Origin of the sequence: Phycobacter azelaicus (assembly GCF_014884385.1) — a bacterium.
Classification (GTDB): domain Bacteria; phylum Pseudomonadota; class Alphaproteobacteria; order Rhodobacterales; family Rhodobacteraceae; genus Phycobacter; species Phycobacter azelaicus.
In genome coordinates this window covers 2,568,976-2,625,168 of the sequence record NZ_WKFH01000003.1, presented here as the reverse complement: position 1 = coordinate 2,625,168, position 56,193 = coordinate 2,568,976, and the positions used below count along the sequence as shown (strand labels likewise).

The 56,193-nt window shown below is 60.0% G+C and carries 56 protein-coding genes and 1 other RNA gene (2 of these 57 cut by a window edge); 15 read left to right on the top strand and 42 right to left on the bottom strand.

Annotated features, from left to right (window positions below; all coding sequences use genetic code 11):
* Together INS80_RS13725 and proS are read right to left on the bottom strand one after the other, a co-directional pair.
* A protein-coding gene (locus tag INS80_RS13725) for a hypothetical protein (RefSeq protein ID WP_192966173.1) crosses the window boundary here: on the bottom strand, positions 1-715 show its 5' portion. It extends 77 nt beyond the left edge of the window; 715 of the gene's 792 nt are visible here — the first part of the coding sequence; it begins with the start codon at positions 713-715; its stop codon lies beyond the left edge, outside the window.
* Between the two features lie 150 nt (positions 716-865).
* A complete protein-coding gene (gene proS, locus INS80_RS13720; RefSeq protein ID WP_192966172.1) occupies positions 866-2,221 on the bottom strand; it encodes a proline--tRNA ligase in 1,356 nt (451 codons plus the stop codon).
* Between the two features lie 168 nt (positions 2,222-2,389).
* Between proS and INS80_RS13715 the strand changes: the two genes are divergently transcribed.
* The 4 genes from INS80_RS13715 to INS80_RS13700 all read left to right on the top strand — a co-directional run bounded on the left by INS80_RS13715 (position 2,390) and on the right by INS80_RS13700 (position 7,258).
* Complete coding sequence (locus tag INS80_RS13715) at positions 2,390-3,754, top strand: FAD-dependent oxidoreductase (protein ID WP_192966171.1); 1,365 nt, start codon at positions 2,390-2,392, stop codon at positions 3,752-3,754.
* Between the two features lie 118 nt (positions 3,755-3,872).
* On the top strand, positions 3,873-4,943 hold the full coding sequence (locus INS80_RS13710) for an AI-2E family transporter (protein ID WP_192966170.1): 1,071 nt from the start codon (positions 3,873-3,875) through the stop codon (positions 4,941-4,943).
* Between the two features lies 1 nt (position 4,944).
* Positions 4,945-5,655 carry an HdaA/DnaA family protein gene (locus tag INS80_RS13705; RefSeq protein ID WP_192966169.1) on the top strand — a complete coding sequence of 237 codons (711 nt, stop codon included), beginning with the start codon at positions 4,945-4,947 and terminating at the stop codon, positions 5,653-5,655.
* A gap of 52 nt (positions 5,656-5,707) precedes the next feature.
* A complete protein-coding gene (locus INS80_RS13700) occupies positions 5,708-7,258 on the top strand; it encodes a Ppx/GppA family phosphatase (protein WP_192966168.1) in 1,551 nt (516 codons plus the stop codon).
* Positions 7,259-7,282: 24 nt separating this feature from the next.
* Here INS80_RS13700 and INS80_RS13695 read toward each other — a convergent pair whose 3' ends face one another.
* From INS80_RS13695 to INS80_RS13670, 6 genes are all read right to left on the bottom strand, one after another.
* Positions 7,283-7,672: a hypothetical protein gene (locus tag INS80_RS13695; RefSeq protein WP_192966167.1), complete on the bottom strand. Its 390-nt coding sequence runs from the start codon at positions 7,670-7,672 to the stop codon at positions 7,283-7,285.
* A 31-nt stretch (positions 7,673-7,703) separates the two neighbouring features.
* Entirely contained in the window at positions 7,704-8,699 is a 996-nt protein-coding gene (locus tag INS80_RS13690) for an endonuclease/exonuclease/phosphatase family protein (RefSeq protein WP_192967282.1), read from the bottom strand.
* Entirely contained in the window at positions 8,680-9,378 is a 699-nt protein-coding gene (locus INS80_RS13685; RefSeq protein ID WP_192966166.1) for a TerB family tellurite resistance protein, read from the bottom strand. Before INS80_RS13685 ends, INS80_RS13690 begins: the two co-directional genes overlap by 20 nt.
* 65 nt (positions 9,379-9,443) lie before the next feature.
* Positions 9,444-10,046 (bottom strand): VOC family protein, encoded by a 603-nt coding sequence (locus INS80_RS13680; RefSeq protein WP_192967281.1) that lies wholly within the window; start codon positions 10,044-10,046, stop codon positions 9,444-9,446.
* Positions 10,047-10,213: 167 nt separating this feature from the next.
* Positions 10,214-12,340, bottom strand: a complete 2,127-nt coding sequence (gene scpA, locus INS80_RS13675) for a methylmalonyl-CoA mutase (RefSeq protein ID WP_192966165.1) — start codon at positions 12,338-12,340, stop codon at positions 10,214-10,216.
* A complete protein-coding gene (locus INS80_RS13670; protein WP_192966164.1) occupies positions 12,306-13,244 on the bottom strand; it encodes a hypothetical protein in 939 nt (312 codons plus the stop codon). The genes scpA and INS80_RS13670 overlap by 35 nt, the downstream gene beginning before the upstream one ends.
* Positions 13,245-13,423: 179 nt before the next feature.
* Here INS80_RS13670 and INS80_RS13665 point away from each other — a divergent pair, with 179 nt between their 5' ends.
* On the top strand, positions 13,424-13,867 hold the full coding sequence (locus INS80_RS13665) for a DUF4174 domain-containing protein (protein WP_192966163.1): 444 nt from the start codon (positions 13,424-13,426) through the stop codon (positions 13,865-13,867).
* 4 nt (positions 13,868-13,871) lie between these two features.
* Here INS80_RS13665 and INS80_RS13660 read toward each other — a convergent pair whose 3' ends face one another.
* The 8 genes from INS80_RS13660 to INS80_RS13625 all read right to left on the bottom strand — a co-directional run bounded on the left by INS80_RS13660 (position 13,872) and on the right by INS80_RS13625 (position 20,821).
* The gene (locus INS80_RS13660) at positions 13,872-14,372 is read right to left on the bottom strand and encodes a hypothetical protein (protein WP_192966162.1); all 501 of its coding nucleotides are present in this window, start codon (positions 14,370-14,372) and stop codon (positions 13,872-13,874) included.
* A 257-nt stretch (positions 14,373-14,629) separates the two neighbouring features.
* Complete coding sequence (locus tag INS80_RS13655; RefSeq protein WP_192966161.1) at positions 14,630-16,675, bottom strand: acetyl-CoA carboxylase biotin carboxylase subunit; 2,046 nt, start codon at positions 16,673-16,675, stop codon at positions 14,630-14,632.
* Positions 16,676-16,827: 152 nt separating this feature from the next.
* Entirely contained in the window at positions 16,828-17,031 is a 204-nt protein-coding gene (locus INS80_RS13650; RefSeq protein ID WP_192966160.1) for a hypothetical protein, read from the bottom strand.
* A gap of 439 nt (positions 17,032-17,470) precedes the next feature.
* Positions 17,471-17,827 carry a hypothetical protein gene (locus INS80_RS13645; protein WP_192966159.1) on the bottom strand — a complete coding sequence of 119 codons (357 nt, stop codon included), beginning with the start codon at positions 17,825-17,827 and terminating at the stop codon, positions 17,471-17,473.
* A gap of 69 nt (positions 17,828-17,896) precedes the next feature.
* Positions 17,897-18,037, bottom strand: coding sequence for a hypothetical protein (locus INS80_RS13640; RefSeq protein WP_192966158.1), 141 nt, complete (start codon positions 18,035-18,037; stop codon positions 17,897-17,899).
* Positions 18,038-18,251: 214 nt separating this feature from the next.
* Positions 18,252-18,638, bottom strand: a complete 387-nt coding sequence (locus INS80_RS13635; protein ID WP_369411408.1) for a DUF6497 family protein — start codon at positions 18,636-18,638, stop codon at positions 18,252-18,254.
* Between the two features lie 279 nt (positions 18,639-18,917).
* Positions 18,918-19,283, bottom strand: a complete 366-nt coding sequence (locus INS80_RS13630; protein ID WP_192966156.1) for a DUF1499 domain-containing protein — start codon at positions 19,281-19,283, stop codon at positions 18,918-18,920.
* A 5-nt stretch (positions 19,284-19,288) separates the two neighbouring features.
* Positions 19,289-20,821, bottom strand: a complete 1,533-nt coding sequence (locus INS80_RS13625; protein WP_192966155.1) for an acyl-CoA carboxylase subunit beta — start codon at positions 20,819-20,821, stop codon at positions 19,289-19,291.
* Between the two features lie 587 nt (positions 20,822-21,408).
* On the opposite strand from INS80_RS13625, the gene INS80_RS13620 reads away from it, so the two are divergent.
* Together INS80_RS13620 and INS80_RS13615 are read left to right on the top strand one after the other, a co-directional pair.
* Positions 21,409-22,620 (top strand): multidrug effflux MFS transporter, encoded by a 1,212-nt coding sequence (locus tag INS80_RS13620; protein ID WP_192966154.1) that lies wholly within the window; start codon positions 21,409-21,411, stop codon positions 22,618-22,620.
* 78 nt (positions 22,621-22,698) lie between these two features.
* Entirely contained in the window at positions 22,699-24,087 is a 1,389-nt protein-coding gene (locus INS80_RS13615; protein WP_192966153.1) for a helix-turn-helix domain-containing protein, read from the top strand.
* A gap of 72 nt (positions 24,088-24,159) precedes the next feature.
* Here the strand turns inward: INS80_RS13615 and INS80_RS13610 are convergent, their stop codons facing one another.
* The 5 genes from INS80_RS13610 to betC all read right to left on the bottom strand — a co-directional run bounded on the left by INS80_RS13610 (position 24,160) and on the right by betC (position 30,173).
* Positions 24,160-24,399, bottom strand: coding sequence for an HP1242/YdcH family protein (locus INS80_RS13610; protein WP_192966152.1), 240 nt, complete (start codon positions 24,397-24,399; stop codon positions 24,160-24,162).
* 126 nt (positions 24,400-24,525) lie between these two features.
* Positions 24,526-25,314: a hypothetical protein gene (locus INS80_RS13605; protein WP_192966151.1), complete on the bottom strand. Its 789-nt coding sequence runs from the start codon at positions 25,312-25,314 to the stop codon at positions 24,526-24,528.
* 99 nt (positions 25,315-25,413) lie between these two features.
* Complete coding sequence (gene betA, locus INS80_RS13600) at positions 25,414-27,069, bottom strand: choline dehydrogenase (protein ID WP_192966150.1); 1,656 nt, start codon at positions 27,067-27,069, stop codon at positions 25,414-25,416.
* 111 nt (positions 27,070-27,180) lie between these two features.
* Positions 27,181-28,638: a betaine-aldehyde dehydrogenase gene (gene betB, locus INS80_RS13595; protein ID WP_192966149.1), complete on the bottom strand. Its 1,458-nt coding sequence runs from the start codon at positions 28,636-28,638 to the stop codon at positions 27,181-27,183.
* 26 nt (positions 28,639-28,664) lie between these two features.
* Entirely contained in the window at positions 28,665-30,173 is a 1,509-nt protein-coding gene (gene betC / locus INS80_RS13590) for a choline-sulfatase (protein WP_192966148.1), read from the bottom strand.
* A gap of 182 nt (positions 30,174-30,355) precedes the next feature.
* Here betC and betI point away from each other — a divergent pair, with 182 nt between their 5' ends.
* Positions 30,356-30,931 (top strand): choline-binding transcriptional repressor BetI, encoded by a 576-nt coding sequence (gene betI / locus INS80_RS13585; protein ID WP_192966147.1) that lies wholly within the window; start codon positions 30,356-30,358, stop codon positions 30,929-30,931.
* 18 nt (positions 30,932-30,949) lie between these two features.
* On the opposite strand, the gene INS80_RS13580 is transcribed toward betI, so the two are convergent.
* Positions 30,950-31,870 (bottom strand): DMT family transporter, encoded by a 921-nt coding sequence (locus INS80_RS13580; protein ID WP_255430530.1) that lies wholly within the window; start codon positions 31,868-31,870, stop codon positions 30,950-30,952.
* Between the two features lie 93 nt (positions 31,871-31,963).
* The gene (locus INS80_RS13575) at positions 31,964-32,566 is read right to left on the bottom strand and encodes a LysE/ArgO family amino acid transporter (RefSeq protein ID WP_192966146.1); all 603 of its coding nucleotides are present in this window, start codon (positions 32,564-32,566) and stop codon (positions 31,964-31,966) included.
* 99 nt (positions 32,567-32,665) lie between these two features.
* Here INS80_RS13575 and INS80_RS13570 point away from each other — a divergent pair, with 99 nt between their 5' ends.
* The gene (locus INS80_RS13570) at positions 32,666-33,550 is read left to right on the top strand and encodes a LysR family transcriptional regulator ArgP (RefSeq protein ID WP_192966145.1); all 885 of its coding nucleotides are present in this window, start codon (positions 32,666-32,668) and stop codon (positions 33,548-33,550) included.
* A gap of 75 nt (positions 33,551-33,625) precedes the next feature.
* Positions 33,626-34,645: a DUF1036 domain-containing protein gene (locus INS80_RS13565; RefSeq protein WP_192966144.1), complete on the top strand. Its 1,020-nt coding sequence runs from the start codon at positions 33,626-33,628 to the stop codon at positions 34,643-34,645.
* A 69-nt stretch (positions 34,646-34,714) separates the two neighbouring features.
* On the opposite strand, the gene INS80_RS13560 is transcribed toward INS80_RS13565, so the two are convergent.
* The 4 genes from INS80_RS13560 to INS80_RS13545 all read right to left on the bottom strand — a co-directional run bounded on the left by INS80_RS13560 (position 34,715) and on the right by INS80_RS13545 (position 36,719).
* Entirely contained in the window at positions 34,715-35,455 is a 741-nt protein-coding gene (locus INS80_RS13560; RefSeq protein WP_192966143.1) for a YebC/PmpR family DNA-binding transcriptional regulator, read from the bottom strand.
* Between the two features lie 62 nt (positions 35,456-35,517).
* Positions 35,518-35,880 carry a hypothetical protein gene (locus INS80_RS13555; protein WP_192966142.1) on the bottom strand — a complete coding sequence of 121 codons (363 nt, stop codon included), beginning with the start codon at positions 35,878-35,880 and terminating at the stop codon, positions 35,518-35,520.
* Complete coding sequence (locus INS80_RS13550; protein ID WP_192966141.1) at positions 35,877-36,269, bottom strand: helix-turn-helix domain-containing protein; 393 nt, start codon at positions 36,267-36,269, stop codon at positions 35,877-35,879. Before INS80_RS13550 ends, INS80_RS13555 begins: the two co-directional genes overlap by 4 nt.
* A gap of 63 nt (positions 36,270-36,332) precedes the next feature.
* Positions 36,333-36,719: a YhfG family protein gene (locus INS80_RS13545; RefSeq protein WP_226892624.1), complete on the bottom strand. Its 387-nt coding sequence runs from the start codon at positions 36,717-36,719 to the stop codon at positions 36,333-36,335.
* 154 nt (positions 36,720-36,873) lie between these two features.
* On the opposite strand from INS80_RS13545, the gene INS80_RS13540 reads away from it, so the two are divergent.
* Positions 36,874-38,649 (top strand): SLC13 family permease, encoded by a 1,776-nt coding sequence (locus INS80_RS13540; protein ID WP_192966139.1) that lies wholly within the window; start codon positions 36,874-36,876, stop codon positions 38,647-38,649.
* Between the two features lie 7 nt (positions 38,650-38,656).
* Here the strand turns inward: INS80_RS13540 and INS80_RS13535 are convergent, their stop codons facing one another.
* The 4 genes from INS80_RS13535 to mgtE form a co-directional block, all read right to left on the bottom strand.
* On the bottom strand, positions 38,657-40,435 hold the full coding sequence (locus tag INS80_RS13535; RefSeq protein ID WP_192966138.1) for an SLC13 family permease: 1,779 nt from the start codon (positions 40,433-40,435) through the stop codon (positions 38,657-38,659).
* 192 nt (positions 40,436-40,627) lie between these two features.
* Positions 40,628-41,446, bottom strand: a complete 819-nt coding sequence (locus INS80_RS13530) for a TIGR00282 family metallophosphoesterase (protein ID WP_192966137.1) — start codon at positions 41,444-41,446, stop codon at positions 40,628-40,630.
* Between the two features lie 93 nt (positions 41,447-41,539).
* Positions 41,540-42,103, bottom strand: coding sequence for a 5-formyltetrahydrofolate cyclo-ligase (locus INS80_RS13525; protein WP_192966136.1), 564 nt, complete (start codon positions 42,101-42,103; stop codon positions 41,540-41,542).
* Positions 42,100-43,488, bottom strand: a complete 1,389-nt coding sequence (gene mgtE / locus INS80_RS13520; protein WP_192966135.1) for a magnesium transporter — start codon at positions 43,486-43,488, stop codon at positions 42,100-42,102. The genes INS80_RS13525 and mgtE overlap by 4 nt, the downstream gene beginning before the upstream one ends.
* Before the next feature lie 135 nt (positions 43,489-43,623).
* On the opposite strand from mgtE, the gene guaD reads away from it, so the two are divergent.
* Complete coding sequence (gene guaD, locus INS80_RS13515) at positions 43,624-44,934, top strand: guanine deaminase (protein ID WP_192966134.1); 1,311 nt, start codon at positions 43,624-43,626, stop codon at positions 44,932-44,934.
* Positions 44,935-44,936: 2 nt separating this feature from the next.
* On the opposite strand, the gene INS80_RS13510 is transcribed toward guaD, so the two are convergent.
* The 3 genes from INS80_RS13510 to INS80_RS13500 all read right to left on the bottom strand — a co-directional run bounded on the left by INS80_RS13510 (position 44,937) and on the right by INS80_RS13500 (position 47,631).
* Entirely contained in the window at positions 44,937-46,277 is a 1,341-nt protein-coding gene (locus INS80_RS13510; protein ID WP_192966133.1) for an 8-oxoguanine deaminase, read from the bottom strand.
* Between the two features lie 123 nt (positions 46,278-46,400).
* Entirely contained in the window at positions 46,401-47,192 is a 792-nt protein-coding gene (gene hisN / locus INS80_RS13505) for a histidinol-phosphatase (protein ID WP_192966132.1), read from the bottom strand.
* Positions 47,193-47,259: 67 nt separating this feature from the next.
* Positions 47,260-47,631: a helix-turn-helix domain-containing protein gene (locus tag INS80_RS13500; RefSeq protein WP_192966131.1), complete on the bottom strand. Its 372-nt coding sequence runs from the start codon at positions 47,629-47,631 to the stop codon at positions 47,260-47,262.
* Between the two features lie 352 nt (positions 47,632-47,983).
* On the opposite strand from INS80_RS13500, the gene INS80_RS13495 reads away from it, so the two are divergent.
* Positions 47,984-48,940, top strand: coding sequence for an NADPH:quinone oxidoreductase family protein (locus tag INS80_RS13495; protein ID WP_192966130.1), 957 nt, complete (start codon positions 47,984-47,986; stop codon positions 48,938-48,940).
* 26 nt (positions 48,941-48,966) lie between these two features.
* Here the strand turns inward: INS80_RS13495 and INS80_RS13490 are convergent, their stop codons facing one another.
* On the bottom strand, positions 48,967-49,848 hold the full coding sequence (locus tag INS80_RS13490; RefSeq protein WP_192966129.1) for a LysR family transcriptional regulator: 882 nt from the start codon (positions 49,846-49,848) through the stop codon (positions 48,967-48,969).
* A 124-nt stretch (positions 49,849-49,972) separates the two neighbouring features.
* Between INS80_RS13490 and INS80_RS13485 the strand changes: the two genes are divergently transcribed.
* Positions 49,973-50,182 (top strand): DUF1127 domain-containing protein, encoded by a 210-nt coding sequence (locus INS80_RS13485; protein WP_192966128.1) that lies wholly within the window; start codon positions 49,973-49,975, stop codon positions 50,180-50,182.
* A 197-nt stretch (positions 50,183-50,379) separates the two neighbouring features.
* Entirely contained in the window at positions 50,380-51,156 is a 777-nt protein-coding gene (locus INS80_RS13480) for a Bax inhibitor-1/YccA family protein (RefSeq protein ID WP_192966127.1), read from the top strand.
* A gap of 456 nt (positions 51,157-51,612) precedes the next feature.
* On the opposite strand, the gene INS80_RS13475 is transcribed toward INS80_RS13480, so the two are convergent.
* From INS80_RS13475 to gatC, 7 genes are all read right to left on the bottom strand, one after another.
* Entirely contained in the window at positions 51,613-51,852 is a 240-nt protein-coding gene (locus tag INS80_RS13475; RefSeq protein WP_192966126.1) for a hypothetical protein, read from the bottom strand.
* A gap of 416 nt (positions 51,853-52,268) precedes the next feature.
* Positions 52,269-52,436, bottom strand: coding sequence for a 50S ribosomal protein L33 (rpmG, locus tag INS80_RS13470; RefSeq protein ID WP_007814563.1), 168 nt, complete (start codon positions 52,434-52,436; stop codon positions 52,269-52,271).
* Positions 52,437-52,545: 109 nt separating this feature from the next.
* An RNA gene (rnpB, locus tag INS80_RS13465) (RNase P RNA component class A) lies at positions 52,546-52,958 on the bottom strand.
* A 43-nt stretch (positions 52,959-53,001) separates the two neighbouring features.
* Positions 53,002-53,700, bottom strand: a complete 699-nt coding sequence (locus tag INS80_RS13460) for an N-acetylmuramoyl-L-alanine amidase (protein WP_192966125.1) — start codon at positions 53,698-53,700, stop codon at positions 53,002-53,004.
* Positions 53,700-54,485, bottom strand: coding sequence for a hypothetical protein (locus INS80_RS13455; protein ID WP_192966124.1), 786 nt, complete (start codon positions 54,483-54,485; stop codon positions 53,700-53,702). Before INS80_RS13455 ends, INS80_RS13460 begins: the two co-directional genes overlap by 1 nt.
* Before the next feature lie 51 nt (positions 54,486-54,536).
* Positions 54,537-56,024, bottom strand: coding sequence for an Asp-tRNA(Asn)/Glu-tRNA(Gln) amidotransferase subunit GatA (gene gatA / locus INS80_RS13450; protein WP_192966123.1), 1,488 nt, complete (start codon positions 56,022-56,024; stop codon positions 54,537-54,539).
* 3 nt (positions 56,025-56,027) lie between these two features.
* Positions 56,028-56,193: the 3' portion of an Asp-tRNA(Asn)/Glu-tRNA(Gln) amidotransferase subunit GatC gene (gene gatC, locus INS80_RS13445; RefSeq protein ID WP_192966122.1), read on the bottom strand. 122 nt of this gene lie beyond the right edge of the window; 166 of the gene's 288 nt are visible here — the last part of the coding sequence; the start codon falls outside the window, past its right edge; its stop codon occupies positions 56,028-56,030.

The following is a 56,193-nucleotide window of genomic DNA, read 5'->3' as shown; positions in this document are numbered from 1 at the left end:
CGCGCCAACACAGGTGGCGGGCAGAGAAGGCGATCACGCTGTCATCGGCAAGGCTGATCGAATAAGTCTTGTCCGCATTGGCCGTCGTCTTCACCTTGACCGAGCCGACAGCGCCGCCGCCGGAGCCGTCTAGGTTCGCTGTTCCGTCTACCTTCAACTGGCCGCCACCGGTGTATCCGGTTGCATAAAGCACGCTGTCGACGACGCGAAAATCATTGTTGATAAGGTAGTTCCTCGCCGTATCGCTTTCCCAAAGGCGCTTTATGTGCCGATCAACCTCGACCCAGTCAGCCGCATAAAGAAGAATCCCCTTGTATGCGGCGTTCTTATTCATGTTTCGGCTGATGTTTCCGTCTGCTGCAAGGTCCAGCGTTTCTATGGCATCGCCGCTGGACACGGTCCCCCCGACCGAAACCTTGGCCAGGTCCTTTCCATCAATTTCGAAGACCCAACCGTTACTTGAGGTGACATTCTGCAGAGTGGTTACATTTGCAAAACCGTTCTGGATCAGCCCTCCGCTCAACCCGCGACGCCCGGTCAAAAGCCCCATTTGGCCTGGGCGAGACACGTTTTCAGCGCCTTTGGTCAGGTAAACTGTGCCGTTCAAGACCAAGTATTTTCCGACAGGGAACAGGGTTCGCTTGAACTCGGCCTTTGGCTCTGCTTGCGCCATTGACGCCACAAGCGCCGCGCACATGATCAGCAAGTACCGCATAACAGTATCACCTCCACACTCATTTCCACCCATTGGAGAAATCTGAGCAGAGCCAAGGCCCGCCTGTCAAGCGTGAAGACGAAACGCAAGAAAGCAGGCCCAAAAGCCTGCTTTCTTTTGTCAAATGCCCCCAGAAAAGGTGTAAGTGAGTTAGAAACCGCGCCCTGCTGTGTGCGGTTCATAAATCTTGGCGATCTTCTTCACTGCCTCTTCCGGACTCAGCTCTTCGCTTTCGCCGGTGCGGCGGCAGGTGACTTCTACCACGCCGTTTTTCAGCCCACGCGGACCGACGGTGATGCGCCAGGGCAGACCGATCAGATCCATGGTGGCAAACTTACCGCCTGCCCGTTCCTTGCGGTCATCATAGAGCGGCTCAAGACCTGCGGCGACAAGGGCAGCATAGATCTGGTTGCAGGCCGCGTCAGCCTCGTCGTCGCCTTGCTTTAGGTTGACGATCCCGCAATGGAACGGCGTGACGCCCTCCGGCCAGATAATGCCCTTGTCATCGTGGCTCGCCTCGATGATGGCGCCAACCAGACGGGACACGCCGATACCGTGGCTACCCATGTGAACGGGGACGGATTTGCCATCGGGGCCTTGCACAGTTGCGCCCATCGGCTCGGAGTATTTGGTTCCGAAATAGAAGATCTGCCCCACTTCGATGCCGCGGGCGCTGCGCTGACGCTCGGCCGGGATCTGGTCGAACAGCGCCGCATCATGGGTTTCGTCAGTGCGAGCGTATAGTGCAGTGAATTCTTCCATCACGGCGCGGCACTGGTCCACATCGTTATAGTCGATGTCCCGCTCGCCTAGGCGAATATCGGTAACGGCGCTGTCATAGAAAACCTCGCTTTCGCCGGTGTCGGCCAGAACCAGGAATTCATGGGTGTCATCGCCGCCAATGGGGCCAGAGTCCGCGCGCATCGGGATCGCCTGCAGGCCCATGCGTTCGTAAGTGCGCAGGTAGCTGACCAGGTGACGGTTATAGGCGTGCAGCGCGTCTTCCTTGGTCAGGTCGAAATTGTAGCCGTCCTTCATGTAGAACTCGCGCCCCCGCATCACGCCGAACCGCGGGCGGATTTCGTCGCGGAACTTCCACTGGATCTGATACATGGTCAGCGGCAGATCTTTGTAGCTACTGACATGGCTGCGGAAGATGTCGGTGATCAGCTCTTCGGCAGTCGGCGTGAACAAGAGGTCACGGTCATGGCGGTCGGTGATGCGCAGCATTTCCTCGCCATAGGCATCGTAGCGGCCGCTCTCGCGCCACAAGTCCGCCGACTGCATTGTCGGCATCAGAACCGGGATATGGCCCGCGCGCATCTGTTCCTCATGGACGATGCCTTCGATCTTTTTCAGCACCTTGAAGCCCAGCGGCAGCCAGGAGTAGATCCCGGCGGCGGACTGTTTGATCATGCCGGCCCGCAGCATGTAGCGGTGGCTGACGATCTGGGCTTCGGAAGGGGTTTCTTTCAGAACAGGCAGGAAATAACGGGACAGGCGCATGTCGCTCTCATTCGTTCGAAGGGTTTCCAAGCGGTCTAAGCCATCCCCGCGCCTCAGGCAATCGGGCTTTGTACACGCACGGATTTGCCCGAGACCTTTCCTGACGCGAATCTAGTTGAACAGTGATTTCATTTTGTGAATGCTGGATCAAATTCATTGGAGGCACCGATGCGCGACACAATCACCGAACCCGCCCGCGAAATTCCCGTCGTGCATCGTACCGATGTTCTTGTGGTGGGCTCTGGCCCCGGCGGGTTGGCGGCGGCGCTGGCGGCTGCCCGCTGCGGGGTTGAGGTCACCCTACTGGAACGCTTCGGCTGCTTTGGCGGCAATATCACTGCGGTTGGTGTCGAGGGGTTTGCCTGGTATCGCCACGAACAGACTGTCGAGGCCGGCGGTATCGGCTGGGAGTTCGAAGAACGCGCCAAAGCGATGGATGCCGCCGTTCCCGAAAGCCAGTCCCTGTCTTATGAACTCGACGCCGAAGGCTTCAAACTGGTGGCAGACCGGCTGGTTGAGGAAGCGGGCATCCACCCGATGCTGCACCGCATGTTCGTGGCTCCCATCCGCGAAGGCAACCGGATCACCGGCGTCATCGTCGAATCCAAAGCCGGGCGCGAGGCGATCCTGGCCCAGCGCGTGATCGATGCAACGGGCGATGCGGACATTGCGCATGCGATGGGCGCCCCCACCATCAAGACCCCGGTCGAGGAAATGCAGGCCGCCAGCGTCATGTTCCACATCGCAGGCGTCGACAAGCAGAAGTTCATGGACGGGGTGAAGGCCGACCCGCAAACCTACAAGGACTGGTCCACCGGCGAATGGGAGGTAGAGACCTCCGGCAAAGAGGATGACATGTTCTCTCCCTTCCTCGCCAAACCCTTTGCCCAGGCCCTGCGAGACGGGGTTATCCCGGCGCATCTCAATACCATTGGCGGCACCTGGGGGGCCGTCCATGACAGCGGCGAGATGACCTATATGAACCTTGTGCACCTGGCGGGTTGCGATGGTACCGATCCCGACAGCATGACCCGGTTCGAGATTGAAGGGCGCAAGCAGGCAATGCATGCGATCAATGCGCTAAAGGCCTACACGCCGGGCTGCGAAGGGGCGCGGCTGCGCAACTTTGGAATGACGATCGGCATACGCGACACTCGAAAGATCGACGCCCACCACAACATCACCGAGGACGAGACCCGCAACCAGGGCCGTTTCGAAGACACCATCGGCATCTACCCAGAATTCATCGACGGCTACGGTATCCTGATTCTGCCAACCACCGGACGCTACATGCAAATCCCTTACCGGGCGATGCTGCCAAAGGGTGTCGAGAACCTGCTTGTTACTGGCCGGGCGATCGGCGGTGACAAGGTCGCTCATGCCGCAACCCGCAACATGGCCTGCTGCGCCGTTGCCGGTCAGGGGGCTGGCGTTGCTGCAGCGCTCTCGATCAAATCGGATAGCCCGCTTGCAAGCGTCGACGTGACCGCCGTTCAGGCAGAATTGAGGCTTCAGGGCGTTCGGATCCACTAAGATCAGACTTTGATCCCGCTGGCGTGTTCTCCGATCGGCCATTCACGGTTGCATGCGCCCGCAGCATGGGCAATGACTTAAGAGAATATCGAACAGGCCATTCAGGGGCGCTTTGAACATGGCACTTCCAGCCAAGAAGCAGTTTCAATACTGGGGCGTTGCCGCGGTCGTTTTTGCAATCGTGCTCTGGGTGCTAGGGGATGTGCTGTTGCCCTTTGTGCTGGGCGCAGCGATTGCCTACCTGATCGACCCCATTGCCGACAAACTGGAAGACTGGGGCCTCAGCCGCACAGCCGCCACCGCCGTCATCACAGTGGGCGCGATGCTGACTTTCATGCTTTTGCTTCTCGTCGTGGTGCCGACACTGCTCTATCAGCTGAGTGATCTGATCCGGGTTCTGCCCGAGGCCTTCCGCGATCTGCGCAGCTTTGCCCAAACACATTTTCCCTCCGTCTTTACCGAGGGAAGCCGCGCGCAGCAGACCATCGCATCAATCGCGGGCACACTGCAGGGCAAAGGGATCGAGCTGTTCGAATCCCTCGTTGGATCAGCTGTTTCGGTCGTCAATATTCTGGTTCTCTTCGTGATCGTACCGGTGGTGGCCGTCTATCTACTTCTCGACTGGGACCGTATGATTGAAAGGATCGACGCCCTCTTGCCGCGTGATCATGCCCCGATCATCCGCAGGCTGGCCGGAGAGATTGATAATGTTCTGGCCTCCTTCATCCGTGGTATGGGCACGGTCTGCCTGATCCTTGGCGTCTATTACGCGGTCGCGCTGATGGTCGTGGGACTGAATTTTGGACTAGCCGTGGGTTTCATCGCCGGTCTTGTCACCTTCATCCCTTATCTCGGGGCGTTGATCGGTGGTGCCCTCGCCATCGGGCTGGCCTTGTTCCAGTTCTGGGGAGAGTGGTGGTCCATTGCTTTGGTCGCGGGTATCTTCGCCGTCGGCCAGGTGATCGAAGGCAACTACCTGACACCCAAACTCGTAGGCGGGTCTGTCGGCTTGCACCCTGTCTGGCTGCTTTTGGCGCTATCAGTCTTTGGTGCGCTTTTTGGTTTTGTCGGCATGCTGGTGGCCGTTCCTGTGGCTGCGGCCCTTGGCGTGGTTGCACGTTTCCTGACCGAACAGTATCTGGACAGCCGCCTCTACCAGGGACTGAGCCACCGGGATTCGCAAAAATAAAATGGCGCAACAGCTGAGTTTCGATCTGCCCGCCAAGACTGCGCTGGGCCGCGATGATTTCTTTGTCGCGCCATCCAATGCGATGGCAGTCGCCCTCTTGGATCCCGGTTTTGCCTGGCCGAGCGGAAAGCTGGTGCTGACCGGTCCTACCGGATCGGGCAAGACCCACCTCGCTCATGTCTGGGCCAGTGCCTCGGGAGCGCGTATCGTGCAGGCCAGTGACCTGTGTGAGACCAAGGTACCCGTGCTGGCAAGCGGCCCCGTGGTTGTCGAGGATGTGCCCCTGATTGCCCAGAACACCCTGGCGCAGGAAGCCTTGTTCCACCTTCACAATCTGGTTCTCGCCAACGGCTTTAACCTGATGATGACGGGACGCGCAGCACCGAACCTTTGGGGCCTATCCCTGCCGGACCTGCAAAGCCGCGTTCAGGCCGCCACCCATGCTGAGCTCCAGCCGCCAGACGATGCTCTTTTGGCCGTGGTGCTGGCCAAACTCTTTAATGATCGCCAAATCACGCCGAAACCCGATGTGATCCCCTACCTCGTGGCGCATATGGATCGTTCCTTTGCTGCCGCAGCCCGCATTGTCGAACAGCTCGACCGGCTGTCGCTTGCCGAAAAGCGCACATTGTCCCGCCCGCTAGCCGTTCGCCTGATGTCCGAGGACCCGAACCTCAACGATCCGGAAACCAATGCCGGTTCGGGCAGTTGACCCGAATCCTGCCCTCCCCCATCCTGACCACACGCCGCAATACGGAGCGCCCATGACCGTACTTGAGACCGAAATGCCGGCCGCCGCCGACTGGGGTCCCTTTGGCCGACCCCTGTTCGACTCTCCCGATGCGCGCGCCCTGTCCCGCGTTGGCGTGGTGGATGTCGGCTCGAACTCTGTCCGGCTTGTGGTTTTTGACGGTGCTGCCCGAAGTCCGGCCTATTTCTACAATGAAAAGATCATGTGCGCCCTTGGTGCGGGCCTTTCTGAAACCGGCCACCTGAACCCGGAGGGACGCGCCCGTGCCCTGGCCGCCCTGCGCCGGTTCCAGTGTCTCGCAGAAGGGATGGGGCTGCCGCCCCTGTCTGTTGTCGCAACCGCCGCAGTGCGCGATGCCGAAGATGGACCTGATTTCTGCGCCGATGTGCTGCGCGAAACCGGTCTCAAGATCTGGGTGATCGACGGCCGCGAAGAAGCGCGGCTTTCAGCGCAAGGGGTTCTCTTGGGCTGGCCGGGCTCCTATGGTCTGGTCTGCGACATCGGTGGCTCCTCGATGGAGCTGGCCGAGATCCACGGCGGCGAGGTGGGTAAACGGGTTACTTCTTCGCTGGGACCGCTGAAATTGCGCGACATCAAGGGCGGCAGACGCGGGCGCAAGGCGCATATCGCGGCCGTCATGGATGATTTGCACGCCGAAATGGGCAAGCAGAACGATCGTCTGTTCCTTGTGGGGGGCAGCTGGCGGGCCATTGCCCGGATCGATATGGCGCGGCGCGGCTATCCGCTGAAAGTTCTGCATGAATATCGGATGAGCGCCAAGGACGTGCGAGCAACGCTGAAATACATCGACAAACGCGACATGGAAGCGTTGCGGGCCGAAACGGGGATCTCTGCGGCGCGGATGTCGCTGGTGCCATACGCAATCGACGTGCTCAACCGGCTGGTCAAGACGTTCAAACCCAAGGATATCGCCGTCTCAAGCTACGGGATCCGCGAAGGGCTGCTTTATGAGCAGATGCCCCAGCGCCTGCGCGAACGCGACCCGCTGGTCGAGGCCAGTCGCTTTGCCGAGGCCAAGGACGCCCGCATCCCCGGCTTTGGCAAGACGCTCTATGACTTTGTGATCCCCTTGTTCAATAACGGGCCGCACACGAAAAAGCGCCTGATCAAGGCCGCGTGCCTGCTTCATGATGTGAGCTGGCGCGCGCATCCCGATTACCGCGCCGAGGTCTGTTTCGACAATGCCACCCGAGCCAATCTCGGCGGGCTGAAACACTCTGAGCGGGTCTTTCTGGGGCTGGCCCTGCTGCATCGCTATCGCAACAAACGTCAGGGCACCGCTTTCGAATATCTCTATGATCTGCTGGATGAGAAGGGTCAGAAAGAGGCAGAGATCCTGGGCAAGGCCATGCGTTTTGGCGCCATGCTGATGGTGAGCAATACTGACAGTATCGGCAAACTGAAATGGCAGCCGCGCAAAAAGCACCTGACGCTTGAGCTGCCGCGCGCCGCCGAGCCGCTGTTTGGAGAGGTCGCCGAAGCCCGCCTGAGCTCGCTCTGCGACGCACTTGAGGCTGAATGCAAAGTCAAAGTCGTCGGCTAAGACCGCGCCCGGATAGAGGCTGGACTAGAGGTCAGTCACACCCGCCTTTGGTTCTGGCTGCTCGGGCGTCTCCGGGGCCGGGTCAGGCTTCCTGCGAATGATAATGTCACCATTTGGGAGGATTTCCGGCATTTCGTAGCGGCTCCAATCCTCGACCTCGGACGCGATTTCGGCAAGTGCCGGTCCCATCTGGGCAAGAAACTCGCGCATTGACGGGCCAACCTCGCTGGCAAAGCTCTCGGCAAAAGCCTGCAGATCCTCCAGCGCCGGTCCCATTTCCTGGCGCAGACCTTCCCAGAACATCTCGGCGCCTTTCTCCATCAATCCCTTGCCGCCGTCTTCTGCTTTTTCGGCAGCCACGGGTGCTGCAAGGCAGGTCAGGCAAAGGGCGCTTATGCATGCGAACTGTTTCATGGTTGCAATATAGGCGTGACAGAACGCAATTTTAAGTCAGGTCGAGATCCAGACTGACAGGAAAATGGTCCGAGGCCAGCAAAAGCGCCTCTCGCAACACCTCGTCTGCATAGCAGGCCGCATCCTCGAATGGATGCCAGATCCGCCAGCGCGGATGGCAGCTTTCAAGACCCTTCGAGATCATAACGTAGTCGAGGCAGGCCCGGAAATAGCGTTTCTTCTCTTCGTCATAAAACCGCGCGGTACTGGGTGGGCTGCCGGGCCGCGGCTGGCTCAGGATCTGGGCATGCGGGTCGCGTAGCTCTTGTCCCATTACAATCTCGACAGAGGACTGCCCGAAAAGCCGTTCGTATTCATCAAGACCCGGACCGTCGTTCAGATCGCCCATCAGGATCACTTCCTCCCCTGCCGCAACATGGTCAGAGATACGTCGATGCAGCCAGATCGCCTGTGCCAGTTGGGTGCGACGATTCTCAATGGCGCGTTGAATGATCGCATCATGGCCTTCGACGCCGTAGGGCGCCTTGGATTTCAGATGCGCGCCGATGATGCGCAGGGACGTCCCCCCTTGTGTAAGCACTTTCAACTCAAGCGGTGGCTTGGAGAACCGCACCTGTTCCGGCACAGAATCCGTATCCAGGTCTATCTCGAAACGGCCGTCAAACCGTGGCGCTTCGGCGCTGGCCTGCGGGTCGTGTTCAGCGCTGAGGACTGCAGGGTCATACATCAGCGCAATTTCCTGATGGGTATCAGTAGCAAAACCGCTGACCACTTCGCTTGTGCGCAGTCCGGCCTCTGCAGCAAAGGCACCAAGCGCGCGCACGGTGCGCTGGCGCCGTCCGGTATTCGGCGCCTCTATGACCATCACCGCGTCCGCATCCAGCGTCTGGAACACATGCGCCAAAGACACGCCTTGCGTATAGCGATCAACGCCGTGACGGCCCGAGGGTTTGTTGTCCAGCATCAACTGGTCGTTCTGGTCAAAGAGGTGGGAGAACCACTCGATATTATAGGTGACCAGCCGCATGGGCCCCGCATCCATTGATCTCGTCCCAGGCGCGGTTGACGTCTATCATCCGCTTTTCCGCCAGACGCACCGCCTCTTCGGGCACGCCGCGCGCCATCATGGCATCCGGATGAGTTTCCCGCACAAGGCGCCGCCAGTGCTTGCGGATCTCCTCGAGCGGCATATCCGGAGGCACCCCCAGTACCGCATAAGGATCCTTCGGCGCATCCGTCACGAAACGTGCACGCAAGGCTTTAAACTGCTGCGAAGTCTGGCCGAAGATCCGGCTTACATCCTCCAGGAATTCATTCTCGCCCGGATGATAGAAACCATCAGCCATGGCAATGTGAAACAGACCTTCCATCAAGTCGCACAACGTCGCCGGATCATCCGCAAACATGCGCTGGATGCGAGCGGCATAGTCCTGATAGCCCGCCACATCGGTGCGCGCCATGTTGAAGACCCGCGCTGCCCCAGCCTCATCCTCGCGGGCAATCTGAAAGACTTCGCGAAAAGCGGTGACCTCATCGCGCGTCACCTGCCCGTCTGCCTTGGCCATCTTGGCCCCTAACGCGATGACGGCGATGGCAAACCCCACGGTGCGTTCAGGCGGCGCCCTCAGCTTGTCAAAGACATGCGCAAGGCTTTCCCCCTTGGCCAGCGCGCCCAGCGCGTCGGATATACGGCTCCACAACGACATGCGGTAACCCTACTGACCTTTTGCGCCCCTGTCAGTGCCGCAGCACGCAAATGCCCGGAATTTTCTTAGCGCAGCACGCGGATCCCATGCGGCGTGTCGAATTCGGCCTCCATTTCCGCAGAACCGGTCTCGAACACCAGGCGCCCATCCTTGAGCGGCAACAGCTCTTCCAGGTCCGCCGCATCGGGATGAGAAATCACAAGTCGGCGCAACGCGCAGCCCTGCTGATCAAGCCGTGGCGCAGGATGGGCACTGTGCCACTCGATGAGCGCCGGAAAGAGATTGTCAAACGGCAGCTTGCCATCGGCAGGCACCGCCATATCCCAAACCAGATCGCCGCGCGTCAACGCCACGGGCTCTCCTGCGCCTTTCGGAAGGCTCTCCAAAAGGGCTGGCAATCCGGTCGCTCTGCAAATCCAGTTGGTCAAGCGCGGCGTGCCGCTGAAGTTGTCGAGGTCAAACCAGCATGGGCTGCGTTCGGGCGTTGCGTCCGGGTCGATAGCGATGGCCTCCATATAGAGACCATCAGCCAGCCCGAGGAGCCGATTGTGGGTGCCAAAGACCTGATGTTGCCCCCCAGCCTGCAACGGAACACCAAGGGCAGCCTCTACGTGGTTGACTGCCTCCTCCAGTGTTTCACCGGCAACTGCAATGTGATCCAGCTCCATCATCGGATTTCTCTCCTTTACGTGTTGGCGCACCTTAGCTGTAGATCTCAACGGCACAACATCAAAGCCAATGAGCCGCGCCAGCGAGTCATCATAAGCAAAACCCGGCGCTGTCGAGGCGCCGGGTGAGTTTGCAAAACAGTTTCATCCCATCAGCGGGTCAATAATCAGCTGCGTGCCTTGCGGATCAGCTCCAGGATATCCTGAGCGGCCTCCGGGATATTGGTGCCGGGGCCAAAGATCGCCTTGACGCCATTGTCATAAAGGAACTGATAATCCTGCTGCGGAATGACGCCGCCACAGATCACGATGATGTCCTCGGCCCCCTGCTCTTTCAGCGCCTGAACCAGCTGCGGTGCAAGCGTCTTGTGGCCTGCGGCCTGGCTTGAGATCCCGACGACATGCACATCGTTGTCGATCGCGTCCTGCGCCGCTTCGTCCGGGGTCTGGAACAGCGGGCCGACGTCCACGTCAAAGCCGATATCGGCAAAGGCCGTTGCAATCACCTTGGCACCGCGGTCGTGGCCATCCTGGCCCATCTTGACCACCAGAAGACGCGGACGGCGGCCTTCCTCGGTTGCGAACTCATCTATGGACTTCTGGATCGCGGCAAAGCCTTCGTCGCCTTCGTAGGCGGCGCCATAGACGCCCGCCAGGGTCTTAACCTCTGCCGAGTGACGGCCGAATTCCTTTTCCATCGCCATGCTGATCTCTCCAACCGAGGCCCGGGCACGGGCGGCTTCGACAGCGGCGGCCAGAAGGTTGCCGCCTTCTTTGGCCACGCGGGTTACTTCATCAAGGGCTGCCGTGCAGGCTGCATCATCCCGCTCCGCGCGGATCTTTTCGAGCCGTGCAATCTGGCTTTCGCGCACAGCAACGTTATCCACATCCAGGATGTCGATCGGGTCCTCTTTGTCCTTGCGGTATTTGTTGACGCCGACGATCACCTCTTCGCCGCGGTCGATCATTGCCTGACGCCGCGCGGCGCTTTCTTCGATGCGCAGCTTGGGCATGCCAGAGGCGACGGCCTTGGTCATACCGCCCATCTCCTCGACCTCTTCCATCAGGGCCCAGGCTTTTTCGATCAGCTCGTTGGTCAGGCTCTCCACGTAGTAGGAGCCCGCCAGCGGATCGACCACGTTTGTAACGCCGGTTTCTTCCTGCAGCACCAACTGGGTGTTGCGGGCAATGCGGGCCGAGAAATCGGTCGGCAGAGCGATGGCTTCGTCCAGCGCATTGGTGTGCAGACTTTGCGTGCCACCCAGAACCGCCGACATCGCCTCATAGGCGGTGCGGATGACGTTGTTGTACGGGTCCTGCTCTTGCAGGGACACGCCCGAGGTCTGGCAGTGGGTGCGCAGCATTTTAGACCGATCGTTCTTTGCGCCGAAATCGGTCATCACCCGGTGCCAAAGGGTGCGCGCCGCGCGCAGCTTGGCGATCTCCATGAAGAAGTTCATGCCGATGGCAAAGAAGAAGGACAAACGACCCGCGAATTTGTCCACGTCCATGCCTGCATCAATAGCCGCACGCACATATTCGCGCCCGTCTGCCAGGGTATAGGCCAGCTCCTGCACCAGGTTCGCGCCCGCTTCCTGCATGTGGTAGCCGGAAATCGAAATGGAGTTGAACTTGGGCATCTCGTTGGAAGTGTACTCGATGATGTCCGAGATGATCCGCATCGACGGTTCAGGCGGGTATATATAGGTGTTGCGCACCATGAACTCTTTCAGAATGTCGTTCTGAATGGTACCCGCCAGCAGGCTCTTGTCGTGGCCCTGCTCTTCGCCTGCAACGATGAAATTGGCCAGGATTGGGATCACCGCGCCGTTCATGGTCATCGAGACCGAAACCTTGTCGAGCGGGATGCCGTCGAAAAGGATCTTCATGTCCTCGACGCTGTCGATGGCCACACCTGCCTTGCCCACATCGCCAACAACGCGCGGATGGTCGCTGTCATAGCCGCGGTGGGTCGCAAGGTCGAAGGCAACCGAAACGCCCTGCTGACCGGCCGCGAGGTTGCGGCGGTAAAAGGCGTTGGATTCCTCCGCCGTGGAGAACCCCGCGTATTGGCGGATGGTCCAGGGACGGCCTGCGTACATCGTGGCCTTCACGCCGCGTGTGAAGGGGCCAAAGCCTGGCAAGCCCCCCATATGGGGCAGCGCCTTGGTGTCGTCCTCGGTATACAGCGGTTTGACGTCGATACCTTCGAGCGTCTGCCAGGTCAGCTCTTCAAGCGGGCGTCCACGCAGCTCTTTTTCAGCCAGAGCCCGCCAATCGTCTGTCTTCGTCATGGGGTCTTCCTCTCGTCAAGTCGTTCTGGAGCGGGTTATCTCCCGCCGCCTGTTTGTCTGGATCATTCATCAGCCGGATCTGGGACAGCCCATCAGCACCTGCCGCCAGCCACATCAGATCATCCGCATAGCGTTCGCGCAAAGCTGCGGTTTGCACCTCGTCAAAGGGGCGCCAGCGCCCTTCTCCGTCCGGCAGGGCGCGAGCCGCCGAAGTGGACATCATCGCACGCAGCTCTTCCAGCCGGGGCGAGGCGGCATGGCGCATTCGGGCGCTTTCGCGCGGACCCTTGAGCCCCGTCAGGAGTTCCAACTGTACCTCAGGTCGCCCGCCGAAGGTTTCAAACGGCAGCACACGAATGTCGACGCCCGGCATGGAGCAGGCGATGTCTGTCAGCACATCGCGCCAGCTGCGGGTGCTTTCCAGCAGCCGATCCAGCTGTCGCCCGGTGGGCACACCGTGGCCGCGCGCAACAGCATAGGTCAGCACCGAGGTCCAGTAGGCTTCAAGGCTACGCAAATTGACCGCCAGTGTGGAAACTCTTCCGTCGAAGGCCTCATGAAACCGGGCCAGCCGTTCGCCGATCCCGTCATAAAGCCCGCCAAGACGCAGGTTTTCACGCATGCTGCCCATCATGTTCTCATCGCTGATCAACAGCTGTTTGACCCCCGCAGAACAGCTTTGGTCAAGGCGCATTTTCAGCCGACCTTTGGCTCGCTTGGCGCCCTTGGCCGCGGGTGTTACCGATGGTTCGGGCAGAATCCCGTGATACAGCCCGTGGCGTGTGCGGTCCGGCCCCCAGACCTCCAGTCCCTTCTCAGCCAGTGCCGACGCATTGAACCGAAGGTAATCCTGAAACGAGGTTGTGGCGCACCGATGGGCACCCAGATGAACAATCACTTGCATCGCTTTTCCAGTCCTTTGGACGGGGCCCGCCTTGGCGGACGATCAGAGGGAGACCACAGGATCATGCGACACGCCCCCTCTCAAAGCGGTTAATGCGCGCTGAATTTTTTTGTTCTCCCCGGCATTCAACCATCGCATTCGCGCCGGAGCGGCATATATTACCGGCAACAGGAGAGACCATGAAACCAATCCTAGCCCTTGTTCTTGCAGCCTTTCTACCAGTGTCAGCGCTGGCGGAGGATACCGCGGCAACAGACGCACCGGTGCTTGTCCTGCCCGAATACGACGGCACCCTTGACGCATTCCTCTGGCACAAAAGACCCGTCGTCATATTCGCCGACAGCCCAGAGGATCCACGTTTCCAGGACCAGATGCAGCGACTGGAGAACGGCGCGGCGGATCTGCTGGATCGCGACGTCGTTGTGCTCACCGACACCGATCCGTCAAAACGCTCTGACCTGCGCAAGGCTCTGCGCCCACGCGGGTTCATGCTAGTGTTGGTTGGCAAGGATGGCGGGGTTAAACTGCGCAAACCCCACCCGTGGAGCGTGCGCGAACTCAGTCGCACGATTGACAAGTTCCCCTCGCGGCTGCGCGAAGTGGAAGAACGGCGCGGCAGCTGACCTCCTAGCCGTTGCCGCGGACATAGATAAGAGCTCCCGCCTGCCGGTCCACAACGATCATGGCGTCTCCTTCGGGGTCGAAGATCAAGCGCGACTGCGGGTTCATGATCGCCTGATAGTAGATGCTCTTGACCAGTTCGCTCATGCAGTTTGCCCCTGCAAGGCCCGAGTTGAGCACGCTGATACCCTGCGGCAGATCGCGGGACATGATGTCCTCGGTCAGCATGTTGGGTGTCTTGCCGCCGACGTCGAAGGCAACAGGCTTGCCCTCCGACAACATCTTCATGCCCGTGGAGACCGACCGTGCCTTGGAAACCAGCGAGCTGATGCGCGGACTTTCCGTGTGAAACACGGCGGCCGTGCAGCTTGACGAGGACTCGAAGAAATACGTATCGCCCAGTTTCACCCACGGTGACACATGCGCACGCACTTCCTCTTCCTTGTCCAGCGCGCAGGCCGACAGAAGGAGCATCCCTGAAATAAAGCCCAGTGTAGTACGCCGCATCCTTTGCCTCCAGAACCCCTTGACATCTTACAGCAACGGAAGCGCCACACGGACGGGCCGCCATGCGGTCAGCATGCAGCCCCGAAGCGCGGGTCTCCCGCTGGAACAGCTTGGCACCGAGGTCTGAAGAATTGGTGCATTTGGGCAATTTTCCAGAAACCAAAGGACCATGGGCAGCCCCACAGACAGGAGGAAGCCTGTCCTGATCAAGACCGGGCGCAGTTGCCCCCGGTGGATGGGCTGCCCTTTGGCTCACCTTATTCGAACTCCATGATTACATCGTCAACCGCAAGGCTGTCGCCCGCGCTGGCATTGATCTTGGAGACCACGCCCTTCTTCTCGGCGCGCAGAATGTTTTCCATCTTCATCGCCTCCACGGTGCAAAGCGCCTGACCTTCCTGCACCTCTTGCCCGACTTCAACATCGACCTTCACGATCAGACCGGGCATCGGGCACAGCAGCAGTTTCGAGGTATCCGGCGGCAGTTTCTCGGGCATCTTGCGGGCCAGTTCGGCCTGACGGGGCGTGCGCACATGCACCTTCAGGTCGGCGCCGCGGCTGCGAATGCGGAAACCGCCCGAGATTTTGCCCACTTTAAGAACCAGCATGTCATCATCGGTAGAAACACGCGCCAGCTGATCGCCCGGCGTCCAGTCCGAAGCCACGCGGATGGCCGCGCCATCGGCAAAGCGAACAGTGGAGCCATCGTGATCGGCATCGATCACCACGTCAAAAGACTCCCCCTGCAAGGTTACAACCCAATCGGTACCTACTTTGCGTTCGTGGTTATCCATGCGGCCCGACACGCGGGTGCGGCGGATTTCGGCCACACGGTGCATCGCGGCAGTGGCCGCCGCAATACGGCGCAGCTCCCCTTCGGGCAGTTCTACCCCTTCAAAGCCATCCGGGTATTCCTCGGCAATAAAGGCGGTGGTCATGTCACCACTGACGAACTTCGGGTGATCCATCACAGCCGACAGGAACGGCAGGTTGTGACCGATGCCCTCGACCTCGAACCCATCCAGCGCATCGCGCATGGCGGCAATCGCTGCATCGCGGGTCGGCGCCCAGGTGCAGAGCTTGGCGATCATGGGATCATAATACATCGAGATCTCGCCGCCCTCGTAGACGCCGGTGTCATTGCGGACCGCAACCGCGCCTTCGGGCGCATCGCCCTGCCATTTTCCGTTCTCCAAAAGCGGACCAGAGGCCTGCTCTGCCGGCGGGCGGTAGCGGGTCAGCCGACCGATGGAAGGCAGGAAGTTGCGATAGGGATCTTCGGCGTAAAGACGGTTTTCAATAGCCCAGCCCGTCAGTTTCACGTCGTCCTGAGTGATGCTCAGCGGCTCGCCACCGGCAACGCGGATCATCTGCTCCACCAGGTCAACGCCAGTGATCAGCTCGGTCACTGGGTGTTCCACCTGCAGGCGGGTGTTCATTTCCAGGAAGTAGAAGTTCTTGTCGCCATCGACGATGAACTCCACAGTCCCGGCAGAGGCATAGCCCACCGCCTTGGCCAGTGCCACGGCCTGCTCACCCATCGCCTTGCGGGTGGCCTCATCCAGGAAGGGCGACGGCGCCTCTTCGACCACTTTCTGGTTCCGGCGCTGGATCGAGCATTCCCGCTCACCCAGATAAATGCCATTGCCGTGGGTGTCGCAGAGCACCTGAATTTCGATGTGGCGGGGCTGGGTCACGAATTTCTCAATGAAGATCCGGTCATCCCCGAAAGAGCTTGCTGCTTCGTTCTTGGAAGACTGGAAGCCTTCGCGGGCTTCCTCGTCGTTCCAGGCAATCCTCATGCCTTTGCCGCCGCCCCCGGCAGAGGCCTTGATCATCACCGGATAGCCGATTTCCTGACTGATCTTCACCGCTTCGTCGGCGTCTTCAATCAGCCCCATGTAGCCAGGCACGGTGCTGACATTGGCGTCCTGAGCGATCTTCTTGGATGTGATCTTGTCACCCATGCTTTCGATGGCACCAACGGGGGGGCCGACAAAAGCGACGCCCTCGGCGGCGAGCGCCTCGGCGAATTTGGCGTTTTCGGACAGGAAGCCATAGCCCGGATGCACAGCCTGTGCGCCGCTTTGACGAATGGCATCCATGACCTTGTCGATCACGATATAAGACTGGTTCGCAGGCGGCGGGCCAATGTGCACGGCTTCATCTGCCATCTGTACATGCAGCGCCTGCTTGTCCGCGTCGGAATAGATGGCAACCGTCTTGATGCCCATCTTGCGCGCGGTCTTGATAACGCGGCAGGCGATCTCGCCCCGGTTGGCGATCAGGATCTTATCAAACATTGGCAGTCCCTTGTTTTCTTGTGGGCCCCGGTTTTCCATTGGGCCGGAATACAAGATGCCGCCCCCGAAACACATCCGGGCACGGCATCTGAGTGGTGGGTGAACCGGCCCAACCGGACCGGAATGTCAGTGCAAGAAAACCGGGCGTGCGATCAGCACTTTCCGGGGTTTTCCTTGCAGTAAATGAGGTTTGCTGCGGTGCCGACAGCGGCGCCCGTGACAGGGTTGCCGTCCAGCAGGAGCGAGCCAAGCGCCCCTGCGCTGGCGCCGTAGACGACCTGTTCGCCGGTTGTCTGCCCACAGGCTGAAAGCCCGCCGCATAGGGCGAGGGCAAGCGCGATGTGATTTGCCTGCATTGCAACGTTCCTTTTCTGCTCTGCTGTGTTTTCAGAACAGAGATGGCTGAGCCATCCAACTCCTGCAATGACGGGATCTCAACAGAAACAGATCCGGCGGCACTTTGCCGGAAACTTGGTACCTTATGGCGAGGTTCCGCCAATGTGTGCAGAGCGCTAAGATGCGCGAAAAAAGCGGGCAGGCCGCGGATGGGGGCGCGGGCCTGCCCTTCCAAGTCGAGGGACTGGAACAGATGCGTAGCGACGCGGGAACACCGTGTCGCTGCCCAACGGTTGCAGCTTTTGCGTCGGGCGGGAAGCCCGAGCGTGCTCGCACCGCACGGCTGCGCAGTTTCCCGCTGAAACCGAGCTCGGCTGTGCGAAATCGCGCCGATCGCAGCTCGATCGCCAGATGCAACAAAGGTGCTCATCACAGGGGTATCGGGCCGCGAGGCGCGCATCAGTAACCCCCATCCTCAAAAGCTTCGGGAAAGGACTGGCGTGCCAGATCGACATTGATGACCAGAAGCGCTTCATAGTCCGCTGGATCAAAATCCTCGTCTACTGCGACCACTTCGCGCCCGAACAGCCAGCTCAGGCGCCCTGCATCCAGGTTGCCGCGTTCAAAAGGCTGGTCGCCAAAGTGTTCCCAAAGTGCCTTCATAAAGGCGGCGTCGGCGCGCCGGTCCGGCGCGCGGCGGTCGCGATACCGCTCACGCTTGGTGATCGGCGTCACCCCCTTGGGGTTCGGACGGCGGATTGTGAATTGAAAATCGGTACCCGGAAGACGGCCCGGAAAGCCACGGTGTTTCAGCATGACGATGCCCCCGATCCGGCACCGCGCACGGCGTTAGGGGCCGGCCACAGGGCCGGACCCCTGTCGGTGTTACTTATATTTGCCGGTGTATGTCGGTTCGACCGAAATGGGCTCGGGCTCGACAATGACAAATTCTTCTTCTTTGCTGCCGCAGGCTGCGACGGCCGCCAGCAGGCTTGCCAGCGTGAAAAGCTTGATGCTCTTGGACATTTCTGTCTCCTGATTTTTGCCTTGAAACCACGGCCAGACGGCATCCGGGCATGGCTCGACCTCAATAAACGGGCAATCACAATGCTGCCCGGTGCGATGATAGCCGACAAACCACCGATTTCACACCGAAAAGACTGCAGGAGAAGCCATTGTGGCGACAAAGCCGCAAGCGCGGGCACAACCTCACCGCGAGCCGCAAGATGTTGTGTTGCCATCAAAACCCCTCCCAGATGCAGGTGTCGCCAGACGGACGATACACCTCAAAGAACTGGGTGGCCGCCGCATCCTGCACGCCAAACGGCAGGGCGCGATCGGAAAAGGAGATCACGACCCGCTCTGGTGCAATCGCCTGTTCGGACATGTAGGGCAAAGCAAGATTCTTGCACAGGTGGTCCATATCTGCCGCCGCCTGATCGTGGGTGATGGCACCGCCTGAGCGCGCAATCTGCGGTGCGACAAACCGCAACCTCAGCCACAACTGGCCCGGCTCGGTGTCAAGTAGGATCTCGTTGAGGGTGACAGGCTGACCAGAGGGAACGGAAACAGATGCAGCGGCTGTGTCAAAAGCCGCAGCGGGCGCACCGATTAGGGCTACGAACACAACAACCATCCGAAGACCAGCATAACCGCAGCCCCGACCCCATACACAATGGGCTCCTCCTGCCGGGGCTGCAGGCGCTGCGCACGCGGCGCGCGCTAACCGTATGCCTACGGGCCAGATCATGGAGCTGATTCGCCCCTCATGTCAAACGTTGTTACAATTTTGTGCAGAAAGAAGTCTTTCCGCGACATTGTTCGGCGCGGCGCAATCACCGCACACGCATGTGGGTACCGATCCAGCCAGGCACTCACCCCGCGGTGGCCACCGCGGCACAAACTGTCATATGATTTGCAATTCACAGCTTGACCTCCCCCCTCGGCCTGCATGCCGCAGCCAACGGCGCCGGTTTTTCGGGTCGACCAGAACAGCATCGACACGCTCGGCCAGAACGGCGGACACAGGACCAATCACACGGCCACCGGCAGTGACTCTGAGTCCGTCAGCACTCCTGACCACCCGCACCACCGGAGAGAACCCGCGCACATTCTGCAGCGCCCGCCAGACATCTTGCCGGATCTGATGCGCCAGCCGCAAGGGATCCGCCATGGGCAGATCCGTGGCGGCCGCCACATCAAAGCGGGGCGGAGACTGACGGCACAGCGTCAAAGCCCCCCCTTCGCGCAGGATATTCCAACCGGACGTCATTCAGATCACAACGGAATGTTGTCGTGCTTCTTCCACGGGGTCTGAAGCTTCTTGTTGCGAAGGCTCGCAAAGGCCCGCGCCACGCGACGACGTGTGGATTTGGGCTGGATGACCTCATCGATGAAGCCGCGCTCGGCCGCAACAAAAGGATTGGCAAAGCGGTCCTCGTAATCAGCCGTGTGGGCGGCAATCTTCTCTGCATCGCCCAGATCCGCGCGGTGGATGATCTCGGTCGCGCCCTTGGCGCCCATCACCGCGATTTCCGCCGTAGGCCAGGCATAGTTGAAGTCAGAGCCCAGATGCTTGGACGCCATAACCACATAAGCGCCACCATAGGCCTTGCGGGTGATCACCGTGACAGTGGGGACCGTTGTTTCGGCATAGGCGTAAAGAAGCTTGGCACCATGCTTGATAACGCCGCGGTATTCCTGCGTGGTGCCCGGCAGGAAGCCTGGCACGTCAACCAGGGTCAGGATCGGGATATCGAAACAGTCGCAGAAGCGCACGAACCGGGCGGCCTTACGGCTGCTGTCGATATCAAGACAGCCGGCAAGAACCATCGGCTGGTTGGCAACGACACCTACGGTCTGCCCCTCGAGGCGAATGAAACCGGTGATGATGTTTTTGGCGAACTCTTCCTGGATTTCGTAAAAGTCCCCTTCGTCCGCAACTTTGACGATGAGCTCCTTCATGTCATAGGGCGTGTTGGGGTTTTCCGGGATCAAGGTATCAAGGCTGTCTTCAATACGCGCCGGATCGTCAAAGAACGGCCGCACCGGCGGCTTTTCGCGGTTGTTCAGCGGCAGGAAGTCCACAAGACGGCGCACCTCGGCCAGCGCCTCGACGTCGTTCTCGAAGGCCGCGTCAGCCACGCTGGATTTCTTGGTATGGGTACCCGCGCCGCCCAGCTCTTCGGCCGAGACCTGCTCGTTGGTAACGGTCTTTACCACATCCGGCCCGGTCACGAACATGTAAGAGCTGTCTTTCACCATAAAGATGAAGTCAGTCATCGCCGGGGAGTAAACCGCTCCGCCCGCACAGGGGCCCATAATAACCGAGATCTGCGGCACCACGCCCGAGGCCATCACGTTGCGCTTGAAGACTTCCCCATAGCCCGCAAGGCTATCGACCCCCTCCTGGATCCTCGCACCGCCAGAATCGTTGATCCCGATCACCGGTGCGCCGTTCTGCACGGCCATATCCATGATCTTGCAGATCTTCTGCGCATGCGTGGCCGAAACGGAGCCGCCAAGAACCGTAAAGTCCTGGCTAAAGACATAAACCTGGCGACCGTTGACGGTACCCCAACCGGTGACAACACCGTCTCCTGCAGGTTTTTGCTGATCCATGCCGAAATCGGTACAGCGATGCGAGACGAACATGTCGAACTCTTCAAAGCTGCCCTCATCCAGCAACAAGTCAATCCGCTCGCGCGCTGTCAGCTTGCCGCGCCCATGCTGGGCATCGATCCGCTTTTGCCCACCGCCCAGCCGCGCGGCGTCGCGGCGCTCTTCCAGCTCGGAAAGGATATCTTTCATGGCACAGGTCCCCTTTGATTTTGCAGAGGACTGTAACGCGCAGGTGGCAGGGACCAAAGCCCTTTGTCGCAAATTTGCAAACCCTTTGCATACATGATCTGCAAGTTTGAATAATTCGCAAATTGTCGGCCTATCGTTGTGAATACGAGCTCATTTTGAAGCCAACGCATGTCGCATCTTGCTTGCTGGACTTTCGCGATCGCTGCGCGCAATTCCCGCCGCAAAGGCGGCATGTTCGCCCCAGCCCAACGCCCCCATTCAGAGACCCAAACCAGCCGGGAGCCAACCACTTGGCGGTGTTTGCCGACTTGGGTAAAGGCCCGGCGCCGGAGGCGAGCGGGACGACAAATCCGTGATCGCCGAACAGTGACCCGCCCTACACTCGCTGCGCTCGCCTGCAGCAGGAGCTAGGGTGTGATTTGCAAGCGCGCATGGACAGCCAACTGTTGCCCCAATGTCCGGCCCTGATCTCAGCGACAGCCCGACAGATTGAACACAACGCCGCACTGAAACCTGACCTAGAGCGCACATAGCTGTGTGGAATTGTGCTGATGGACAAGGCGGCAAGGCTGCATTAGATCCTTGCCATGACAACTAAATCCGGCGGCACCGCGCCTACATTTTCACCACCCCATATTGGCACGCTGATCCTTCTGGCCGGGATCTCAGCCCTCGCGATGAATGTCTTTCTGCCCTCCCTTCCGGGGATGGCGGCCTATTTCGAAGTGGACTATCGCCTGATGCAGCTCTCTGTAGCACTGTATCTGGGCGTGAACGCTGTCGTGCAAATCCTTGTCGGTCCGATATCGGACAAAATGGGTCGCAGACCTGTCATTCTGACCAGTATCCTTCTGTTTCTGCTCGCCACCCTTGGCTGCATATTTGCCCCAAACGCCGAGGTGTTCCTGTTCTTCCGGATGGCACAGGCTGCCATTGCGGCCACCATGGTCCTGAGCCGGGCTGCGGTGCGGGACATTTACGACACCGACAAAGCGGCCAGCATGATCGGCTATGTCACCATGGGCATGGCCGTTGTACCAATGATCAGCCCCGCGATCGGCGGCGTGCTCGACCAGGCCTTTGGCTGGCAGGCAAATTTCTGGCTGCTGGTCGTCCTTGGCCTCGCCACCTATGCGCTGACCTACTTCGATTTCGGAGAGACCGCGCAAAAGAGCGGCAAAACACTGATCGCCCAGTTCCGTGAATACCCCGAGTTGTTCCGATCTCCCCGGTTCTGGGGGTATTCGCTGGCCTCCGGCCTCGCCTCCGGCGCGTTCTTTGCCTATCTGGGCGGAGCTCCTTTTGTCGGAACACAAGTCTACAATCTTGACCCAGCCGTCCTGGGTCTGTGCTTCTCCGCCCCGGCGGTCGGTTATTTCCTGGGAAATTTCGTCTCGGGCCGATACTCAACCGCGCTTGGCGTCAATCGGATGGTTCTCTGGGGATGTGTCATCAATGGCGGCGGCGTGGCCGTGTCCCTCGCTATCGCAATCGCAGGGCTGGACAACCTTTATACCTTCTTTGGCTTCATGACATTTGTTGGCATCGGCAATGGCATGGCAATCCCCAACGCGACCGCAGGCGCCATATCCGTGCGTCCGCACCTGGCGGGATCTGCATCGGGTCTCAGCGGCGCGATCATGATCGGCGGCGGCGCAGGCCTCAGCGCTATGGCTGGCTGGGTTCTGGTGCCCGGAGCAACTGCGGTTCCCCTTTTGGCCATCATGTTCGCAACTGCTATTCTGGGCCTTGTGGCAATCATACTGGTCATAAAGCGCGAGAAAGCGTTGCGCCTTTGACCTCGGCCTCTCTCGGCTTGCCGAGAGAGGTTTGCATTTATACACTAGCGGGGCGTGAGATTTGCAAAGGTACGCCCGATGGCCACCCAGAAACTTTATGCCGGCGCCAAGCTGCGCGAAATGCGGACCCGGCTTGACCTGACCCAAAAGGCCTTTGCGGCCAAGCTGGGGGTCTCCCTTCCCTATCTGAACCAGATGGAGAATAACAACCGTCCGGTGTCCACGACTGTGGTTCTCGCACTGGCTCAGGAGTTCGGGATGGACGTGACCGAGTTGAGCGCCGGTGACAGCGAACGCCTTGTCAGCGACATGCGAGAGGCCATGGCAGACCCCGTCTTTGCGGACGATCCACCGCCGCTCGCGGATCTGCGCCTCACTGCATCCAATGCCCCAGCTCTGGCGCGCGCTTTTCTCACACTGCACCGCGCCTACAGGCAAACGCATGAAAGACTTGCCTCCCTTGATGAGGCGCTCGGACGTGAGGATGCCCGCATTCAGGCCAGCCCCTGGGAGGAAGTGAGGGACTTCTTTCACTATTGCGACAACTACATCGACGCGGTGGACCGCGCCGCCGAACGGTTCGCCGGAGAGGCAGATGTTCGTATGGCCGCGCTGTCGGCACTGGAGACTGCGGGGATCACCGTGGAGATGGCCGAGATGACAGGCCTGCGCGGCTATGATGCAGCAACGAAAACGCTGCGGCTATCCGGTAGAACCGCGCCTTCAACACAGGTGTTCCAGCTTCTTTTGCAGGTCGCCTTGCTGGCACAGAACGATCTTCTGGAGGCGACGCTCGACTTTGCCCGCTTCCAGACGAGTGAGGCCCGCGCCATCGCCAAGATTGGCCTCGCCAACTACTTTTCCGGTGCAGCACTGATGCCCTATGGGCGGTTCCTGTCGGCAGCGCAGAATTGCCGTCACGACTTGGAAATTCTGGCCACGCGCTTTGGCGCCTCAATCGAGCAGGTCGCCCATCGCCTCTCGACCCTGCAGCGCCCCGGCGCCAAGGGTATTCCATTCTTCTTTGTGCGGGTAGATCAGGCCGGAACCATCACCAAGCGCCATTCAGCCACGCGCCTGCAATTTGCCCGCTTTGGTGGGGCCTGCCCCTTGTGGAACGTGCACCGGGCCTTTGAAACGCCGGGCCGCTTCCTGCGCCAGCTTGCGGAAACACCCGATGGTGTCCGCTACATCTCCTTGGCGCGGGATGTGTCGAAACCGGGTGGATCCTTTGGATCGCCTGTGCGGCGCTACGCCATTGCGCTTGGCTGCGAGGTACGTCACGCGGAAGCGCTGGTCTATGCCGACAGTCTGGATGTGACGAATGCTTCCGCCTATGAACCGATCGGCATTTCCTGTCGCATCTGCGAGCGCAAGGATTGCCACCAGAGATCTGTTCCACCCCTAGAGCGGCGGCTCAGCATCAATGCCAACGCGCGCGGCGTGCTGCCTTACGAGGTCAGTTGATCGGGCACATTCATGCAGCAAAAAGGGGCCCGCTCCGCGGACCCCACAAACCATCTAAAGAACATCAAAAGATCAGACTTTGGCCAGCATGCCCCAGATCTCATCCTTAAGGGCGGCACGCTTTTTGCGCATTTCGACCTCAGCCAGCTCCTCGACCGGCTCCACGTTCGTTTCCGCGCGATGCACGGCGCGGTTAATCTCGTGATACTCGTCCGCCAGCTTGGCAAAATGGGCGTCGGACTGCTTCAACGCGCTGATTGCAGCTACTTTGTCGGGGAATTCCTCGGCCAGTTCATGCGGTGTGTTGGACATCTGTTCGCTCCTTCTCTTCATCTGTCTTGTGGACAGTAGAACAGCCCGAACCCCCTCACTTTGACGCGGATCAAGTCGCCCGCTGAAATGCATTTTTTTCGAAGATGCGCTTGCGGTACCCAGTCGTCAGCTCTCCTCCCCGACCCGCCTCAGCAAAGCGGGTAAACCCGAGATGTCCTCGGACCTGACGCGCCGCACCGCAAGCGTCTGCACCCCATCTTTCTGCTTCCAGTAGGGTTCCAGCACATAGACAAAGAAGGTGATTTCTATGTTGTCACCTGCGATCCCCTCAAGCCCGCGGCCATTGAGGCGCACCTTTATGCTGCCGTCCTTGACAGGCACCGACAAAGACCCATCGGCGGCCGCCTCTGCATCGACTTGCAGGCTGATGGCATCCCCGTAGGTCACATCCCTGATGATGATGAACAGCTGATCCGGGTCTGCGATCGCTTCGGTGATCCCCCATTCCTCGACAAGACTGCCGCCGGTCGCCGTGTTCTTGTTCAGGTGGTCGGTGATCTTGGTGTAGACATCGTTATAGGCAACACGCGTCCCGTTCTTGATCTCGAAGGCCGAGATACTGCGCACCCAGGCATCTGCCTTGGCACGGGCCAGGCGACCGTAGGTCCCATATTCGCCGCCGATTTCCAGCCCACCCGCATAGGCCGCAACCACATCCCGCCCCCGCCCCGGAGCAGGCGGTTCAAACCCCGGAATCGTGCCGAGGAACACCAGCTCATCCTGCTTCCTGTCCCAGGCAAAAAAACTGCCCGCAGCATATCCGCCGGAGTTAATGAACCCATAGTTCGTTCGGGAAAAGTCGAGATTGACCGGCACCGTCTCTGTTGAGCCGAAACAGCCCGCCAATGTGATCGCACCGGCGGATAGCAACGCTCCCATTTGCAGCCTTCTCATGTGCCTCCCCCTAGATTGATCGCCCCTAAACGGACGTCACGATAGGAGAGTTCTACCACCATGTCACCTCTGATAGGCGAACATGGTGGTCTGTGCGGGCTATCTTTGACTGTTCTGCCAATCCGGGTGGAACCATGGCTGCGCGTTGGAGGACGGCAGGCGCCGCCCCAGGATGTGATCGGACGCCTTTTCGCCTGTCATGATCGAAGGCCCGTTGAGATTGCCATTGGTGATCCGCGGAAAGATCGAGCTGTCTGCCACGCGAAGCCCTTCGACGCCGATCACCCGGCACTCCGGGTCGACCACCGCCATCGGATCATCCACCGCGCCCATCTTGCAGGTGCCGCAGGGGTGATAGGCGCTTTCCGCATGCTCGCGGATGAACCCGTCGATTTCCTCATCCGTTTGCAGGGCATCACCGGGCTGGATCTCGTGTTTCACGAAGCGCTTCATCGCGTCCTGAGCAAAGATCTCCCGCGTGAGACGCACGCATTTTCGGAAATCTATCCAGTCCTGTTCGGTTGACATGTAATTGAAAAAGATCCGTGGATCGTCCTTGGGATCGGCCGATGTGAGCGTGACCTCTCCGCGCGAAGGCGATCGCATCGGTCCCACATGGGCCTGAAATCCGTGTCCCTCGGCCGCTGCCTGACCGTCATAGCGCACCGCGATGGGCAGGAAGTGATACTGGATGTCCGGGTAATCCACCCCTTTGTCGGACCGGATGAAGGCGGCGCTTTCGAACTGGTTGGAGGCGCCAAGACCGGTCTTTGTAAAGAGCCACTGCGCCCCGACCAGCGCCTTTCCGAACAGGTTCCAGTACTTGTAGAGCGTGATCGGCTGTTTTGAGGCGAACTGGAAATAGAACTCCAGATGGTCCTGCAGGTTTTTTCCAACTCCCGGACGGTCTGCGATCACATCAATCCCATGCTTAGCCAGGTGGGCCGCCGGACCAATCCCCGAGAGCATCAGCAGCTTGGGCGAGTTCAGCGAAGAAGCTGACAGGATTACCTCGGCATTGGCGCGGATGACCTCGACCTTGCCGCCGCGCTCGATCTCCACGCCGACGGCGCGGCCATCCTCGATCACCACCTTGCGGGCAAGGCCCCGGATCAGGTCACAGTTTTCGCGCCTCAAGGCCGGTTTCAGATAGGCATTGGCGGCTGACCAGCGCTGGCCCTTATAGACGGTCATCTCCATTGGGCCAAAGCCCTCTTGCTGCTCGCCATTATAATCGGAAGTGACCGGATAGCCCGCCTGTTGGCCAGCGGTGACAAAGGCATCATGCAGCGGATTATCGCGCGGGCCGCGCGTCACATGCAGCGGGCCGTCGGAGCCGCGCCAGTCCGGATCACCGCCATGGCCGCGGTCGTCCCAGGTCTCCATCCGTTTGAAATAGGGCAGCACATCGGCATAGGACCAGCCCGCGGCGCCGCTTTCGGCCCAGTGGTTATAGTCGCCTGCATGACCACGCACATAGACCATACCGTTGATCGAAGAGGACCCACCGATCACCTTGCCGCGCGGGGTGACCAACTGGCGGTTGTTGAGATGTGGCTCAGGCACGGATTTATAGCCCCAGTCGTAGAGCGACATGTTCATCGGATAGGACAGCGCCCCCGGCATCTGGATAAAGGGGCCCGCGTCGCTGCCGCCATGTTCAATGACCAGAACAGACTTCCCGGCCTCCGACAGGCGGTAGGCCATGGCACAGCCGGCGCTACCGGCTCCAACGATTACATAGTCAGCTCTCATCGCTTGTCTCCATCACCGGCAAAAGGCCGTAGAGGGGTTTCTTTCGCTCTCGCCACATGACTGCCCTTCCGGGCAACGGGGCGGGTGGGTGGGCGTTGACCGGAAGGGCAGTCAGAACGCCGCTTCCACATCGCCCATACGCACATAGACGGATTTGACCTGGCCGAAGTGCTTGATTGCCTCCTTGGAATTCTCCCGCCCCACGCCCGAGGCCTTTACCCCGCCAAAGGGCGCTTCGACCGGCGCGTCATTGTAAGAGTTGATAAAGCAGCTCCCGGCCTCAAGCTGGCCGATGACGCGATGGGCGCGGGTAAAGTCGCTGGTGAAGACACCGGCGGACAGGCCGAATTCCGTGTCATTGGCGCGGGCGATCACATCCGCCTCATCCTCGAAATCCAAGACCGACATGACCGGGCCAAAGATCTCTTCGCGGGCGATCACCATATCGTCGGTCACATCGGCAAAAACGGTCGGCGCGATAAAATATCCGGGCCGGTCTACGCGGGTGCCCCCGCAGATCAGCCGCGCGCCCTCTGCCTTGCCCTGCTCGATGTAGCCCAGAACGATCTCCATCTGCCGCTCGGACACCATCGGGCCAAAGTTCGTGGTCTCATCCTGCGGATCGCCCATAACCGCACCGCCAACGCGCTCGGCCAGACGCGCAAGAAACTTCTCCTTGATGTCCTTATGTACAAAGACCCGCGTGCCGTTGGAGCAGACCTGTCCGGAGGAATAGAAGTTGCCGTTGATGGCTCCGCCCACGGCATTGTCGATATCGGCATCCTCGAAAATGATCAGAGGCGATTTGCCGCCCAACTCCATGGTCACATGTTTCATACCCTCGGCCGCAGCCGCATAGACCTTTTTGCCGGTGGGCACCGACCCTGTGAGCGAGACCTTGTCGACGCGCGGATCGGTGACGAGCGCGCCGCCAACCTCTCCCATGCCCTGAATAACGTTGTAGACCCCGGCGGGCAGGCCTGCCTCATGCAGGATTTCGGCCACCTGCAGCGCGCACAGCGGTGTTGTCTCGGAGGGCTTGAACACCATCGCATTGCCGCAGGCCAGCGCGGGGGCCCCCTTCCAGCAGGCGATCTGCGTCGGATAGTTCCAGGCGCCGATCCCGACGCAAAGCCCAAGCGGCTCGCGAACCGTGTAGACCCAGTCCTCGCCCAAGGGAATGTGTTCACCGGTCAGGCTGCCTGCAAGGCCGCCGAAGTACTCCAGCGCATCGGCACCCGAGGTGGCATCTGCGATCAGCGTTTCCTGCAAAGGCTTGCCGGTGTCGTAGGTTTCCAGCACCGACAGATCATGATTGCGCTCGCGCATGATATCGGCAGCCCGGCGCAGGATGCGACCGCGCTCGGTGCCGCTCATCATGGCCCAGGTCTTTTGCGCTTCTTTGGCCGAGGCCAGCGCCCGCTCTACGATCTCGGGGGTTGCGGCATAGACGGTTGCGATCTCCTCGCCACTGGCGGCATAGGTCACCGGGATCGGAGTGCCGTTGGTGTCCTCGACGTATTCACCGTTGATGAAATGGCTGGCTTTGGGCTGTGCAGGATGTGTCATGCTCTCTACCGTTCTGAAAGGGGGTGTCATTCGCCGCGCGGGAAGCGGGCGTTTTCCTCAACCACGTTGAGGTCCATGTGATTGCGCATGTAGCGTTCCGAGGCCTTTTGCAGCGGCTGGTAGTCCCAGGGGTAATAGCCGCCCTGGCGCAGCGCCTCATAGACGACCCAGCGGCGGGCCTGGCTGGCGCGGACATCGGCGTCAAAACGCGCCAGGTCCCAGCGGGCTTCGGATTTGGCCCGCAGGCTCTGCAGGGTTCCCGCATGGGCCGGATCCTCCGCCAGATTGCGCAGCTCGTGTGGGTCTGTGTCCAGATCAAAGAGCTGATCGGGATCCAGCGCGCAGCGGTTGTACTTCCATTTGCCGTAGCGCAGAGAGACCAGCGGCGCATAGGACGCCTCGGCCGCGTATTCGATCGCCACAGGCGCGGTGCGTTCTTTGCCCTTCGCAAGGGGAACCAGGCTTTCACCGTCGGTCCAGGGTTCGATCTCTGCCAGGTCCAACCCGGCGAGCGCCCCTAAGGTTGGCGTCACATCCAATGTCGAGACCGGCGCATCAATGCGCCCTGCCGGAAGATCCGGTGCCGAGATCATCAAGGGCACGCGCGACGAGCCCTCAAAAAAGCTCATCTTGAACAACAGGCCGCGCTCGCCCAGCATGTCACCATGATCCGAGACAAACAGGATGATCGCCTCTTGCCGGGTTGTTTCCAGCACCTCGAGGATCTCGCCGATCTTGTCATCCAGGTACGAAATATTGGCGAAATAGGCCCGGCGCGAGCGGCGGATGTCGTCTTCAGTGATATCAAAGCTGCGCCAGTCGTTGGCGTCAAAGATCCGCTTGGAATGGGCGTCATGCTCGGCGTATTCCATCGCCGGAACCTCCGGCAGCAGGTGCTCGCAATCCTCGTATAGATCCCAGTATTTCTTCCGCGCGACATAGGGATCATGCGGGTGGGTAAAACTGACGGTCATCGCCCATGGCCGGTCGTCCTTGCCGCGGGCCAGATCGTACAATTTCGCCTTGGCGTGATAGGCAACCTCGTCGTCATACTCCATCTGGTTGGAGATCTCAGCCACACCTGCCCCAGTGACCGAGCCCATATTGTGATACCACCAGTCGATCCGCTCTCCGGGTTTGCGATAATCCGGCGTCCAGCCGAAATCGGCCGGGTAGATATCGGTGGTCAGGCGCTCCTCGAACCCGTGCAGCTGATCGGGGCCGACAAAATGCATCTTGCCGCTGAGACAGGTGTAATACCCAGCGCGGCGCAGGTGGTGCGCATAGGTAGGGATATCGCTGCCAAATTCGGCGGCGTTGTCGTAAACGCCGGTACGTGACGGAAGCTGCCCGGACATGAAACTGGCGCGTCCCGGCGCACAAAGCGGCGATGCAGTATAGGCATTGGCGAACCGGGTCGAGCGCGCCGCAAGTTTCTTTAGGTTGGGCGCATGCAACCACTGCGCTGGCCCATCCGGGAACAATGTTCCGTTCAACTGGTCCACCATCAGGATCAGAATGTTGGGTGCAGGCATCGGCGCTCTCCTGGGCTTCCTGTCCTGACAGGCACACCGGCGCCTGCCGCAGTTGTTAACGGGCCATTGCAGTCCCTATCACGTCCTACGAGCAAGCCAAACATTTTTTAAATCGCGATACAACTTTTAAAACCAACATAACAGCGGTTGAAACCGACGCCCATGTGCCGCAAAACTGCGACATGGGCAGAAAACGTATCCGTGACATCCGCAACGAAGAGCTGATCGAAGCCACAATCGTGGCCGTGCACAAACGCGGCTATGGTGTTGTGACAATGGCAGAGATCGCCGCCGAGGCTGGCGCATCGGCCGCATCGATCAACTATTACTTCGGCTCAAAAGAAGGGCTGATGGAAGCCACCATGCGCCACCTGTTGCGCAAGCTGAGACGGGCGATGGTCAAAGGCTACGGACAGGCGAGAACCCCCAAAGAGCGTCTTTATGCGGTGATGGATGCCAATTTCTCCGACGATCTTTTTACCGTGCCACAGTGCAGCCTATGGATGCAGTTCTGGGCCAGCGCGCCCTATTCGCCGCGCCTGTCGCGGCTGCACCGGATCAACCGCTCGCGAGTACGCAGCCACTTTCTGGCAGAGCTGCGGCGTCTGGTTCCCGAGGCCAGCGTGGAAACCGCGCGTCAGGCGCTGCAGTGCTATATGGACGGGGTCTGGCTGCAGGCCGCACAGACAGAAGGCAGCGTCGATCCCGAAGCCGCCCGCGCCGCAGCGCATCGCGTTGTGGACATGGCCCTTTCGTGAAGACGTTCTGACCGCGTCCTAGACCTTGGTGGCCGGAACCGGTGGCGTAATCGCGCGCCGTTTCAATACCGCCTCGCGCCAGGTGATAAAGCTTATTGCGCCCAAGATGAGCGCACCTCCCGAGACCACCCAGATATCCACTGCCTCGTCAAAGACCACAGCGCCCAGAAGGGTCGCCCATATCAGTTGCAGAAACGTGACTGGCTGCGTGACCGCGACCGGCGCTGCTGAGAAGGCGAGTGTCATGGTGTAATGGCCCGCAGTGGCGAAACAAGCAACACCAAACAGAATGGCCAGCTCAGCCAGCGTCGGCGTCACCCAGACCGCTATGGCAAAGGGAGCCAGCCCCGCCGTCACCCAAAGCGACAGCATCGCAACGACAACGGTTGGATTGGTCCCATCTACCGTAAACTTCACCAAGAGATAGGATCCACCAAAGGCCACGGCGGCAATCAACATTGCGATATGTCCGGGTGAAATTTCACGAAAACCGGGCCGCAGGATGATCACCGCCCCGATCAGCGCGGCGGCGATGGCCGCTATCCGGCGCATGGCCAGCTTTTCGCCCAGAAACACTGCCGCACCAAGGGTCACATAAACCGGCGCCAGGTAGTTCATCGCCGTGACTTCGGCCAAAGGTATTCGCGTCATGGCAAAAAACCACAGCATGACGCCAAGCGTGTGAAGCGCCCCGCGCCCCGCAAAAAGCCCCCAGAGCTTTGGCGTAAGCGTTGCGCGTCTTAACGCACCGATCATCGGGATCAGAAACACAAGGCCAAGCAGATAGCGAAGAAAGGCAGACTGAGCCGGAGGGATACGCCCGCCAAGGTATTTTACAAGGGCTGTGACCGCCACGAAACAAAGACCGGTGACAAGCATCCAGAAGATGCCTTTTACGGGATTATGGACTGTTTTCTCTGTCTGCTGCGGATCACTCATGATGCAAGAAAGAACACCCAAACCAAGGCGGGCACAACCCTGAACATGACAATTACTCTCAACGTCACTTCCCCTGCGCCGCCGCCCCCTGCGTCACATCAGCAACAGCTTTGCGGCGATAGCCCACATGGTTAGGCCAATGACAATCTCAAGCACCTGCCAGGACCGGGGCCGGGCAAAGACGGGCGCCAGCAAGGTCGCCCCGTATCCAAGAGAAAAGAAGAAGGCAAAACTCGCCAGCATGGCGCCCAACCCAAAGAACAGCGGCTGAGGATATTGAGCGGAAATGCTGCCCAACAGAACGACTGTATCGAGATAGACATGCGGGTTGAGCCAGGTCAGCGCCAGAACCGTGGCCAGCACAGGCAAGAGCGCCTTTGAAGTTTGACCGCTCTCTGGCTTCAGTGCCTCCCCACCGCGTCGGGCCGCCAACAGGCTACGCGCGCCATACCAGATCAGGAACCCCGCACCAGCCAACCGCATGACGAGTTCAAAACCGGGAATGGCGTCAGAAACCGCACCAACCCCCACCACACCAGCATAGATCAAGACGGCATCGGAACCCGCGCAGGTCAGACATATCCAAAACACATGCTCCTGCCGCAATCCTTGGCGCAACACAAATGCGTTCTGCGCACCAATCGCCATGATTAGGCTGAAGCCAAGCGCGAAACCGGAAACAAGGCTAGACGACATGAGAGACGATCCTGTTGCTGATCTTGATCTGTGGCTTTGACTATTTCACCGCGAGGGGATAATCCAATTAAAGGTACTTCCCCTGATTAAGATTTTCTAATGCAGCTTGCGCCCAACCAACTGGCTGCTCTGGGAGCGGTTTTACGCCATGGCTCCTTTGAGGCAGCCGCCCATGCGCTGAATGTCACACCCTCGGCTGTGTCCCAGCGGATCAAGGCCCTTGAAGACCGGATCGGCACCGTTTTGGTGAATCGTGGGCAGCCCTGCATCGGCACTGCGGCTGGGCTGCGCCTCGCCAAACACGCCGAGGATGTTGCCTTGCTTGAGGGGCAGATCGCACGCGATTTGTCATTGCCCGCGGATAGCACAGCCGCCCAGCTACGCTGCGCGATCAATGCCGATAGCCTTGCCACCTGGTTCGTCCCCGCCATGGCCGCCTGCCCCGACCTGCTGTTCGACCTGGTCATTGACGATCAGGATCACAGCGCCGACTGGCTGAGGCGCGGGGAGGTCTCTGCGGCCGTGACACATGGCAGCAAGGCGGTGACGGGCTGCGATCTTTTTGAATTGGGTGCGCTGCGGTATGTGGCCACCGCGAGCCCCGCCTACCTAGACCGCTATTTCGCGGCAGGCATCAATGTGGCAACCCTGTCGGCAGCCCCTTGTCTGATTTTCAATGCCAAGGACGCGCTGCAACGCTTCTGGATGGAGAGGCATGTCGCTCCCGGGTTGACCCCGCCTGCGCACTTCCTTCCCTCAAGCCAAGCCTTTGTGGATGCCGCCAGGGCGGGCCTCGGCTGGGGGATGAACCCACTTTCTCTCGTTGAAGAAGAGCTTGCGAGCGGCCACTTGGTCGAACTCCTCCCCGGCACTGCCTTGGACGTTCCCCTTGGCTGGCAGGTCAGCCGGGTCATGGCCCCTGCCCTTGCCCCCGTCACGCGAGCGGTCGTCGAAACTGCCCGGCAGTATCTTATCAGGAATTAACTGCGTACCGGCCTTTGCCTTGCCGCGGTGAGGCCGCCCACCTAGGCTGCGCGGACAGCTTGCGAGGAACACACCATGAAAGCCGCGGTATCGGGTCTTGCCTTTGCCATCAGTCTGCTTGCCAGCCCGGTCTTTGCGGGGTTAGAGATCTGTAATTCGTCGGGGCGCAGCCTCAGCATCGCAGTCGGCTATGCCGAAGGCAAAAGCTGGATTTCCAAGGGCTGGTGGAACATTGACCATGGCGACTGCCAGGAGCCTGTGCGCGGCGATCTGCAAAACCGGTACTACTATTACCTCGCCACCGATGCAGGCGCGCCGTTTGCCAGCGGCGATTACGCCTTCTGCACCACGCCGGATGTCTTTACCATTCACGGTGACGAGAACTGCGCAGCCCGGGGATATGACAGCACCGGGTTCCGGCAGCTCGATACCGGCGAGACGGCGCGCCATTTCACCCTGACGCTGGTAGACGATGCGGCAGCGCCGCCACCCGCGACGCCTCCGGGCACGGCGGAGCCGGCCGACAGGGCGACCCCCGGCACCCATGGGGAGCCTTATGCCGATGCAGCCATCATGCAGGGCTGCAGCTATGAAGGACAGCGCGTCTGCAACTTCCACGCCTCAGGCACCGCCTTCTACGTCACCGAAGACTGGCGCACGCCCTCCGCTCTTTTTGACCTGATGCAGCAGCTGTCACCCGGCACGCCGATTTTTGTCGACGGCGACATCGTGGACTTCTATGACCGCACGGCCGACGTTGTGCTGCGCAACGTCACTACGCGCCCCTGGACGATAAACGACAATATTCTCAATACCCTGCAGGGCACCTGGTATTCGGTTGATGACCCGAGCGCCCGCTTCAATGTCCTCGGCGCTGAACTCGACAACAGCTATGATGACCAGTTCACCAGCCGCGAATACATCGCGATATGGGACAGCTGTGGCACGTTCGAGGGCGGCGGCCCCTACCTGTGGACCTTGGAAGAGGAAACCGGCGATACCGCTTGCTATGCGATTGAGCAGATCACCGATCTGGAACTTGAGCTGATGTATCTGCCGCGCGGCAACATTCTGCGCTATCGCAGTCTGGACTAAGGACCCGCGACATAGGAAAAGGCCCGCACATTGGCGGGCCTATCTTCATTTCCGCAGTGCGTTACGCCGTCAAAGCTGCGCCATCACCTCGTCAGAGGCTTCGAAATTGGTGGTCACCCGCTGCACGTCATCGTCATCTTCCAGCGCATCCACCAGTTTCATCAGTTTCTGCATGCCTTCCAGATCCAGCTCGGTGGTGGTGGTCGGCTTCCAGATCAGCTTGGTCGATTCAGATTCGCCCAATTCCGCTTCCAGTGCGTTCGACACCTCGTTCAAATCGGTGTCAGCGCAGTAGATGATGTGGCCGTCTTCCGAACTTTCCACATCCTCGGCGCCCGCCTCGATCGCGGCCATCATCACGGTATCCGCATCGCCAACTGAGGCCGGATAGGTCACCTCGCCCTTGCGGTCGAACATGAAGCCAACCGATCCGGTCTCCCCCAGGTTGCCGCCATTCTTGGTGAAGGTAGAGCGCACGGTCGATGCGGTGCGGTTCTTGTTGTCGGTCATCGCCTCGACGATCACTGCAACGCCGTTCGGGCCGTAGCCCTCATAGCGGATCTCGTCGTAGTTTTCCGCATCGCCGCCGGTCGCTTTCTTGATCGCACGTTCAATCACGTCCTTGGGGACCGACTGGCTCTTGGCTTCCTTAACCGCCAGACGCAGACGCGGGTTCTTATCAGGATCCGGGTCGCCCATTTTCGCGGCCACGGTGATTTCCTTGGCCAGCTTGGAAAAGAGTTTCGAGCGCGCCGCGTCCTGGCGCCCTTTGCGGTGCTGAATATTCGCCCATTTTGAGTGGCCTGCCATGCGCCGGTCTCCATTCTTAGCGGTGTTTTGCGTGTCGGAGCGTTTGATACAGGCAGGTCTTGCTAGCCGCAAGGGATTGGTGCCACCAGAGCGGCGCTCGTCAGAATCGTCTTGCTGGCCAGACCGACCACGAAGACGACAACAATCACCACCGGCAGTTGCGAAGCTTTTTCGAGCACCTTTGCGGCAAAACTTCTGTGCACCTCGCCAACGACACCGGGCTGGCTCCCCTTGACCTGTTCCCGCCACGTCCCTTCGACCAGGAACCAGACGGAAAACAATGCAGGCACAAGCGTCAGAAGGTCCACAAAGGCAGGCGCCCAGCCGTAAGCACATATGAAGGCTTGTACGGCACCAGAAAACGTAACTCCAACCACAACAAGAAAAAGGATCAGAATGCCAATGCCGATCCAGCGAAGTGTCATTTCTTTTCGACGGACAGCTTCAGGCTGAACCCCAAGGCTTCAGCCAGGGCAATCACAGATGTCAGTTCAGCCCCGCTTTTGGGAACGCCATTCGCCCAGCGCGACAGAGTTGCGGGCTGAAAACCGTACCGCTCCGCAATCTCGACCATGCTCAGACCACTTTCGGAAATCATCCGGCTGACTGCATGCCCCGTTTGCAACCGCGCGATTTCCCGCGCCAACGACGTCACCGAACTATGAAAATCCTGAGGCGACAGCCCATCTCGGGCTGCCTCCTTGAGCGCGGCAAGATCTTCCGCAGAAGCCAGACCGCCGGAAAGGTCAACTCCCCCGCCGCCATCATGGTCAAACAATTCAACTGAAGGGGACGAAGCTGCTGCAGAAGACATGGAATGATTCCGGCTATAATTGACTTGGAGATCAATATAGAGGGACGAATATTGACTTGCAAGTCAATCCACGTCCGGCAGGTTCATGATTTCCTGAATAATTTTAGCAATCTTTGGGTAATTTTCTTTCGTGATCAGGGACTGCACGACAGAGGCCCCCTGATCGATCGCCTCCGCCCAAAGAAGGGCAAGCCGCGGCGCGGGAGCCCGCACCGCCAGGATCACTATGTCGAGATCAAATGCCTCAAGCCGAAGGGAGGCAAGATAAGCGTCCTGTTCCGCCTGCATTGGGAACAGCCCGTTCAGATCCTGTCGAAAGGTCACCTGCGACAAGAACTGCCACAGCTCGGGCGGCTTCCAATCGCTCCAATCGCCCGTGGGGGGCGCCCATGTGGAATGCAAGGCGCTAGGCGAAATAGAAAGCCCGTCTAGCGACAGAAAATAGTCCATTGCATTCACATGTGATTGACGCCATTCAAAATCGCTCTTGCCCGGCAAACTATCGGGCTTGTGCCTGCAACGCCCATAGCTTTGATGCACTTTGGCTTTTAGAAATGGCATAAATCACCTTGAGACACCGGAATTTGTTTAGGGAACCGCAGAAATGACAGTTGATCAAGGTATTCTTTTTTCGGTCTTCGCGGGAGTTTTTGCCATGCTTCTATGGGGACGTTTCCGCTATGATCTGGTGGCCTTTTCCGCCTTGATGATCGCGGTTCTCCTTGGTGTTGTTCCTGCCAAGGACGCCTTTGCGGGCTTTGGTCACCCCGCTACGCTTGTGGTTGCCCTTGTACTGATCGTTTCGGCCGGATTGGTGCGCTCAGGCGCCGTTTTCCTGATCACACGCACCTTGGTGGACAGCACCCGAAAGCTGGGACTCCACATTGCCCTGATGGGCGGGGTTGGCGCGGTACTGTCGGCCTTCATGAACAATGTTGCGGCCCTTGCCTTGCTCATGCCTGTCGACATCCAGACCGCACGCAAAGCAGGCCGCGTACCGGGCCTTAGCCTGATGCCGCTCAGCTTTGCCACGATCCTCGGTGGTATGGTGACGCTGATCGGTACACCGCCCAACATAATCATTGCCTCAATCCGGCACGAAAGCCTTGGCGCGCCCTTTCAAATGTTCGACTTCGCCCCTGTGGGGTTGGTGGCTTCCATCGCCGGACTGGCCTTTGTGGCTCTGATCGGCTGGCGCCTGATCCCCCAGCGGGAGAACGCCGCCGGAGCCTCCGAAGCACAGATCGCCGACTACATTGCCGAGCTGACCGTGCCCGAAGGCTCCTCCCTGATCGACAAGCGGCTTGGCGCGTTGGACGCTGAGGCCGAAAAGGCGGATGTGGCCATCCTGGGCCTGATCCGCGATGGCAAGCGTATCTATGGGCGAGCCACGGGATACAGCCTGCGCGCCGCCGACACACTCGTGATCGAAGCAACGCCGGAGGCACTCGACGAATTCCGCACCGCCCTCTCGCTCGATTTCACTGATGCCGCCCGAAAGGAAAAGCTGACCGCGGCAGGCGAGGGCCTTGAACTGGTCGAGGTGGTGGTGCCCGAGACGTCCCGCGTCAATGGGCGCACGACCCAGGGCGTCGGTCTGGCCTGGCGCCAAAGCACCGTTCTGCTGGGTATCTCGCGCCAGGGTCGCCGTCTGACCAGCCATATCCGTCAGACCGTAATCGAACCGGGAGATATCCTGTTGCTCTTGTGCCCGCGCGAGCGCGGCGCGGATGTCACGGAATGGCTGGGATGCCTGCCGCTTGCCGAGCGCGGCCTGGCCGTCACCGAAAACGACAAGACCTGGCTCGCCATTGGTCTTTTCGCGGCCGCCGTGCTCGCGGCCTCTGTCGGCATTGTCTACCTGCCAGTAGCACTGGGGCTCGTGGCCATCAGCTATGTATTGGCCAAAATCCTGCCCGTAGCCGAGATCTATGACCACGTGGAATGGCCCGTTGTTGTGCTCTTGGGATCGATGATCCCGCTTGGCGCCGCACTGGACAGCTCAGGCGGCACGCAGTTGATTGCAAACGGCCTGATTAACCTCACCCAAGGTTTGCCCGCCTGGGCAATCCTCACGGTGCTGATGGTGGTCACCATGACCCTTTCGGATGTGCTGAACAACACAGCCACCGCGATTGTCGCGGCGCCGGTGGGCATCCAGATGGCAAGCGCGCTTGGTGTTTCGCCCGACCCATTCCTGATGGCGGTTGCTGTCGCAGCCTCGGCGGCTTTCCTCACCCCTATCGGGCACAAGAACAACACGCTGGTGCTGGGTCCCGGGGGGTACCACTTTGGGGACTACTGGCGTATCGGCCTGCCGCTTGAGATCCTGATTGTCGCTGTTTCGATCCCTGCCATCCTGATCTTCTGGCCGATGTAAGGCGGCTTCACAGCGGCCAGATGAGTGGAATGAATGCCGAGGCCAGGAGGCCGATGCTCAGGTTCAATGGAATACCAACGCGCAGGAAATCAGTGAACCTATAGCCACCGGGGCCGTACACAAGCATGTTCGTCTGATATCCTATGGGCGTCGCAAAGGAGGCCGATGCGGCCACCATTACCGCAACCACAAGGGGTCGCGGATCAAGTCCCATGGCCTGCGCCAAACCGATTGCGATGGGGGTGACCACCACGGCCACCGCATTGTTTGACACAAGCTCGGTCAGGATCGAAGTCAACAGATAGACGGCCCAAACCATCAGGAAGGGGGGCAGTACCGACAGCCCGGGCGCAAGCGCGCTGACGATCATCTGCACCGCGCCAGAACTTTCCAGCGCCGCCCCTATCGCGAGCATGGAGAAGATCAAAGCAAGAAGGCGCCCATCGATGAAGGAAAACGCCTCGTCGGCATCGATGCACCTGCTGACCAGAACGAGCGCGACCGCGATGATCGACAGCATCAGGATCGGCGCAACACCAAGGGCTGCCAGCACCACGATCCCGATCAGCGCTAGGATGGCATATGGCGCATGACTGCGGCGATAGGCCCGCTGTGTTGGCTGAGAGACATCCGCCATGTCGGTATCCGCAGCAAGACGCTGGATGTCGGCGGGCGCGCCCTCGAGCAACAGGGTGTCGCCAACCCGAACCACAAGGTCATCCAGTTGCACGCCAATGTTCTGATTGCGGCGATGCACCGCCAAGACGTAAACACCATACCGGCGACGCAGGCGCATTGCCCCGAGGGACCTCCCCACCAGTCGGCACCCCGGCGTTACCAGAACTTCAACGGTCTTGGTCTCCACCGCAGACACCTGATCGACGCGCTTCAGTTCCTTGTTGCGTTGCAGGCTCAGCAATTCGGTCATCTGAGTGCGCAAGACGACCCGGTCTCCGACCTGTAGCTCAACCCCTTTGAGATTGCGGCGCAGCGAAACATCGCCCCGGATCACGTCAATCAGGCGCACACCAGGCCGTTTGAAAAGCTGCACTCCGGTCACTTCACGGCCCACAAGGTTGCTGTCCGGTGGAATCACGGCCTCGGTGAAGAACTTCATCTTGGATCGGTCGCTGAGAAGATTTGCCAGGTTTTCCCGCTCCGGCAGGAGCCGTGGCGCGATGAAACGCAAGTAGAGCATACCCCAGGCCACCAGGATAAGCCCCAACGGTGTCACTTCGAAAATCGTGAAGGGCGCCAGCCCCTGTGCGCGGGCGACACCATCGACCAACAGATTGGTAGAGGTCCCGATCAGCGTCAGGGTCCCGCCCAGGATCGCCGCATAGCTGAGCGGGATCAGCATCTTTGAGGCTGATACATCCAGCGTGCGCGCGATCTGGATGAAGATCGGGATCATCACCACCACCACCGGCGTATTGGACACGATCGCCGAAGCAGCAACGACAAAGGCCATCAACAGGGCAATTGCAAGCCGGGGGTTTACCTCTGCCTGTTTGCGCGCAACTTGAGTGAAGGCATCCAGCGCCCCCGTGCGCACCAGGGCCCCCATGATGATGAACATGGCCGCAATCGTCCAGGGCGCAGGGTTCGACAAGACAGGCAGCGCCGCGTCATATGGCAAGACCCCCGTTGCCAGCATCAGCGATACACCGGCCAAGGCCACGACCTCGGTCGGGTAGGTTTCTTTCAAAAAAGCCAAAAACATCGCCGCAACGATCAACAGTGCGAGAAGGGCATTTCCGTTCTCAGCGATTTGAACAACCTGCATATCCGGCAATAACTCACATTCGTTGAACTGATGCCTGCCACCGTATCACTCATAGTCGCAGACCATGCCAGCACTGAGTGTTCCCGATCCGGCAGGGTGAGGCAAGGGCTTGCGCCCTCTCCTCAGGACAGATGCGAAATTTCGGATACTCGGCCAGCAGAATGCTCAGGTTTGGAACAAACGTCCGCCTCTTCAGGAACCTGGGCCTTCCTTTTGCAGCAGCCCACCTTCACGCACCATGCGGATGACCTTGGCTGCGCCCGTTCTGTCGTCAGTTTCGATATAAACACCCGACAGAGTCGCGTCTCCATTGGCCGGGGTGAAGCGACTTTTCGGCATGCCGGTAAGAAACCGCCGCATGGGTTCGGCCTTTTCCATGCCAATGACAGAATCATAATCGCCGCACATGCCTGCATCCGTCAGATAACCGGTACCTTCAGACAGTATCTGCGCATCGGCAGTCGGCACATGGGTATGCGTGCCCACCACAAGCGACGCCTTTCCATTGCAAAAATGCCCCATGGCCATTTTTTCGGAGGTCGCTTCGCAGTGCATGTCCACGATCACCGCCTGCGCCAGTCCGCCGCGCGGGTGCGCTTTCAACACCCCTTCGACCGCACCGAAGGGATCGTCATAGGCGCGCTTCATGAAAACCTGGCCCAGCGCCTGCGCTACAAGCACCTTGCGCCCGCCGGGTGCGTTGAGCAGCCGGTACCCGCGCCCCGGCGCGCCCTTGGCAAAATTCAGAGGGCGAAGGATACGCGGCTCTTTTTCGATGAACTGCAGCATGTCCTTCTGGTCAAAGGCATGATCGCCCAGCGTCAGGCAATCCGCCCCGGCGTCGAGCAGAGCCTTGGCGTGGTCGCCGCTCAGCCCCATGCCATTTGAGGCATTCTCGCCATTAACGACAACGAAATCGAGCCGCCACTCCTGACGCAGACGCGGCAGGTTCTCGGTGATGGCGCGGCGCCCGGCGCGGCCCATCACATCGCCTAGAAACAGTATCCTCATGACCTCTCTCCTAGGCAGCGCAGCCGGGCAGAGCAAGCCCTGCTGCCAGTATAGACAGCATTCAGGATGGATATGAGGTCACAATGCGGGGCCTCACCGCGGAAACTGAACGATCCGGCTTTCGGTAACGATCATGTCAAGCGGTTGGTCGGTCGGCTCAAGCGGCAGGCTATCGGCCTCTTGCGCATCAAAGGCAAAGCCGATGGCAAGGGTCGCGCGCCGCGCCCGCAGCTGCTCAAGGGTGCGATCATAAAAGCCCCCGCCATAACCCAGCCGCCCACCACTCAGATCAAAGGCGACCAGCGGCACAATCACGATCTCGGGCTCAAAAAAATCATCGACCTGGGGCACCTTGGCCCCAAACGGCCCATCACGTAGCGCGCCCTCGGGCTGCCAGCGGCTGAACCGCAGCGCCAGCCCCTCCCCTTGGATCACCGGAACCCCCACATCGCCATGGGCAGCCGCTTCGGCCATGGCGGGCATCGGATCGATCTCGGTGCGGATCGGCATGTATCCCGCGAGCGGGACACCCCGGTATCCTGCCAGCACCTCCGACAGATGCCCGGCCACGCCCGGCTTTTTCAGTTCAAAGGCCGCCTTTCGGCGCGCAAAAGCTGCCTTTCGTGCGGCGACTTTGACGTGGGCCAGTTCGGTCATAGCAGCACCATAGAAGCGGTTCCGAGGAAGATGAAAAAGCCCATTACATCGGTTGTGGTCGTCACAAATGTGCCAGAGGCCAGCGCCGGATCGACGCCTATTTTGTCCAACACAACCGGTACCACGGTTCCCGCAAGACCCGCGATCATCATGTTGATGACCAGCGCCCCGCCGATGACCGCACCCAACATCGGAGAGCTGAACCACATCATCCCAACGATCCCAAGCGCGACCGCAAAAACAAGGCCATTGAGCATGCCAACAAGGATCTCACGGCGGATAACTCGCCAGACGTTGGAGTCCGTCAGGTCGCGCGTGGCAAGCGCCCGCACGGCAACGGTCAGCGACTGGGTGCCTGCGTTGCCGCCCATGGAGGCCACGATGGGCATCAGGATCGCAAGGGCGACGATTTCCTGTATGGTCGCTTCGAACTGTGAAATCACCATCGAAGCACAAATCGCGGTCACAAGATTGACCCCCAGCCACGGCAAACGGCGCTTGGAGGTTTCCGCCACACTGTCCGACAAAGAGCTTTCGCCGACCCCTGCCAGGCGCAGGATGTCTTCTTCGTGCTCTTCATCGAGCACCGCCATGGCATCGTCGATGGTGATTACGCCGACAAGGCGCCCCTCGCCGTCGACCACAGGAGCGGATATCAGGTGGTACTGGTTAAAGGCATAGGCGACGTCTTCTTCGTCCTGATCGACCGGGATCACCTGAAATGTCTCTTCGAACAGATCGCTCAAAGCCACATCCCGGCGCGAGGACATGATCCGTCCAAGGGTGACGTTACCAACCGGGTGCAGGCGCGGATTGACCACCACCACGTGATAGAACTGCGCTGGCAGGTCTGAACGCTCACGCATGAAATCGATGGCCTGACCCACGGTCCAGTGTTCGGGCGCCATCACCACTTCGCGCTGCATCAGACGCCCGGCGGAGCTTTCAGGGTAGCTCAGCGATTGCTCGACCGCGATCCGGTCGGAATCCTCAAGCGCTTCGAGGATGGCTTCCTGCTGCGGCTCTTCGAGATCCTCGACCAGATCAACCACATCGTCGCTGTCCAGATCCCGCACCGCTTCGGCCAGAACTTGCGGTGTCAGAATCGAAATGACTTCTTCGCGAATCGATTCATCCAGCTCAGACAGGATTTCACCGTCGAACTCGCGATCATAAAGGCGGATTAGCCGCGCCCGGTCAAAAGCGTTGATCTGCTCCAGAAGGTCAGCGATATCCGCCGCATGCAGCGGCTCCATGAGCGCAGCCAGACGATCCTGATCGTTGGTGTCCACGGCATAGAGAATCTGCGCAACAAGCCGACGATCCAGCATGTAGGCATCCTCCGGGGCGGTTTCGGTGCCGATGATGTCGTCGCCATTGCTCATGAGCTGCCCCTTTTTGCCTCGCCCCATGAATAGAAGAAGCTGCTACCGGAAAACAATGACAATGACGCAATTTACCCTGCCAAGACGCAGGCGTATCTTATAGCTGACCATTTCACAGGAAGGCACAGCGCAACAATGACCACCCACGGACGCATCGAGAAGCCCGCCCCCCAGATCCTGCGGGGACAGGTTCTCTCCTTTGTCCGCGATCCATTTGCGGAAGAAAGTCCCAAGGACGCCGCCCAAGTGCACGAAGCTGTTGTCCTACAGGGCGGCTCCATCGCGGCCCTCGGAAGCTTTGATGCGCTACACGCAGAGTTCCCAAACGCAGCGGTGCACGATCATTCCGGCAAGTTGATCATGGCGGGCTTTGTCGATGCGCATGTTCACTACCCGCAAACCGCGATCATTGCGAGTTGGGGCAAAAGGCTGCTCGACTGGTTGAACAGCTATACCTTCCCCGAAGAAATGCGTTTTGGGAGCCGTACCTATGCGGATGAGCTCGCCGCCCGATATCTGGATCTGACCACGGCCCATGGCACCACCACGGTCTGCAGCTATTGCACCATCCATCCCGAAAGCGTGGATGCCTTTTTTTCCGCTGCGCAGGCGCGGGGCCAGCGGGTGGTCGCCGGCAAGACCTGCATGGATCGCAATGCCCCCGAAGGATTGCGCGATACGCCTCAATCCGCCCATGACGACAGCGCGGCCCTGATTTCGCGCTGGCACGGGGTGGACCGGCTGTCATACGCCATCACCCCGCGGTTCTCGCCCACCTCCACGCCCGAGCAGCTCGAGGCGATGGGCGCGCTCTGGGCCACGCACCCGGACTGCCTGATGCAGACCCACCTCAGCGAGCAGACGGATGAGATCGCCTGGGTCAACAGCCTTTTCCCCGAGGCGCGCGACTATCTTGACACCTATGAGGCCTTTGGTCTTTTGGGCGCGCGCGGCGTCTATGGCCATGCGATCCACCTTGAGCCGCGCGAACGCGACCGGCTGCGCGAACATGATGCGGCGCTGGTGCATTGTCCAACCTCCAACACCTTCATCGGCTCCGGTCTTTTTGACATGGCAGGCCTCAAGGCCGCTGGGCATCGCATCGGTCTGGCAACGGATACTGGCGGCGGCTCCAGCTTTTCTATGCTGCGCACCATGGCAGCGGCCTATGAGATCGGCCAGTTGCGCGGAACGCCAATGCACGCATCAGAGCTACTTTGGCTGGCCACGCAAGGCTCGGCCCGGGCGCTGCGGCTTGATGACAGGATCGGCAATATCGCACCGGGGATGGAGGCGGATCTGCTGGTGCTGGATCTTGCCTCAACCCCCGCCATTGCCCAGCGCACGGCGCGTGCGGCAGATATCTGGGAGGCCGCATTTGCCACCATCATGATGGGCGATGATCGCGCCATATCCGAGGTCTGGATTGGCGGGCAAAAGGTCTGAAGTCAGGCAATTTCCGCGAGGGCGCGCGCAAGCCGCCCGTGCCGCTCAAGCAGGTTTGGAAGATCAATGCTGGTCACCTCTCCGCCTGAGATGATCTGGCGCCCTTCCACAAATAGGTGCTTCACTTGGGCTGGACCCGCCAGCAACAACGCTGCCGGATCCCAACTGCCGCTGGAGGCAACGCCGGTCACGTCCCAAACCGCCACATCTGCGCGCTTTCCGGGGGCAAGCCGCCCGCAATCGGGGCGCCCCAGAATATCGGCGCCGCCGCGCGTGGCAATTTCAAGCGCTTCATAGCCGCTCATGGCGTCCGCGCCGTTCGCCACCCGTTGCAGCAGCATCGCCTGACGCGCCTCGCCAATGAGGTTTGCCATGTCATTGCTGGCAGACCCATCCACCCCAAGCCCCACGGGAACCCCCGCATCTCGCATAGCACGCACCGGGGCAATTCCACTGCCAAGTCGGCAGTTGGAGCAGGGACAATGGGCGACGCCCGTGCGGGTGCGGGCAAAAAGATCGATTTCAGTCGCATCGAGCTTTACGCAATGGGCGTGCCAGACATCGCTACCCGTCCAGCCCAGCTCTTCGGCATATTGACCGGGGCGGCAGCCGAACTGCGCCTCGCTATAGGCGATATCCTCATCGTTTTCGGCAAGGTGCGTGTGCAGCATCACGCCTTTGTCGCGCGCCAGCAGGGCTGCATCGCGCATCAATTCACGGCTGACCGAAAACGGCGAACATGGCGCCAGCCCGACCCGGCACATGGAGCCTTCGCCCGCGTCATGAAAGCCATCGACTACGCGGATCATGTCTTTGAGGATGGCGCCTTCTTCCTCGACCAGGCTGTCTGGTGGCAGCCCTCCCTGGCTTTCACCGATGCTCATGGCGCCGCGCGTCGGGTGAAAGCGCAGGCCGACTTCGCGCGCGGCATGAATGGTATCCTCCAGCCGCGCCCCATTGGGGTAGAGATACAGATGATCCGAACTGAGCGTACAGCCCGACAGGGCCAGCTCCACCAGCCCCAGTTGCGCCGATACGAACATCTCTTCGGGGCCAAACCGCGACCAGATCGGATAAAGCCGCTGGAGCCAGCCAAAGAGCAGCGCATCCTGCGCGCCCGGCACCGCGCGGGTAAGATTCTGATAGAGATGGTGATGCGTGTTCACCAACCCGGGCGTCACGACACAGCCCCGTCCCGATACACGATCACCAGAGGTGTTCAGCCCTTGGCCCACCGCCGCGATCTGCCCGCCCCGGATCAGAACATCGGCATCGTTCAACACGCGCGCATCATCATCCATGGTGATGACGGTCATGGCGTTTTCAATCAGGATTTCCGGCATTGCTTCACACTCCTATGTCGCCCGTTTCGGTGATGAAGTGTGAAGAGGGTCCGACAGAATACGGGCAAAGGACTCGGACCGAATGAGGGATACCGCATCCTCGGCCCTTTGCTCAAGTCTGTTTCAGGCGTTTTGGAGCAGCCTGAGGGCTTCGGCATGCAGATCCGCGTTTGCGGCCGCCAAAACCTGGCCACCCTCGTGAACAGGCGCGCCCTGCCAGTCGGTGACGATCCCGCCTGCTGCCTCGATTACTGCGATGGGCGCCTGAATATCATACGCATTGAGGCCTGCCTCAATCACCAGATCAATATGGCCAGCCGCCAGCAGGGCATAAGCGTAGCAGTCCATTCCATACCGGGTCAGTTGAACTTGGCCCGCGACACGCTCAAACCCCGCTCGTTCTTCAGCCGTGCCGACTTCGGGAAACGTGGTGAAGAGGATCGCCTCAGCCAAGGTCGCGGTGTCCCTGGTTGCAAGCCCAGCAACCCCGCACGGACCCGACATCTGCGCAAGTTCTGCGGACCCGATGAACCGCTCGCCCGTGTAGGGTTGATCAATCACGCCCAGTACCGGACCATCCGCATCAGACAAGGCAATCAGCACACCCCAAGTAGGCGTGCCGCTGATAAATCCGCGGGTTCCGTCAATCGGATCGAGAACCCAGGTACGCCCAGACGTTCCGGTAACTGGCGGAAACTCCTCTCCTAGGATCCCATCCTCGGGCCGAAGTTCGGACAGAACCGCTCGGATCGCCTGTTCAGCTTCACGGTCGGCGACCGTTACAGGGTCAAAACCAGCCGCCAACTTGTTTTCGGCATCAAGGCCGCGCTGGCGGAAATAAGGAAGGATCACGGCGCCCGCCGCATCAGCCGCCCGATGGGCGACATCCAGATCGGAAAGAGAGTTATCGGTCATGAACCAGCGCGTGCCATTGCATTCCGCCAGTTACAATAAAAAAGACCCCTCAGGGGTCTTTTCCATTTCAGGCTGCGTCGCTTAGAACACGGGCCAGTTCAAACAGGCGTCGACGCTGGTTTTCCGGGATCGCATAATAGGAGCGCACCAGATCCAGTGCTTCCTTGTCGCCCATCAGATCCTCTGGCACCGACCCCTTTTCCGAAGACGTCTTGTCCTCGTCCTGCAGACCGTCGAAGAAGAAGCTGACCGGAACTTCCATTGCATCGGAAATATCCCAAAGTCGAGAAGCGCTTACCCGGTTCGCCCCGGTTTCATACTTCTGAATCTGTTGGAACTTGATACCGACTTTTTCGGCAAGTTGCTGCTGTGTCATGCCAATAAGCCAGCGCCGGTGACGGATCCGCTTCCCGACATGCACATCTACTGGATGAGCCATGTGCCATCTCCTAGTTATAACAAAGTGGTTCGGGCCTGTTCAGCCGCGACGTTCTGCAAAATCCTTCCGGAGATCGCCACTGATCCGATCAAACGAACCACCCCAAACCGCGACAAGGGCACAACCGTGAAAATGACCTTACGCCCTCCTCGGTTGAATTCAAGCCTCACTGAGACAGGCAGAGAGCTGCGAGCATCCAAATGCATGATTTCATGTGTCATTTTGTCTTGCTAGTTTGACCAATAACATATGAAATACACACTCCCCATAAATAGTGAGGTGAATTTCCGGCAACTGTTGCCAAACAGTCAAGACGCGAATCACTCATTTGAAGCAACCGCTTGAGGATATTATGCAGGCTTACCTTGTGACCTCCTTTGACACCCCTGCCCAGCTTGCCGACCTGCCTGCCCCCCGCCCCGGCCCCGGTCAGCTCGGTGTAAAGATTGCAGCCTGCGGACTGAACTTTGCAGATTTGTTGATGCAGAAAGGCACCTATCAGGACACGCCCGAGCCTCCGTTCGTGCCCGGATTGGAAATCGCGGGCACCGTGACCGAGCTGGGGGACGACGTAAGCGGGTTTGAAGTGGGTGACCGGGTCGCGGTTTATTGCGGTGAGGGCGGTCTGGCCGAAATCGGCGCGTTTGCTGCCAACCGCGCCGTGCCAATTCCAGATGGCATGAGCTTTGAAGATGCCGCAGCCCTGCAGATTGCCTATGGCACCAGCCTTGTGGCCCTGGATCATTGCGCGCGCCTGCAGGCCGGAGAAACCCTTTTGGTGACCGGAGCAGCCGGAGGTGTCGGCCTGACCGCGGTCGAGATCGGCAAGCTGATGGGCGCGCGCGTAATCGCCCATGCCCGCGGCGCCGATAAGCTGGAGGTCGCACGCAACGCCGGAGCGGATCACCTGATCGACGACAGCGAAGACCTGCGCACCATCGTCAAGGACCTGGGTGGCGCCGACGTGGTCTATGACGCGGTCGGCGGACCGGTCTGGAAAGCCGCGTTTCGCGCAACCAACCCCTGCGGGCGCCTGTTGCCTATCGGCTTTGCCAGCGGTGAGGTGCCGCAGATCCCTGCCAACCACCTGTTGGTCAAGAACCTCACCGTGATCGGGTTTTACATCGGCGGCTACCTGAAGACCCGTCCCGAGGTAATCCAGACCGCCTTTTCCACCCTTTTTGAGTGGCATCAGGCGGGACTGATCAAACCCCATATCAGCCACGTGCTTCCACTGCAGGAGGTTGCAAAAGGCATGGAGCTTTTGCGTAGCCGCGCTTCGACCGGGAAAGTGGTGATCACCCTCTAAGTGGGCACCCCAAATTCATTCCTGCATCAACTTGCGGCCCGGAGCGGTGTCGGACGCAAGGCTGCAAAACCTTGGCGAATGATGTTCGCCAGATCACCAACATACTGGGCGCGCACTCGATCGGCCCCATAGAGATTGATCTGCTGCACCGGCAAGTCAGGCAGCAGATCGCCGTGATCAATGACCTCCTGATGGCCCGGCTGGGTGCCCTCCAGCAAAACTCCGATCGCCAGATCGGCGCTGACGGTAGCCTCGACAGTTCGGTCGGATTCACTGTCAACCGCCATATCCCACTCGATCCCCGCCTCATCCAAGGCCGCCGTTGCAGATGCCCGGAAAATGCAGTTGCGGCAAAAGCCCAGCCGAAGTGGTCTTTGACGCCAAGCCGACCCGTCCGCAGCCCCGATCCAGCGCAATGGCATTTCATGAATGGCCTCGCCGCCCTCGCTCGGCATCCCTTCAGTGGTAATGATCAGGTCATAGGCTCCTTTCGCGAATCCTGCCTTCAAAGCGCGGGTATTCGAGGTCACGAGGTTGACACTCACCCGGGGGAAGGCGCTGTTAAAGCGCTGCAACACGCGTGGAATAACCGGGTAGACCACGTCATGCGGCACGCCCAGCACCACCTCCCCTTCAAAGGCCTGATCTGTCAGGCGGGTGATCACCTCATCATTCAACGCCACCATGCGGCGGGCATACCCCAAGAGCTGCTCCCCGGACGGGGTCAGCGCAATGGTTCGCCCCGACCGGTCCAGCAAGTCCAGCCCCAAAAGCTCTTCTAAACGCTTGAGCTGCATGGAGACTGCAGACTGGGTGAGATGCAAAAATCCAGCTGCCCGCGTGACGCCGCCATTGTCGGCAACGGCAACAAAAGAGCGCAACGTCGTCAGGTCGAGGTTTCGTATCATAACAATCCTTGATGCTTTGTATCAAAAACATTCGCTTTCAAAATAGAGCACATCAATCCATATACATCAACATAAATGATGAACAGAGCCGAAGGCATCAACAACCAACGAAAGGACAATAAGCATGACCTATATTTCCCTCCCCTCGACCCGCGCCAAAGCGCGGCGCAGCCTGACAGACCGCATCGCCTTGGCCATTGCCCTGATGCGCCAGCGCCGTGCGCTCGCAAAACTGGATAAGGCCGCCCTGTCGGATATCGGCGTCAGCCAGGCAGAAGCCAGCCGCGAATCCCGCCGCCCGTTCTGGGATGCCCCCGATTTCTGGCTCCGTTAAGCAGGGCTGTCTCAGATGAAAATCACGGCCTGAAGGCGCATCGATCATTTGATGCGCCTTTTCATATTTTTCCGCTGAATCTTTTTATCACGGACTTGAACCGTTGCCCCAAAGCCCCGATATTTCGCAGGAACGCTGTAGCAAGGAAATCAGTTTGATACAGCGAGGGAGAGTTTTGGAAACGGAGACCATGATACATGGCACAGTTTGACACCATTCGTTCTGCAGCAGGCGCCCGCTCTGCCGAGATCGATGCGGGCCTGCGCGCCCACATGAACAAAGTCTACGGCACGATGTCCGTGGGCACTTTCATCACATTTCTGGCAGCTTGGGCCATCTCCGGTCTAGCAGTCACATCCGATCCTTCGGGCGCAGCCGCTCAGCTGAGCGCAGACAAATACCTTACCAGCTTGGGCTACGCGATCTACGCATCCCCCCTGAAGTGGGTCATCATGTTTGCTCCGCTGGCCTTTGTCTTTGGCTTCAGCGCCGCGATCAACCGCCTGTCGGCATCGGCTGCACAGCTGGTGTTCTACACCTTTGCGACCGTGATGGGCCTGTCGATCAGTTCGATTTTCCTGGTTTTCACCGGCGAGTCGATCGTTCAGGTGTTCCTGATCACCGCCATCGCCTTTGCGGGCCTGTCCCTGGTGGGCTACACCACCAAGAAGGACCTGTCGGCCATGGGAACCTTCCTGATCATGGGCCTGATCGGCCTGATCGTGGCTTCGATCGTGAACATCTTCCTGGCCTCCTCGGCCATGGCCTTTGCGATCTCTGTCATTGGCGTTCTGATCTTTGCGGGCCTTACCGCCTATGACACCCAGAATATCAAGAACACCTACCTGCAGATGGCCCATTCTGGCGATCAGGAGTGGCTGGGCAAGGCCGCAATCATGGGCGCCCTGAGCCTCTATCTGGACTTCATCAACCTGTTCATGATGCTGCTCCAACTGCTTGGGAACCGCGAATAAGCGAAAACGCGAGCCAACACTTCAGTGAAGGGCGGATCATTTTGATCCGCCTTTTTTTGCACCACGCAATGAACGGATGAGGTGAAAGTTTCAGATCTCCCGTCAGATCAAACAGGCAGTCTTGCGTCCCTCTTGCAAAATCTGCGCGCCCTCCGTGCCCAAAACCAGCCAGACCGATTTCCCGCCACCCTCAAGGAAGTTGAAAATCTACATGACAGACCGCGACAGGTTCGCTCGGTACTGAAGGGGTCCCCGCCATCACCACCCACAGCCCCACGGGCGCCGTGATGGGCTGTGCGATCTATCCGAGCCAAGCCAGACCCGGCCCGCCTATCGCATGCTATTATGCAAAGCGCATCTCACACTGCCACGGCCGCGCAGAAAAGCTGTATAAGGCTGGCGGCCGTCACAACAGTTGAAGAATGGGGGGGCGACACGCAGGGGAGAAAGCGCGGATCAAGAGCAGCTCAGCCCGGTCGCCAGAGCCACAGTACCACGTTCGCTGCCAAGGACCCGCACGTCACCGGTTGCAATGCAGCCACTTTCCCGCGCCGCCAGTTCCTGAAAATCCGTTGGAGTGATGTCAGGCAGGCTGGAAATCACGCTACGCGGCGGCGTACTGAGAACAGCAAGCCCGCTAGAACCAGCGCGCACCACCGACAGCGAGAGCGACCGGCCCAAGACCTCGACCCTCATCTCCCGGTTCCCGGCCTGCTGCTCGGATGTAGGGGCCAATGGGACGCCAACAAGTGACAAGGGTCCGGAAACCACCGGAGACGGGACAGGCTCCACTCCGGCGACTGTAACGTCTGGCCCTGGTACGACTGCGAACATGAACGCCGCTGTTAACAAAACACGCATAATCACAAGAAAACCCACCTGGCTCTATTTACCCTCCTTAACAGCATAGCAACGAATTGGGGCGAAAAGGGGACTAACCTTTCGTACAGGTCGTCTATTCTAAGGTGCAATTTGTTCAAATTTGAAACGCAGCGCAGCGGCTTTGTTGGGCTATCGGGTTGCCCATAAGGCGTTGTCAGCTCTCTCTGGAACAACGAAAAAGGGCCACGCGCGCTGCGTGACCCTTTGAAAACCTTGTATGCCGGGTTGGCTTACTTGATTTTGCCTTCTTTGTACTCGACATGCTTGCGCACAACCGGGTCGTACTTCCGCACAACCATTTTTTCGGTCATGGTGCGTGCGTTTTTCTTGGTCACGTAGAAGTGGCCCGTGCCCGCGGTCGAGTTCAGGCGGATCTTGATGGTCGTCGGCTTCGCCATGGTGCTTCTCCTGCGTCCGAAAAGGCAGGGGGCCTCTCGGTAAATTCCTATATGAGCGTGCGCTTTTACCTGCACTGCCCCCCAAGTCAATAGGATTCGGGGGGATATTTTGCGCAGAAGGCCTGTAAGCCGGATTCTGTCCCGGGGCATAGCCCCATGGACGACCATTCATCTGCGATGCGCATTGCTGCGCACCTCTAGCTGCCAACCCGGCCCCTCTTGGCTAAAGCGTGCCTAGCGGCGGTTTCCCGTTGCCGGGACCTGCCCGCGCGGGGGCCCTATTTGGCATTGCTCCCGGTGGGGCTTGCCGTGCCACCCCTGTTGCCAGGGGTGCGGTGGGCTCTTACCCCACCGTTTCACCCTTACCGTGCCCTGATCCGTTGCCGGGGACGCGGCGGTTTCATTTCTGTGGCGCTTTCCGTCAGGTTGCCCTGCCCGGGCGTTACCCGGCACCGTTGCTTTAGGGAGTCCGGACTTTCCTCGCGGAAGGCAAGCCTTCTGCGCGGCCGTCCAGCCTTCTGCGCAGGCCTGCACCTATGCGTTCACCCGGGCGTGGTCAAGGGGTTCAGCCCCAGAGTTCCGCCTGCCCCAGCGGCGCAAAATCCTCGGCACAGAGCGGCCCCTTAGCCTGCGGTCGATAGCGCAGGCGCACGGCGGACAGCAGCGTCAGATCATCCACAGGCGCTGTGTAGCCAATGTCGCGCGCATAGGCCCGGAATCGCGCCGCGTCGAGCATCTCCGGCTCCATCAGACCATGGCCGCCCGCCCCCTCAGCCCCGTGCCGGGCAAGCCCCTGCCGCGCAAGCCGCGCCCAGTCAAAACGCGCGCCCGGATCGAACTTGCGATCTGGAGCCATGTCGGAATGGCCGATGACCCCATCGGGAGGAATGCTCCAGCGCTGCATTGTCCCGGCCAGAAGCTGCTCCAAGCGTGCCATCTGGGGCTCTGAAAACGGATGATCTCCGCCGTTGTCCAGCTCAATGCCAATGGAGCGAGAGTTGATATCCTGCTGTCCGCACCATTCCCCAGCCCCTGCGTGCCAAGCACGCTGGTCTTCCTCGACCATCTGCCAAAGCGTGCCATCGCGCCCGATCAGGTAATGGGCCGAGACTTCGGCCGTCGGATCGCACAGGCGCTCCAGCGCGGCCTTGGCGCTTTGCATGGCCGTATAGTGCAGAACAACAAGACAGGGCGTCAGTTCATCTCGGCGCGCCGTGAAATTCGGGCTTGGGTGCCAGATGGCGTCATGCGCACGCGCAGCCATCACGAGCCGCTATTGAGAACCAGACGATACGGCGAGGGATCCCAGCCACAGGCATAACCGTCCCCGTCAGGGTCAAGCGCGTAGCGGTCCCGCTGAGGCCCGCCTGCATCGAGGAAAGCGATCTGAGCCAGCTCAGGCGACGCATAGCCCGCGCAGTTTCGCGCAGAGCGGGCCTTGAGATTGATGCCTGAACGACTGTAGATCCGATTACCCACCGGGTTCGACGTGCTGAGGGCGTACTGCACGATGTTTGGATCCCGCTGGCTCGGCGCGACACTGGGCAAAGCGGTGGGCGCTACCACCTGATACTGCGCGCGCTGACGCTTCAGGCGCTCGGCATCACTTTCGATGGTCTGCCGCGCCGATACCGCATCAAAGCTGTTCTCATCCGAAAGGCCCGGGTTACCAATCAACTGAGGCGCCGGATTGGACGGGCTGGCCTCAAGCGGCGCTTGTCCCGAATTGTTCTGGGCCGCACGCAAGGCAGCAGCGGTCTCGCGAGCGATGTCCTCATTGCTCGCGGTTTGAGCAAGCGTTCCTGCGCCGGTAACGGACCCGGCGCTACGCGGAGCCGCCTGCAGGTCACCGGAGGCCGGCAGCGGCTCACTTGCGATGCGCGCAGGCGGGATTAGCGCATCGCCATTGATCGTCGTCCCAATATCGGGGCGCGCTGCGAAGGGGTCATTGTCTATCCCAACCCCGGCGGCACTGTCCGGCACCGGAGGGGTGCAGGCTGCAAGGGCCAAAAGACTGCCGATGGCGGCGAGGGAGACGAAGACGCGCATCTGGATCACCTGTGTATGGTCAAACGGGTACTGCTTTTGTTTTGACCCGTTTTACCACCATTTGCCCGGCTTTGCCACAAAGCCTGCGGCCTGCTCCAGCGCGTAGGCGGTGTTCAGCAGATCGCCCTCTTCCCAGGGACGGCCAATAAGCTGCAGGCCCAGCGGCAACCCTTGTGCATCAAGACCGGCGGGAACCGAGATCCCCGGCAGGCCTGCCAGGTTCACGGTGACGGTGAAAACGTCGTTGAGATACATCTGCACCGGATCCGCATCGGTCATCTCCCCCAGACCAAAGGCCGCCGAGGGAGTTGCCGGGGTCAGGATCGCATCGACGCCGGTTGCGAAGACATCTTCGAAGTCCTTTTTGATCAGGGTACGTACCCGGCGCGCACGGTTGTAATAGGCGTCATAGAAGCCTGCCGACAGCACATAGGTGCCGACCATGACACGACGCTGCACCTCGTGACCGAAGCCTTCTGCGCGGGTTTTCTCGTACATCTCGGTGATGCCGTCGCCCTGCGCCAGCGTCGCACGGTGGCCGTAACGCACCCCGTCATAGCGCGCGAGGTTCGAAGACGCCTCTGCCGGGGCAATGACGTAATAGGCAGGCAGGGCATATTTGGTGTGCGGCAGCGAAATATCGACGATCTCGGCACCTGCGTCCTTCAGCATGGCTGTGCCATCGGCCCAGAGTTTTTCGATCTCGGCGGGCATGCCTTCCATACGGTATTCCTTCGGGATACCGATTTTCTTGCCCTTGATGTCACCGGTCAGCATCGCCTCGAAGTTCGGCACGGCCAGATCGGCGCTGGTGCTGTCCTTGGGGTCGTGTCCGGCCATGGCCTCAAGCATGATCGCGGCATCTCGCACCGATTTGGTCATCGGCCCGGCCTGATCCAGCGAAGAAGCGAAGGCAACAATGCCCCAGCGCGAGCAGCGTCCATAGGTGGGCTTGATACCCACGGTGCCGGTAAAGGCCGCGGGCTGGCGGATCGAGCCGCCGGTGTCGGTGCCGGTCGCCGCAAGGCAGAGGTCCGCCGCCACGGCAGAGGCCGAGCCGCCCGAAGATCCGCCCGGTGTGAGCTTGGTGTCCTCGCCCTCACGCCGCCAGGGGCTGACCGCATCGCCATAGGCGGACGTTTCGTTCGAGGAGCCCATGGCGAATTCGTCCATGTTCAGCTTGCCCAGCATGACCGAACCCGCATCCAGCAGTTTTTGCGACACGGTGCTTTCATACTCGGGCTTGAAGCCTTTCAGAATGTTCGACGCCGCCTGGCTGTCCACACCCTTGGTGCAGAAAAGATCCTTGATCCCCACCGGCAGGCCGCACATCGAAGGGGCATCGCCCGACTTGATACGTTCATCGGCCGCCTGGGCGCGCTCCAGCGCAATCTCGGGCGTCTTGTGCACGAAGGCATTAAGCGCATCGGCCGCGTCAATCGCCTTGAGGCAGGCTTCGGTCAGCTCGACAGATGTGGTGTCGCCCTTACGCAGCGCATCGCGTGCCTCGGCCAGGCCCAGTTTGTTCAACTCGCTCATGTCTTACTCCACCACCTTGGGGACCGCAAAGAAGCCCTCGCGGGCGTCGGGGGCGTTGGCCAGCACCTTGTCCTGCTGATTGCCGTCATTGACCACATCCTCGCGCCGCTTCAGGCGCTGCGGCGTGACCGAGGTCATCGGCTCGACCCCGTCCACATCCACTTCGTTC

Excerpts from the sequence above, each read along its gene's own strand:
- INS80_RS13640 (WP_192966158.1), bottom strand. The coding sequence starts at position 18,037 with ATGTCCAAGAGCATCAAGCTTTTCACGCTGGCAAGCCTGCTGGCGGCC.
- INS80_RS13555 (WP_192966142.1), bottom strand. The coding sequence starts at position 35,880 with ATGACACTTCGCTGGATCGGCATTGGCATTCTGATCCTTTTTCTTGTT.
- rpmG (WP_007814563.1), bottom strand. The coding sequence starts at position 52,436 with ATGGCGAAGCCGACGACCATCAAGATCCGCCTGAACTCGACCGCGGGC.
- INS80_RS13490 (WP_192966129.1), bottom strand. The coding sequence starts at position 49,848 with ATGATACGAAACCTCGACCTGACGACGTTGCGCTCTTTTGTTGCCGTT.
- INS80_RS13665 (WP_192966163.1), top strand. The coding sequence starts at position 13,424 with ATGAAACCAATCCTAGCCCTTGTTCTTGCAGCCTTTCTACCAGTGTCA.
- INS80_RS13545 (WP_226892624.1), bottom strand. The coding sequence starts at position 36,719 with ATGGACTATTTTCTGTCGCTAGACGGGCTTTCTATTTCGCCTAGCGCC.
- INS80_RS13610 (WP_192966152.1), bottom strand. The coding sequence starts at position 24,399 with ATGTCCAACACACCGCATGAACTGGCCGAGGAATTCCCCGACAAAGTA.
- betA (WP_192966150.1), bottom strand. The coding sequence starts at position 27,069 with ATGAGAGCTGACTATGTAATCGTTGGAGCCGGTAGCGCCGGCTGTGCC.
- proS (WP_192966172.1), bottom strand. The coding sequence starts at position 2,221 with ATGCGCCTGTCCCGTTATTTCCTGCCTGTTCTGAAAGAAACCCCTTCC.
- INS80_RS13700 (WP_192966168.1), top strand. The coding sequence starts at position 5,708 with ATGACCGTACTTGAGACCGAAATGCCGGCCGCCGCCGACTGGGGTCCC.
- INS80_RS13510 (WP_192966133.1), bottom strand. The coding sequence starts at position 46,277 with ATGCCGGAAATCCTGATTGAAAACGCCATGACCGTCATCACCATGGAT.
- INS80_RS13630 (WP_192966156.1), bottom strand. The coding sequence starts at position 19,283 with ATGACGTCCGGTTGGAATATCCTGCGCGAAGGGGGGGCTTTGACGCTG.
- INS80_RS13615 (WP_192966153.1), top strand. The coding sequence starts at position 22,699 with ATGGCCACCCAGAAACTTTATGCCGGCGCCAAGCTGCGCGAAATGCGG.
- INS80_RS13535 (WP_192966138.1), bottom strand. The coding sequence starts at position 40,435 with ATGCAGGTTGTTCAAATCGCTGAGAACGGAAATGCCCTTCTCGCACTG.
- INS80_RS13605 (WP_192966151.1), bottom strand. The coding sequence starts at position 25,314 with ATGAGAAGGCTGCAAATGGGAGCGTTGCTATCCGCCGGTGCGATCACA.
- gatA (WP_192966123.1), bottom strand. The coding sequence starts at position 56,024 with ATGAGCGAGTTGAACAAACTGGGCCTGGCCGAGGCACGCGATGCGCTG.
- INS80_RS13715 (WP_192966171.1), top strand. The coding sequence starts at position 2,390 with ATGCGCGACACAATCACCGAACCCGCCCGCGAAATTCCCGTCGTGCAT.
- INS80_RS13500 (WP_192966131.1), bottom strand. The coding sequence starts at position 47,631 with ATGGCTCATCCAGTAGATGTGCATGTCGGGAAGCGGATCCGTCACCGG.
- INS80_RS13620 (WP_192966154.1), top strand. The coding sequence starts at position 21,409 with ATGACAACTAAATCCGGCGGCACCGCGCCTACATTTTCACCACCCCAT.
- betC (WP_192966148.1), bottom strand. The coding sequence starts at position 30,173 with ATGCCTGCACCCAACATTCTGATCCTGATGGTGGACCAGTTGAACGGA.
- INS80_RS13540 (WP_192966139.1), top strand. The coding sequence starts at position 36,874 with ATGACAGTTGATCAAGGTATTCTTTTTTCGGTCTTCGCGGGAGTTTTT.
- INS80_RS13695 (WP_192966167.1), bottom strand. The coding sequence starts at position 7,672 with ATGAAACAGTTCGCATGCATAAGCGCCCTTTGCCTGACCTGCCTTGCA.
- INS80_RS13710 (WP_192966170.1), top strand. The coding sequence starts at position 3,873 with ATGGCACTTCCAGCCAAGAAGCAGTTTCAATACTGGGGCGTTGCCGCG.
- hisN (WP_192966132.1), bottom strand. The coding sequence starts at position 47,192 with ATGACCGATAACTCTCTTTCCGATCTGGATGTCGCCCATCGGGCGGCT.
- mgtE (WP_192966135.1), bottom strand. The coding sequence starts at position 43,488 with ATGAGCAATGGCGACGACATCATCGGCACCGAAACCGCCCCGGAGGAT.
- betI (WP_192966147.1), top strand. The coding sequence starts at position 30,356 with ATGGGCAGAAAACGTATCCGTGACATCCGCAACGAAGAGCTGATCGAA.
- INS80_RS13645 (WP_192966159.1), bottom strand. The coding sequence starts at position 17,827 with ATGCTGAAACACCGTGGCTTTCCGGGCCGTCTTCCGGGTACCGATTTT.
- INS80_RS13660 (WP_192966162.1), bottom strand. The coding sequence starts at position 14,372 with ATGCGGCGTACTACACTGGGCTTTATTTCAGGGATGCTCCTTCTGTCG.
- INS80_RS13460 (WP_192966125.1), bottom strand. The coding sequence starts at position 53,700 with ATGGCTGCGCGTGCGCATGACGCCATCTGGCACCCAAGCCCGAATTTC.
- INS80_RS13650 (WP_192966160.1), bottom strand. The coding sequence starts at position 17,031 with ATGCAGGCAAATCACATCGCGCTTGCCCTCGCCCTATGCGGCGGGCTT.
- INS80_RS13565 (WP_192966144.1), top strand. The coding sequence starts at position 33,626 with ATGAAAGCCGCGGTATCGGGTCTTGCCTTTGCCATCAGTCTGCTTGCC.
- scpA (WP_192966165.1), bottom strand. The coding sequence starts at position 12,340 with ATGACGAAGACAGACGATTGGCGGGCTCTGGCTGAAAAAGAGCTGCGT.
- INS80_RS13655 (WP_192966161.1), bottom strand. The coding sequence starts at position 16,675 with ATGTTTGATAAGATCCTGATCGCCAACCGGGGCGAGATCGCCTGCCGC.
- INS80_RS13690 (WP_192967282.1), bottom strand. The coding sequence starts at position 8,699 with ATGCGGCTGGTCACCTATAATATCGAGTGGTTCTCCCACCTCTTTGAC.
- betB (WP_192966149.1), bottom strand. The coding sequence starts at position 28,638 with ATGACACATCCTGCACAGCCCAAAGCCAGCCATTTCATCAACGGTGAA.
- INS80_RS13580 (WP_255430530.1), bottom strand. The coding sequence starts at position 31,870 with ATGAGTGATCCGCAGCAGACAGAGAAAACAGTCCATAATCCCGTAAAA.
- INS80_RS13525 (WP_192966136.1), bottom strand. The coding sequence starts at position 42,103 with ATGACCGAACTGGCCCACGTCAAAGTCGCCGCACGAAAGGCAGCTTTT.
- INS80_RS13455 (WP_192966124.1), bottom strand. The coding sequence starts at position 54,485 with ATGCGCGTCTTCGTCTCCCTCGCCGCCATCGGCAGTCTTTTGGCCCTT.
- INS80_RS13495 (WP_192966130.1), top strand. The coding sequence starts at position 47,984 with ATGCAGGCTTACCTTGTGACCTCCTTTGACACCCCTGCCCAGCTTGCC.
- INS80_RS13475 (WP_192966126.1), bottom strand. The coding sequence starts at position 51,852 with ATGAGGGTCGAGGTCTTGGGCCGGTCGCTCTCGCTGTCGGTGGTGCGC.
- INS80_RS13685 (WP_192966166.1), bottom strand. The coding sequence starts at position 9,378 with ATGTCGTTGTGGAGCCGTATATCCGACGCGCTGGGCGCGCTGGCCAAG.
- INS80_RS13560 (WP_192966143.1), bottom strand. The coding sequence starts at position 35,455 with ATGGCAGGCCACTCAAAATGGGCGAATATTCAGCACCGCAAAGGGCGC.
- INS80_RS13570 (WP_192966145.1), top strand. The coding sequence starts at position 32,666 with ATGCAGCTTGCGCCCAACCAACTGGCTGCTCTGGGAGCGGTTTTACGC.
- INS80_RS13625 (WP_192966155.1), bottom strand. The coding sequence starts at position 20,821 with ATGAAAGATATCCTTTCCGAGCTGGAAGAGCGCCGCGACGCCGCGCGG.
- INS80_RS13680 (WP_192967281.1), bottom strand. The coding sequence starts at position 10,046 with ATGGAGCTGGATCACATTGCAGTTGCCGGTGAAACACTGGAGGAGGCA.
- INS80_RS13550 (WP_192966141.1), bottom strand. The coding sequence starts at position 36,269 with ATGTCTTCTGCAGCAGCTTCGTCCCCTTCAGTTGAATTGTTTGACCAT.
- INS80_RS13705 (WP_192966169.1), top strand. The coding sequence starts at position 4,945 with ATGGCGCAACAGCTGAGTTTCGATCTGCCCGCCAAGACTGCGCTGGGC.
- INS80_RS13485 (WP_192966128.1), top strand. The coding sequence starts at position 49,973 with ATGACCTATATTTCCCTCCCCTCGACCCGCGCCAAAGCGCGGCGCAGC.
- INS80_RS13530 (WP_192966137.1), bottom strand. The coding sequence starts at position 41,446 with ATGAGGATACTGTTTCTAGGCGATGTGATGGGCCGCGCCGGGCGCCGC.
- INS80_RS13480 (WP_192966127.1), top strand. The coding sequence starts at position 50,380 with ATGGCACAGTTTGACACCATTCGTTCTGCAGCAGGCGCCCGCTCTGCC.
- guaD (WP_192966134.1), top strand. The coding sequence starts at position 43,624 with ATGACCACCCACGGACGCATCGAGAAGCCCGCCCCCCAGATCCTGCGG.
- INS80_RS13575 (WP_192966146.1), bottom strand. The coding sequence starts at position 32,566 with ATGTCGTCTAGCCTTGTTTCCGGTTTCGCGCTTGGCTTCAGCCTAATC.
- INS80_RS13670 (WP_192966164.1), bottom strand. The coding sequence starts at position 13,244 with ATGCAAGTGATTGTTCATCTGGGTGCCCATCGGTGCGCCACAACCTCG.